62 protein-coding genes and 1 tRNA gene (2 of these 63 running past the window's edge) are annotated in these 57,671 nt (G+C 41.9%); 3 read left to right on the top strand and 60 right to left on the bottom strand.

Translation table 11 applies throughout. From position 1 onward, the window contains the following. Positions 1-476: the 3' portion of a YitT family protein gene (locus BRLA_RS09490; RefSeq protein ID WP_003338586.1), read on the top strand. Its footprint begins 388 nt before the window's first position; the window shows 476 of its 864 coding nt (coding positions 389-864); its start codon lies off the left edge, out of view; it ends in the stop codon at positions 474-476. Positions 477-647: 171 nt separating this feature from the next. Here the strand turns inward: BRLA_RS09490 and BRLA_RS09485 are convergent, their stop codons facing one another. The 51 genes from BRLA_RS09485 to BRLA_RS23950 form a co-directional block, all read right to left on the bottom strand. Beyond that, entirely contained in the window at positions 648-1,466 is an 819-nt protein-coding gene (locus BRLA_RS09485; RefSeq protein WP_003341667.1) for a sporulation protein YpjB, read from the bottom strand. 48 nt (positions 1,467-1,514) lie between these two features. Further along, entirely contained in the window at positions 1,515-2,126 is a 612-nt protein-coding gene (locus BRLA_RS09480) for a DUF1405 domain-containing protein (protein WP_041752065.1), read from the bottom strand. Between the two features lie 188 nt (positions 2,127-2,314). Continuing rightward, positions 2,315-3,109, bottom strand: coding sequence for a menaquinol-cytochrome c reductase cytochrome b/c subunit (locus tag BRLA_RS09475; protein ID WP_003338583.1), 795 nt, complete (start codon positions 3,107-3,109; stop codon positions 2,315-2,317). Between the two features lie 30 nt (positions 3,110-3,139). After that, on the bottom strand, positions 3,140-3,811 hold the full coding sequence (qcrB, locus tag BRLA_RS09470) for a menaquinol-cytochrome c reductase cytochrome b subunit (protein ID WP_003338582.1): 672 nt from the start codon (positions 3,809-3,811) through the stop codon (positions 3,140-3,142). 1 nt (position 3,812) lies between these two features. Next, positions 3,813-4,328: a QcrA and Rieske domain-containing protein gene (locus BRLA_RS09465; RefSeq protein ID WP_003338581.1), complete on the bottom strand. Its 516-nt coding sequence runs from the start codon at positions 4,326-4,328 to the stop codon at positions 3,813-3,815. Between the two features lie 339 nt (positions 4,329-4,667). After that, on the bottom strand, positions 4,668-5,105 hold the full coding sequence (locus BRLA_RS09460) for a DUF2487 family protein (RefSeq protein WP_003338580.1): 438 nt from the start codon (positions 5,103-5,105) through the stop codon (positions 4,668-4,670). A gap of 76 nt (positions 5,106-5,181) precedes the next feature. Next, entirely contained in the window at positions 5,182-5,388 is a 207-nt protein-coding gene (locus tag BRLA_RS09455) for an IDEAL domain-containing protein (protein ID WP_003338579.1), read from the bottom strand. Positions 5,389-5,398: 10 nt separating this feature from the next. After that, positions 5,399-6,514, bottom strand: coding sequence for a hypothetical protein (locus tag BRLA_RS09450; protein WP_003338578.1), 1,116 nt, complete (start codon positions 6,512-6,514; stop codon positions 5,399-5,401). 259 nt (positions 6,515-6,773) lie between these two features. Next, a complete protein-coding gene (locus BRLA_RS09445; RefSeq protein WP_003338577.1) occupies positions 6,774-7,721 on the bottom strand; it encodes a tetratricopeptide repeat protein in 948 nt (315 codons plus the stop codon). Between the two features lie 78 nt (positions 7,722-7,799). Further along, positions 7,800-8,450 carry an anti-sigma factor family protein gene (locus BRLA_RS09440; RefSeq protein WP_003338576.1) on the bottom strand — a complete coding sequence of 217 codons (651 nt, stop codon included), beginning with the start codon at positions 8,448-8,450 and terminating at the stop codon, positions 7,800-7,802. Next, on the bottom strand, positions 8,447-9,040 hold the full coding sequence (locus tag BRLA_RS09435) for an RNA polymerase sigma factor (RefSeq protein WP_003338575.1): 594 nt from the start codon (positions 9,038-9,040) through the stop codon (positions 8,447-8,449). The genes BRLA_RS09440 and BRLA_RS09435 overlap by 4 nt, the downstream gene beginning before the upstream one ends. A gap of 266 nt (positions 9,041-9,306) precedes the next feature. Beyond that, on the bottom strand, positions 9,307-10,443 hold the full coding sequence (locus BRLA_RS09430) for an amidohydrolase family protein (RefSeq protein WP_003338574.1): 1,137 nt from the start codon (positions 10,441-10,443) through the stop codon (positions 9,307-9,309). A gap of 342 nt (positions 10,444-10,785) precedes the next feature. Beyond that, positions 10,786-11,934 (bottom strand): DUF4097 family beta strand repeat-containing protein, encoded by a 1,149-nt coding sequence (locus tag BRLA_RS09425; protein WP_003338573.1) that lies wholly within the window; start codon positions 11,932-11,934, stop codon positions 10,786-10,788. A gap of 212 nt (positions 11,935-12,146) precedes the next feature. Next, positions 12,147-13,430 (bottom strand): 3-phosphoshikimate 1-carboxyvinyltransferase, encoded by a 1,284-nt coding sequence (aroA, locus tag BRLA_RS09420; protein WP_003338572.1) that lies wholly within the window; start codon positions 13,428-13,430, stop codon positions 12,147-12,149. A 29-nt stretch (positions 13,431-13,459) separates the two neighbouring features. Further along, positions 13,460-14,560, bottom strand: coding sequence for a prephenate dehydrogenase (locus BRLA_RS09415; RefSeq protein ID WP_003338570.1), 1,101 nt, complete (start codon positions 14,558-14,560; stop codon positions 13,460-13,462). A gap of 164 nt (positions 14,561-14,724) precedes the next feature. Next, positions 14,725-15,822: a histidinol-phosphate transaminase gene (gene hisC / locus BRLA_RS09410; protein WP_003338569.1), complete on the bottom strand. Its 1,098-nt coding sequence runs from the start codon at positions 15,820-15,822 to the stop codon at positions 14,725-14,727. Between the two features lie 30 nt (positions 15,823-15,852). Further along, positions 15,853-16,671 (bottom strand): tryptophan synthase subunit alpha, encoded by an 819-nt coding sequence (trpA, locus tag BRLA_RS09405; protein ID WP_003338568.1) that lies wholly within the window; start codon positions 16,669-16,671, stop codon positions 15,853-15,855. 1 nt (position 16,672) lies between these two features. Beyond that, complete coding sequence (gene trpB / locus BRLA_RS09400) at positions 16,673-17,887, bottom strand: tryptophan synthase subunit beta (RefSeq protein ID WP_003338567.1); 1,215 nt, start codon at positions 17,885-17,887, stop codon at positions 16,673-16,675. After that, the gene (locus BRLA_RS09395; protein ID WP_003338566.1) at positions 17,859-18,560 is read right to left on the bottom strand and encodes a phosphoribosylanthranilate isomerase; all 702 of its coding nucleotides are present in this window, start codon (positions 18,558-18,560) and stop codon (positions 17,859-17,861) included. The genes trpB and BRLA_RS09395 overlap by 29 nt, the downstream gene beginning before the upstream one ends. Beyond that, positions 18,557-19,378: an indole-3-glycerol phosphate synthase TrpC gene (gene trpC / locus BRLA_RS09390; protein WP_003338565.1), complete on the bottom strand. Its 822-nt coding sequence runs from the start codon at positions 19,376-19,378 to the stop codon at positions 18,557-18,559. The genes BRLA_RS09395 and trpC overlap by 4 nt, the downstream gene beginning before the upstream one ends. Then, positions 19,368-20,393: an anthranilate phosphoribosyltransferase gene (trpD, locus tag BRLA_RS09385; RefSeq protein WP_003338564.1), complete on the bottom strand. Its 1,026-nt coding sequence runs from the start codon at positions 20,391-20,393 to the stop codon at positions 19,368-19,370. Before trpD ends, trpC begins: the two co-directional genes overlap by 11 nt. Further along, complete coding sequence (trpE, locus tag BRLA_RS09380; protein ID WP_003338562.1) at positions 20,387-21,931, bottom strand: anthranilate synthase component I; 1,545 nt, start codon at positions 21,929-21,931, stop codon at positions 20,387-20,389. Before trpE ends, trpD begins: the two co-directional genes overlap by 7 nt. 267 nt (positions 21,932-22,198) lie before the next feature. After that, complete coding sequence (aroH, locus tag BRLA_RS09375; protein ID WP_003338561.1) at positions 22,199-22,570, bottom strand: chorismate mutase; 372 nt, start codon at positions 22,568-22,570, stop codon at positions 22,199-22,201. Then, a complete protein-coding gene (aroB, locus tag BRLA_RS09370) occupies positions 22,567-23,676 on the bottom strand; it encodes a 3-dehydroquinate synthase (protein ID WP_003338560.1) in 1,110 nt (369 codons plus the stop codon). Before aroB ends, aroH begins: the two co-directional genes overlap by 4 nt. Further along, positions 23,676-24,839, bottom strand: coding sequence for a chorismate synthase (gene aroC / locus BRLA_RS09365; RefSeq protein WP_003338559.1), 1,164 nt, complete (start codon positions 24,837-24,839; stop codon positions 23,676-23,678). Before aroC ends, aroB begins: the two co-directional genes overlap by 1 nt. A gap of 121 nt (positions 24,840-24,960) precedes the next feature. Continuing rightward, positions 24,961-25,128 carry a hypothetical protein gene (locus BRLA_RS24230; protein WP_003338558.1) on the bottom strand — a complete coding sequence of 56 codons (168 nt, stop codon included), beginning with the start codon at positions 25,126-25,128 and terminating at the stop codon, positions 24,961-24,963. 89 nt (positions 25,129-25,217) lie between these two features. After that, positions 25,218-25,997 carry a CheR family methyltransferase gene (locus BRLA_RS09360; RefSeq protein ID WP_003338557.1) on the bottom strand — a complete coding sequence of 260 codons (780 nt, stop codon included), beginning with the start codon at positions 25,995-25,997 and terminating at the stop codon, positions 25,218-25,220. A 116-nt stretch (positions 25,998-26,113) separates the two neighbouring features. Next, positions 26,114-26,557 carry a nucleoside-diphosphate kinase gene (gene ndk / locus BRLA_RS09355; protein WP_003338555.1) on the bottom strand — a complete coding sequence of 148 codons (444 nt, stop codon included), beginning with the start codon at positions 26,555-26,557 and terminating at the stop codon, positions 26,114-26,116. A 229-nt stretch (positions 26,558-26,786) separates the two neighbouring features. After that, complete coding sequence (locus BRLA_RS09350; RefSeq protein ID WP_003338554.1) at positions 26,787-27,752, bottom strand: polyprenyl synthetase family protein; 966 nt, start codon at positions 27,750-27,752, stop codon at positions 26,787-26,789. 9 nt (positions 27,753-27,761) lie between these two features. After that, entirely contained in the window at positions 27,762-28,622 is an 861-nt protein-coding gene (locus BRLA_RS09345) for a menaquinone biosynthesis protein (RefSeq protein ID WP_003338553.1), read from the bottom strand. Next, positions 28,615-29,226 carry a UbiX family flavin prenyltransferase gene (locus tag BRLA_RS09340; RefSeq protein WP_003338552.1) on the bottom strand — a complete coding sequence of 204 codons (612 nt, stop codon included), beginning with the start codon at positions 29,224-29,226 and terminating at the stop codon, positions 28,615-28,617. The genes BRLA_RS09345 and BRLA_RS09340 overlap by 8 nt, the downstream gene beginning before the upstream one ends. Next, on the bottom strand, positions 29,223-30,092 hold the full coding sequence (locus BRLA_RS09335) for a UbiA-like polyprenyltransferase (RefSeq protein ID WP_041752064.1): 870 nt from the start codon (positions 30,090-30,092) through the stop codon (positions 29,223-29,225). Before BRLA_RS09335 ends, BRLA_RS09340 begins: the two co-directional genes overlap by 4 nt. 35 nt (positions 30,093-30,127) lie before the next feature. Continuing rightward, positions 30,128-30,847, bottom strand: a complete 720-nt coding sequence (locus tag BRLA_RS09330) for a demethylmenaquinone methyltransferase (RefSeq protein ID WP_003338550.1) — start codon at positions 30,845-30,847, stop codon at positions 30,128-30,130. 3 nt (positions 30,848-30,850) lie between these two features. Further along, complete coding sequence (locus BRLA_RS09325) at positions 30,851-31,681, bottom strand: heptaprenyl diphosphate synthase component 1 (protein WP_003338549.1); 831 nt, start codon at positions 31,679-31,681, stop codon at positions 30,851-30,853. Between the two features lie 153 nt (positions 31,682-31,834). Continuing rightward, positions 31,835-32,338, bottom strand: a complete 504-nt coding sequence (locus tag BRLA_RS09320; RefSeq protein WP_003338548.1) for a hypothetical protein — start codon at positions 32,336-32,338, stop codon at positions 31,835-31,837. A gap of 104 nt (positions 32,339-32,442) precedes the next feature. Next, positions 32,443-32,793 (bottom strand): hypothetical protein, encoded by a 351-nt coding sequence (locus BRLA_RS24600; RefSeq protein ID WP_022583872.1) that lies wholly within the window; start codon positions 32,791-32,793, stop codon positions 32,443-32,445. A 13-nt stretch (positions 32,794-32,806) separates the two neighbouring features. Beyond that, entirely contained in the window at positions 32,807-33,775 is a 969-nt protein-coding gene (locus tag BRLA_RS09310; protein WP_003338544.1) for a sugar-binding transcriptional regulator, read from the bottom strand. Between the two features lie 205 nt (positions 33,776-33,980). Further along, positions 33,981-35,360, bottom strand: a complete 1,380-nt coding sequence (gene lpdA / locus BRLA_RS09305; RefSeq protein WP_003338543.1) for a dihydrolipoyl dehydrogenase — start codon at positions 35,358-35,360, stop codon at positions 33,981-33,983. 11 nt (positions 35,361-35,371) lie between these two features. Then, positions 35,372-36,733 (bottom strand): dihydrolipoamide acetyltransferase family protein, encoded by a 1,362-nt coding sequence (locus BRLA_RS09300; RefSeq protein WP_003338542.1) that lies wholly within the window; start codon positions 36,731-36,733, stop codon positions 35,372-35,374. Between the two features lie 15 nt (positions 36,734-36,748). Continuing rightward, positions 36,749-37,732, bottom strand: coding sequence for an alpha-ketoacid dehydrogenase subunit beta (locus BRLA_RS09295; RefSeq protein WP_003338541.1), 984 nt, complete (start codon positions 37,730-37,732; stop codon positions 36,749-36,751). Between the two features lie 27 nt (positions 37,733-37,759). Continuing rightward, the gene (locus BRLA_RS09290; protein ID WP_003338540.1) at positions 37,760-38,746 is read right to left on the bottom strand and encodes a thiamine pyrophosphate-dependent dehydrogenase E1 component subunit alpha; all 987 of its coding nucleotides are present in this window, start codon (positions 38,744-38,746) and stop codon (positions 37,760-37,762) included. 166 nt (positions 38,747-38,912) lie between these two features. Next, complete coding sequence (locus tag BRLA_RS24225) at positions 38,913-39,083, bottom strand: hypothetical protein (protein WP_003338539.1); 171 nt, start codon at positions 39,081-39,083, stop codon at positions 38,913-38,915. Beyond that, positions 39,071-41,806: a PTS sugar transporter subunit IIA gene (locus BRLA_RS09285; protein WP_003338538.1), complete on the bottom strand. Its 2,736-nt coding sequence runs from the start codon at positions 41,804-41,806 to the stop codon at positions 39,071-39,073. The genes BRLA_RS24225 and BRLA_RS09285 overlap by 13 nt, the downstream gene beginning before the upstream one ends. A 228-nt stretch (positions 41,807-42,034) precedes the next feature. Further along, complete coding sequence (locus tag BRLA_RS09280) at positions 42,035-43,378, bottom strand: PTS galactitol transporter subunit IIC (protein WP_003338537.1); 1,344 nt, start codon at positions 43,376-43,378, stop codon at positions 42,035-42,037. Between the two features lie 28 nt (positions 43,379-43,406). Next, positions 43,407-43,694 carry a PTS sugar transporter subunit IIB gene (locus BRLA_RS09275; RefSeq protein ID WP_003338536.1) on the bottom strand — a complete coding sequence of 96 codons (288 nt, stop codon included), beginning with the start codon at positions 43,692-43,694 and terminating at the stop codon, positions 43,407-43,409. 18 nt (positions 43,695-43,712) lie between these two features. Beyond that, positions 43,713-44,186, bottom strand: coding sequence for a PTS sugar transporter subunit IIA (locus tag BRLA_RS09270; protein WP_003338535.1), 474 nt, complete (start codon positions 44,184-44,186; stop codon positions 43,713-43,715). A gap of 286 nt (positions 44,187-44,472) precedes the next feature. Then, positions 44,473-44,712 carry a trp RNA-binding attenuation protein MtrB gene (mtrB, locus tag BRLA_RS09265; RefSeq protein WP_003338534.1) on the bottom strand — a complete coding sequence of 80 codons (240 nt, stop codon included), beginning with the start codon at positions 44,710-44,712 and terminating at the stop codon, positions 44,473-44,475. 45 nt (positions 44,713-44,757) lie between these two features. Continuing rightward, positions 44,758-45,498 carry a lytic transglycosylase domain-containing protein gene (locus tag BRLA_RS09260; RefSeq protein WP_003338533.1) on the bottom strand — a complete coding sequence of 247 codons (741 nt, stop codon included), beginning with the start codon at positions 45,496-45,498 and terminating at the stop codon, positions 44,758-44,760. 776 nt (positions 45,499-46,274) lie between these two features. Further along, a tRNA-Pro gene (locus tag BRLA_RS09255) sits at positions 46,275-46,351 on the bottom strand. Positions 46,352-48,783: 2,432 nt separating this feature from the next. Then, positions 48,784-49,470 carry a geobacillin-26 family protein gene (locus BRLA_RS09240; protein ID WP_041752058.1) on the bottom strand — a complete coding sequence of 229 codons (687 nt, stop codon included), beginning with the start codon at positions 49,468-49,470 and terminating at the stop codon, positions 48,784-48,786. 255 nt (positions 49,471-49,725) lie between these two features. Then, positions 49,726-49,869, bottom strand: coding sequence for a hypothetical protein (locus BRLA_RS23950; RefSeq protein WP_154071879.1), 144 nt, complete (start codon positions 49,867-49,869; stop codon positions 49,726-49,728). Positions 49,870-50,241: 372 nt separating this feature from the next. Here BRLA_RS23950 and BRLA_RS09235 point away from each other — a divergent pair, with 372 nt between their 5' ends. Continuing rightward, complete coding sequence (locus BRLA_RS09235; RefSeq protein WP_003341800.1) at positions 50,242-50,649, top strand: D-mannose binding lectin family protein; 408 nt, start codon at positions 50,242-50,244, stop codon at positions 50,647-50,649. Positions 50,650-51,084: 435 nt separating this feature from the next. Here BRLA_RS09235 and folE read toward each other — a convergent pair whose 3' ends face one another. From folE to BRLA_RS09200, 7 genes are all read right to left on the bottom strand, one after another. Further along, the gene (gene folE / locus BRLA_RS09230) at positions 51,085-51,651 is read right to left on the bottom strand and encodes a GTP cyclohydrolase I FolE (RefSeq protein ID WP_173645579.1); all 567 of its coding nucleotides are present in this window, start codon (positions 51,649-51,651) and stop codon (positions 51,085-51,087) included. Between the two features lie 289 nt (positions 51,652-51,940). Then, a complete protein-coding gene (locus tag BRLA_RS09225; RefSeq protein WP_003338529.1) occupies positions 51,941-52,213 on the bottom strand; it encodes an HU family DNA-binding protein in 273 nt (90 codons plus the stop codon). Between the two features lie 404 nt (positions 52,214-52,617). Beyond that, positions 52,618-54,096 (bottom strand): stage IV sporulation protein A, encoded by a 1,479-nt coding sequence (spoIVA, locus tag BRLA_RS09220; protein WP_003341806.1) that lies wholly within the window; start codon positions 54,094-54,096, stop codon positions 52,618-52,620. A 206-nt stretch (positions 54,097-54,302) separates the two neighbouring features. Next, positions 54,303-55,019, bottom strand: a complete 717-nt coding sequence (locus tag BRLA_RS09215; protein ID WP_003338525.1) for a hypothetical protein — start codon at positions 55,017-55,019, stop codon at positions 54,303-54,305. Positions 55,020-55,029: 10 nt separating this feature from the next. After that, complete coding sequence (locus tag BRLA_RS09210; RefSeq protein WP_003338524.1) at positions 55,030-55,374, bottom strand: 2Fe-2S iron-sulfur cluster-binding protein; 345 nt, start codon at positions 55,372-55,374, stop codon at positions 55,030-55,032. 15 nt (positions 55,375-55,389) lie between these two features. Further along, complete coding sequence (locus BRLA_RS09205; protein WP_003338523.1) at positions 55,390-55,689, bottom strand: 2Fe-2S iron-sulfur cluster-binding protein; 300 nt, start codon at positions 55,687-55,689, stop codon at positions 55,390-55,392. A gap of 11 nt (positions 55,690-55,700) precedes the next feature. Continuing rightward, the gene (locus BRLA_RS09200) at positions 55,701-55,865 is read right to left on the bottom strand and encodes a DUF2768 family protein (protein ID WP_255193573.1); all 165 of its coding nucleotides are present in this window, start codon (positions 55,863-55,865) and stop codon (positions 55,701-55,703) included. Between the two features lie 149 nt (positions 55,866-56,014). Between BRLA_RS09200 and BRLA_RS09195 the strand changes: the two genes are divergently transcribed. Then, on the top strand, positions 56,015-56,581 hold the full coding sequence (locus BRLA_RS09195; RefSeq protein ID WP_003338520.1) for a hypothetical protein: 567 nt from the start codon (positions 56,015-56,017) through the stop codon (positions 56,579-56,581). Between the two features lie 132 nt (positions 56,582-56,713). Here BRLA_RS09195 and BRLA_RS09190 read toward each other — a convergent pair whose 3' ends face one another. Together BRLA_RS09190 and BRLA_RS09185 are read right to left on the bottom strand one after the other, a co-directional pair. Next, positions 56,714-56,977: a stage VI sporulation protein F gene (locus BRLA_RS09190; protein ID WP_003338519.1), complete on the bottom strand. Its 264-nt coding sequence runs from the start codon at positions 56,975-56,977 to the stop codon at positions 56,714-56,716. An 83-nt stretch (positions 56,978-57,060) separates the two neighbouring features. Further along, positions 57,061-57,671, bottom strand: the 3' portion of a protein-coding gene (locus BRLA_RS09185; RefSeq protein WP_003338518.1) for an NAD(P)H-dependent glycerol-3-phosphate dehydrogenase. It continues 424 nt past the right edge of the window; only the last 611 of its 1,035 coding nucleotides appear in the window; its start codon lies beyond the right edge, outside the window — the gene reads right to left on this strand; it ends in the stop codon at positions 57,061-57,063.

Raw genomic sequence — 57,671 nt, 5'->3', positions numbered from 1 at the left:
CAGGCGGTGTCGATATTATCGCCCGCTTATTAAACAAAATGTTTGGGATCAGTATGGGCCGCACCTTACTCATGGGTGACATTCTAGTAGTCGGTGCCTCTCTGGTCTACTTATCTATTCAAAACGCTATGTATACCTTGGTCTGTGTCTATATTGCTGCACGTGTCATAGACTTTTTCCAGGACGGGGCATATGCTGGCAAAGCTTTAATGATCGTATCGGAGTACCCTCAAAAAATAGCGCAGGAGATTCTGACCACAGGGCGAGGTGTCACGATTCTAAATGGAAAAGGGGCCTTCTCAGGCATGGAGAAGGAGATTGTCTACTGTGTTGTTAGCAGAAATGAAGTCCCTCGTCTTAAAAACCTTATGAATGAAATTGACCCTCATGCTTTTGTGATCGTTAGCGAGGTTCATGAAGTTTTAGGTGAGGGTTTTACATTTGATGAAAATAAAAAGCCCTTGCGCCAAACATAAAATGTCATTGTGCCTTATATCTGTAGTTTGAATTATCAAGACTTTTGGGTGTTCTCATGGATACTTGCGAATCTCTACGCATCCCATGAGTGATCTCATCTTGATTACTTCAAAAAAGACCTCTCTGATTGTGAGGAGGTCTTTTTTCGTGATGAATCGTTCCATTCCGCATTAGATTCTTCGTTGCTTCATAGCAGAGTACTTTATCCAAGCTACATATGCTAGTGAAACAGTCACTAATGTCGAGATCCAAACCATCAGACGATATGTTGATTCTGGGTTATCCATAAATGATCCCACAGCAGTCTGATCCTCCCCAACAAACGCTTCCTGCATCGTACTACTCAGTTCTCTGATAGAAGAACGCATTATTTGCCAATCCAGCTTTTGATTTAATAGATGCTTGGCTATTTCTTCATATTTACGTGTTACCTTATCCATTGCCTGTTCTTTTAATTGGATCGTCATTGCAGGCCGTAGTGCTAAATACAACTGGTAATTTTCTTCATATTGCGCTCGAAGGGTCTCGGTATCTCGCTCCACAGCGGCTTGCAGTAGATTCTGCATTTGCTTTGAGTAGGAATTATAATAAGTGCGCCACATAGGACTCCTTTGATGGCTCAGAGCATCTACAGCTACTCTCACCTGCGTGGCATGCCACAACAACCGATTCTCTGTCGTTTTTGGATTTGTATAGGCTTTTTTGGCTGATAAAATGGACTGTGTTACAGCATTCAGACTCTCAATCCGTAAAGATATAGGAAGGGTTTCATTGGGAAATTGAGAAGCTAACCTCTCTATTTTAAGTTTTGCTGTGTCATAATCTCCTTTTTCAGTAGCTCGTAGCATCTCCCCTGCCACCTTATCTAATTCAGCCAAATGTTTTTCTTCTGGCGGTTGGTTCATTTTTGTCACAAAGTAACTAATCGGCATGGATAATAGAAATCCCACCACCAATAAGAGCAGTAGCATTTTGATGTTTTTTGGCACAAAAAAACCTCCTTTCCCATAGTACAGACTATGGAATGGAGGACAAGATTAGACCTGATTTTTATTCGCTCGTGTATGTAAATAATAAATAGTCGCGATGGAAAGCAAGCTTAAAACAACCGTGCACAAGCCCACGATACCGGTATATGGAACCAGTGGTGTTGGCAGGTACGGGTGAATTTCCATTACGTAATCGAGAAAATCGTTATTTAACACCCAAAGCGCTGCTATTCCAAGCCCCAACCACGTTATTTGATAGTAACGAGCATATAGTATTGACTCTACTGCCATGCCCAAATGGGACGCTAAAAGCATCAAATCCTGCCAACGAACTTCGTTGCCAAGGGACCAGCCTGCAATAATAACTCCAACTGCCCACATTCCGTATTTAAAGTTCGTAACTGATGCTACCGCTTCCAATATTGGAACATTTCGCCCCAATATATACATGAAGATAACTAGAGTAAATAGTCCGCTCCCAGTAGGGCTATCTGGGACAAATAACAGCAAATAGGGCGAATTATAGGCAGCTACATCTGCAAGTTGGTCCTTATACCAGTAAAAACCGTAGATTGTCCCGAAAAAGTTAATGAAGAACAATGTCCAGAGAAACCACGATTTTTTCAATGATCCTAGAAACCAGAGCCACATCCATTTCATTTCCTTACGTCACCCCTATTAGCTGTAAAAAGATACCTCTCTAGTTTACATGTACCAACTTCCATCTGCAACCAATGTACACACGTTTGTAAGAATTGTGTTACAGTTGCGTGTCGAACTGTCTATTATGTATAGTCTCCAAAAATAAGAAAAGCTGACCGAGGTCATCAGCCAGCTTTCGTGCTTTGCTATTTCAAACTCGCTAGGTAATCTACCAGTTTTTTCAGATCCTCATCTGATCCTTTAAACATACCACCTGGCATATCACCTTTTCCTTCTGCAATGGTTTTGTGGATATCCTCAGCGCTTAGGGTTGAACCAATTTTTTGTAGATTAGGTCCCATACCGCCTTCAAGATTTCCACCATGACACCCAATACAAGACTGATTTGCTGCCCACAATGGGTCAGCTTTAAAGTTCGGATCAGCCTTCGCTGCAGCAGCAGGAGCTCCTCCTCCACCGCCGCCGCTACCGCCACCTAGCTTAGCTAACTGTTTTTCATGCTCGTCATGAGCTGCCCAAGTTAAGAAGAAGATGGAGAACAAGGACAGAAGCATAAGTCCAGTTGCAACAGGACGACGAATTGGACGTCTGTCTTTACCTGTATCAAGGAATGGCGCTAGAATCATAGCACCAAAAGCAATGCCCGGAATACCGATTACGCCAAGCAGTACGTGATCACCTGCTGCCCATGGATACTTCAATAATTGGTACAGGAACAAGAAATACCAGTCCGGTACTGGAATAAAAGAAGTATCATTTGGGTCAGCTTTTGCTGTTAGTGGTGATTCATGTGAAACCGTTAACACCAAGAAACCAAGCAAACAAACCGCAGCAACCATCCACTCTTTTAACAGAAAGTTTGGCCAAAACGGTTCAGTGGTTCCTGGATAGTCAGAATACGAAGGTGACACATTTGGCATGCGCTTCGCTGAGATCCGAGAGTCTCCAACGAAGGTAGCATTTTTATCCTGTTTTGCCATGCTAATTCCTCCTATTGTTGAAGACTAGTTTTATAGAGGTCCAGAAATACCTTGTACACGAATCATAATAAAGTGAGCACCCAATAATCCCAACAAGCCAGCTGGCAAGAAGAATACATGGATAGCGAAGAAACGAGTAAGCGTTTGCGCTCCGACAATTTCTCCACCCGTTAACAAAGTTTTCGCATAAGGTCCAATTATCGGAATTGAGTCTGCGATTTGAAGCCCTACTTTTGTAGCGAAATAGGCTGTGTTATCCCAAGGTAAAAGATAACCAGTAAAGCCTAGTCCAAGCATAACGAAGAAAATTAACATCCCTACAATCCAGTTTAATTCGCGTGGTTTTTTATAAGATCCTGTGAAGAAGACACGTAAGGTATGTAGGAACATCATGACGATTACTAAACTTGCGCCCCAATGATGCATACCGCGAACGATTACACCAAAAGCAACTTCAGTTTGTAAGTATTTTACGGACTCATAAGCATTAATGATGTCTGGAACATAATACATGGTCAAAAACATTCCAGATAAAATCTGAATTACAGTAATAAAAAAAGTAAGGCCCCCAAAACAGTAAACGAACGCTGAAAAGTGATGTGCGGGATTTACGTGTTCAGGTACTTCATGGTCAGCCAGATCACGCCACATAGGAGTGATATTTAGGCGTTCGTCCACCCAATCATACATTTTTTGTATCATTTTATCCGCTCACCCCTGGACGTGGATTTGGTACAATTTTACCTAAGTAAACTTTACCATCTTTAATTTCTACTTCGTACTCATCAAGCGATTGAGTTGGCGGAGTATTCAGAATGTGCTCTCCATTAATTGCATACCTACCAAAGTGACATGGGCAAAAGTACTCGTTTTTAAAATCTTCACTTGAATTCCAGCTCACGGTACAGCCCAAGTGCTTACAGACAGGCGACAATGCCAACAGCTTACCATCTTCTAGCTTGCGAATCCAGGCAGACATTGTTGTTTCTGATTCATACCAGCCGTCTTTAGTATGAAGAGTAAAGTTCACGTTCTTTGGTTCCGGCCCAAAATCGCTTACATTTCCAACCGCAACTTTATCTCCAGCAGCCGAAGTTTTCAGCACAGGATCAATGGCAAAGCGAATCATTGGTGTGATCATACCTGCAGCCAAGAAACCACCAGTTCCCATGAGCGCATAGTTTAGAAACGTACGTCTGGAAATTTCTTTTTTGCTCATCTATTTCCCTCCTTATCCTGTTAGATTTCTTTCAGATTTCGACTACATGCATATAGGAAACACTAGGTCAAGACCAATAATAGCTAACCCCTCAAGTAATGTCAATAATATGACTCTTTAGAGTAACCATTGCTTTGCGAAAATACTGATAATGTTAAGATTTTGTCAAAAATTCAACACAATTCAGGCAAATTAGGTTGAAAAAGGAAGAGTTATCCAAAAATCCTTATCATTTCGTCTCTTTTTCACCCTGTTATTGGAAAGAAAGGGATTACTCATCCAGAATTAGGCTTGTCTGGCGAAAAGTAAATTCCCTTTCTTACATTTCTATAAAATAGTCTATCTTTTATGTTTTTGCCAAATTTGTAAAATCTCTTGATATAAAACATCACATGTAATTTGAAAGCGAATCTCTGACTCTAAATCTTCATCACTGATCGTTAAGAACTCCACATGAGTGTCTACATCCTGGTATTGTGGTAGATGAACATCGATTCCAGAAAAACGTAAAATAAAATGATAGTCAAATTCATTGGGTAATTGAATCTCGTTGGGTCCTGCGGCATCCTCTTTTATCTGATACATGAGGGGAAACAACACGATTCTTCCCTTCAATCGTTGTTCCACAGCCATAGCCAGACTAGAGAGGTAACCCATACGTGTAGCATTTGTTGCAATTGATAGCTTCTTGTCAAATATGTAATGCGGTAAAATTGCTGAATCATAATAAGGTCTAACTGCCTCAAATCCTTGCAGTTCTTCTACATTCCATTGCATAGTGCGTACCGCCTCTCCCCGTTATCTTAAGCTAAAACGAGGAAAAACGCCCGCTTACAAGCGAGCTCCTCATTTTTTAACCTGTTTCAGTTATCTCATATGTTAGTAATTCTTTCAATTCATTTGTCAGCATTAGAAACTTTTCCTTATTTTTTACAGCCAATGCTTCATCAATCTCTTTATATAGTGTGCGCTTGCGAAATTCTCTCACCTGCTGATCAATCATGATCTCCGATAGCAATCCCGACATAAAACCATTGCCCAAGTACTTGGACTGTTCCATGACTAGTCCCTCATTTCATTAATATGGTGGTATCGACAAAACCGTTATAATCTCGCAGCCAAACCTCGCAAACGTCCGTTCTTTCATAAACCCACTCGCCTGCCCTCGATTGTCCTACCTTTAGCAATCCAACATGAACCATCATCTTTAAAATACGGTTCGATAGGATTTCCTCGCGTTTGTCATAATAAAAAGACTTCATCCAAGGTAGTAACAAATCGGATAGCTGTTGGGAGGAGTACCATTGATTAGAAGTTAGCATCGCTATCAACTGAACCAACAAGGGAAGATTAGGAATCGCTCGTTTATATAAACGAAACCAAAAACGGATGCAATCACTGTGAGTATGCAGGCTAATTCCTTGTTGGAGAACCTCTAAACCAATCGGTGTGATAAAAACGTGCTTCCCATCCTCAGCAATCCAACCTTTATGGTAACAAAAATCATAAAGTAGCGAGAATCGGTCTGGATATAGGTCAAAATGCAATCCATATCCAAAACGCCATTTCTGTGGAGCAAGTGGTTCCTCTTTTACGCTTAAAAAATGAAATAGCTGTACCTGAAAGCGTCTGTACATGCCTCCATCTTGAGTAAGAGGAACAGGCTCATTTTGCAGGAAACGGAGCAAAATCAGCATATCATCTAATAAAGCCGTTCCTTCATCACGATAAGCACTAGGGACCTCATTCTGGACTTTTATCCCAGGCAAGTGCTGGATCCATGTCTGTACATACAGCTCACGAATATCAACTGGGATTTCAAACTGTCCTTGCAGCCTACCCTTCGCGGGAAACATCCAACCTCGTTTTAAGGCAAACGCTACTTTTTTACGCGCCTCTTCCTTCTTTTCCTCACACTCCTCTACTTGTGCAATTGCTGCTTTTGCTAGTAAATCCTCGAGTGTATACCGCTCGCGTTTATCCAGAAATAACAGCAACAGGAAGTGCAGATCAGCCGAAGAAAGCTGCTCTAGCTCCGCTCGTATTGTCTTTTGATGTCGCAGCCCGGTCATTAAAGTCGTGACCAACTCGTTTTTCGAATGCGGATCGCACTGATAACCATAATGTCTCGCAATCTGATGTAATTGGGCAATATCAGCGTAAACGAGTACTTCAGCTAATTTCATTGCGCATCCCTTCTTACTTTGCAGATTTACATCCATTGTTGCCCAGTTCATTCTCGGATTAAACCTGCTCCAATCATTTTGATAAAGAAAACCTTGGATACATATCAAATCATTATTCGAATGCAATTGAGCCTATTAGGTGATGCGACAAATAAAAAAAGCACAGCTTTCACTGTGCTTTGTAAATGGCATGGGAAGTAGAAAACTGCTAATGAAGTCCAATCAGGCCGTTTGATTACCTTCAACTCAGCCTGCTGATTTATTCTTCGTTTGTCTCTTCTTGTAAATCCCATTGCTCCAATAACTTCTGATATTCTTTTGATTCCTCATAACGACCAGCCTGCATTAATAGAGCTGTTAAACGGCGGATATGTTCTACATCAAAACCAGAAAGATCTACATACTTTTTCAGCGCATCAATCGCTGCTTCTGTCTTTCCTTGGGATAATAAAATATCACTATGCAGCGGGTAGGCGATGACATATTCTTCATCAATCGCAATCAAGAGCTGAATATAGCGCTCTGCTTCTTCCCATTTATCGGTATAGAAAGACATCAAAGCACAGCCATATACAACCTCTGGTAATTGCTCGTACTGCACTGCCTTTGTATAGAGTTGATAGGCTTCTTCAAATTGACCCTGCTGAGCAAATGTACGTGCTTTTAATACAAGCGCATGGAACGTGGTTTCAGAAATTTCATCTAACAGGTTTATGGCTTCCTGCACCTCGCCTGTTTTCATATACATCTCGCTTAAAGCCGCTCGCAATTCTTCATTATCTGGATCACGTTCGTGAGCAATTTTTAAATACTTTACAGCTACCTCTTCTAAATCCTGGATAGCATACAAGTCAGCCAGCAGGAGATACAATTGAATCTCTTCATAGCCTTCCTCTTTAAGCGCATACAGATATTCATGGGCAGCATCGTAGTCTGCTTCGTCTAACGCAATCTCCGCAGCCATAATTTTGGCTTCCTGATCCATCTCTTTTGGTATAGTGGGATTTGCTAGCAAATCTCGAATGATCTTAATTGCTTCCTGATTATGTCCAAGTCCATACCAGACATCTGCCAAACAGAACATTACTTCAGGAATTTCTTTGCCGTGTTCACCTATTTTATGTAAAACTTGCAATCCAAGTTCCATTTCATCATTTTCGATTTTATTAACAGCTTCCTCAATGATACGCAGCCATTTTTTTGGCATGCGAAACACCCCATTTCTATAACTAAGCGATAAAAGACCGTCAAAATGACGGTCCTTTTTCCTTTATTTTATATGATTTTAAGCTCTTGTAAACCAGCTCATAGTCAAAACCGTAATTAAAATCCCAAAAAAGCTTAAAATGACACTATAATTTGGTTTATTCGACGATGGTTCCATATCAGAGGTAATCACATTAACACGCATCTCTTTTTGTTGTTTTATTAACGGAGCCGTTGTTTCACCGCCAGAATCAATTGACTGAAATACCACATTTTGATCTGATTCAGAGGCAGTACTTACTTCAGATTTGACATTATCAGAGGACAGAGCTTCTGCTTTTGCAGTATAAGGTACAAACGAATTAAGATTGTCATCTGAATTATGATAAAGAGTGAAGGAACATATCATTAAAAGTACCATGGCCACACTAAGTCCAATACGTCGCATACGCACGGTTAATGTAAACACTTTTTTCCCAATCGGAATGGCCCATTTCTCTTCTGATAAAATGCGTGCCATGACGGCATCTACAATCGAAGTGGCAGGTGGATTAGCTATGTAGTCATCTTTATGCATTTGTATGAATTTGTCGCTATCTAGTAATACATCATATTTAGAATGACAGGAGTCACAACAGGCCAGATGGTTCTGAAGCCTGCGCTCCGATAACTCTGGCAAATCACCCTGTGCATAGTCATGTAACATTTCTTGTGCTTCATCGCACCTCATCGCTTACTCATCCCTTCAGCTTCTTCCAATTGAGAATCGATAAAATAGGATTCCAATTGTAATTTAATGCTTTGTCTAGCCCGAAATAAAAGAGATTTAACCGAACTAACCGTAAGATCGAGGATTTTGGCAATTTCATTGTAATCCAGTTGCTCATACTCACGTAAAATAAGCGCCGACCGTTGTTTTTCGGGAAGATTATTAATCGCTTGTCTCACCAGATCCTCACGCTCTGTTTGCAACAATTGTTGTTCAGGGAGCCGTTCAAAAGAAATGCTTGGAACCTGGACACTATCTTCCAAATAAACGTCAGCGTTACGACTTTTACGCAATTCACTCAATACGGTGTTGCGAGCAATGGTATACAGCCATGTTGAAAATGTAGCTTCCACATCTCGGAAAGAATGAAGGCTTTTATACGCTTTGTAAAAGGTTTCTTGACAAATGTCCTCGGCTATATGCTCCAGATGTGCTTGGCGAAGCATATGAGCAACAAAGGTCAAGATTTTCCTTTCATACCGACGTATCAGCTCGGCATAACTCTCAATATTGCCCTCTTTTATTTCGCGAATTAACTGGGAATCGGTCATTGACTAGGTTTACCTCCTAAGCGATTCCAAACTCCCCAGTGACCCATGCACTAAATTAGACCACGCAGATCACCAAAAGTTGCGGAAAAGGCATAAACTTTTTCAGCGATGAAGAATCCGCCTTCAGGAAAAGCATAGCCCTTCTGAAGGGACGCGTTCTACAACTCACCATTTCTTATGCAAAAGTAGCCTACGTAGAGTAACTAAGAAGAAAAACAGGGGACTTCATCATAGTAAGAACAGTATGAAAAAACCCCATGACGGGGTTACATCGCGTAGTTATATGGCCGTAATGGCCTCAGATGTTTTCCTGCACCAATTGTCGAATGATGAGTACCGTTCTGATAAATAAAGACGCCTTTCGACATAACTCTCACAGGATTACATACTTCGCTAAGATTGAGCATAGTGGAAATAGAATGATTTGTCAACCATTTGTCTTTTTTTAGGAACAATAAATCAGCATCTGCACCTGGCAACAAGCTTCCTTTAACCGGATAGCAGCCAGCCAGCTTTGCAACGTTCGTCGAAGCTAGCCGTACTGTTAAGGACAGGATTCGCTCTGCTTGTCCACGCGCCCAAAATTGTGATGGGACAGTTAACTCCTTGATTGAAGCATATAACGAATGGTGCGAATACCAATTTCTTAAGTGCTTCAATATCCATCCATGCTCTTTCTGTTTTTCTTCAAGTTTCCCAACCGGCTGGAGATGATAAAAAGAAATCGCTTCATTTATTACGTCTTTTGTTTGATTTTCATTTATGCAGGTGCGAATTTTTCCATAATGGCAATATTGCAACCATGCTTCTATGATAATTTGACGATCTTCTTGGGAAATGGTTTCACCCAAAATGTGCAAATGCAATGACACTCTCTCCTGCAGAAGGAGCGGATATAGGCTATTCCAGTTAATTCGGTGCACTTCTTCTACTGTACACACTACAATTTGGATGAGACGGAAACCTTGTTTTATTAATTGCCGAATCCGATCGTAATGGCACTCAGAAGCCATGATTTCGATTCGAACTGCATAATCAAGTGGACTATTGTAATGGGGGGATAGCTGGTACATGCATTGTGACTTATCCATCCATTTGCCTATCTTAATTGTATCAATAAATGTTGTAATTCCTTGTTCGACTAGCATTTGGATCTGCTGAACGTACGATTGGGTAGGCCGATAATGGAGTGAATGTGCTTTCATTACCTGCAAAAATCCAGGCAAAATATAATAATCGGAAGCATCAATTTCTACTCTAGCTTGTCCACTACTCCATTCTCTGCGCAATGTATCTGGATGAGTGCGCACAATTTTACCGTTTTGAATCCAAATATCCGTTTGTTTCACCGCATGCTGTGTAACAACTGAAGCGTTACGAATTATCGTGAGAAGCCCATCCATGCTCGTCCCCCTCTATATCTTAGTAAGATTATCTTTACTACGAGCATATGTGAAATTTCGATGATTATTCCCAAGATTTTAGGCTTCAGACCATTCGATTCAAAAAAAAACCGTTGATCGAATGAAAGCGCATTCAATCAACGGTAGCACACTTGTGCAAAATATTTGGATAGGAGTGGAGAGAAACCATACTGTACTTCTAATTATACCCATATTTAGTAACTTGTCAAACTCTTTTTATCGTGAGTATATTTTTGAAAAGTACGTATTTTATAAAGAAATAGAACCCCAGTAAGGAGAGCTTTATTTACAAAATTCTTTCCATTACTGGGGTTTATTTCATTATCGTGTAGCATCAAACGTGATACTTCCTAAATCAGTTGATACCTGGATCGGAAAGGTCCCATCTCCCAAGGTTTTGACCGTCTTGACACTTGCTCCGCTCCGTTCAACTTCTAACTCATTCCCTGTAATACTTCCTAACTTGGTACTTGCTGTTAAGGTCACCTGACTCTCTTTTGGGATATGTATCATAACAGCCCCTAAATCCGAGTGCAGTTGCCATGGTCCATTGAGAACTACATCACTTGATACATTAATTTTACCGGCATCATTTCCTACATCCAGCGTTCCTTGCACTGATCCGCTCACCGTAATCATTCCTACATTTGAACGGAGTGTTGTATTCGAAATGTTCGTCGCCTCAATAGCACCTGCGTTAGAACTGACTTTTAGCTGTTCGGTAATATCAGAAACCGTAACCTTACCTGCATCTGATTTCACATCTGCTTTCCTTACCTTCTTAATGTCCGTTACACCTGCTTTTACCTCAGAGATAATCTCCGTATTTTCGGGAACCATCACATATAAGGTTAAATCTCTAGCCTTATTATAGTTATCTCTGATCTCTATACTGGTTTCTTGTCCTTGTTCCACACTTACTTCTATATCCTTGGCTCTTTGCTGGGCCTCTTGCTTCGAATCAGCTTTCACATTCCCATCAACACGAATATGAAAACGTCCATCCGCCGCACCCTCTACCATAACCTTGCCAAAATCATTTGTAAGCCGAAGCGTTTTCATATCAGCCACTTCCAAATCCTTTTCCATGACTGTAACAAATTGCACAGGCCCCTTATAAAGCCGATTCGTTACTAGCTCCATAATGTTTCCATTAGAGAAAGCTTGGTAAACGTTTGCTCCCATAAGAATCACAACCATTAGGATCAAGCTACTAGCATCTAGTTTCCAGCCTGGACTATTCTCAGATGATTGGAATAATTGACGGAAAATCAATTCAACTCCAATGATAATTAGGAGCAACGGCCAAAACTTTAAGACTGTTGCTAAAACGTTCGTATAAAAAAGTTGATCTACTAGAATACCAATCCCTACGGCTAAAACAGTTATGGCTAACTGCCAAGGACCTATCCGCTTTTGACGCGAGCGGTGGGATTGTAAAGATGATTGTTTTTCTTCCGGCTGACGCATGAACTTCTCCTCTCTAAACTACATCCGTTTGTGCGTTGGCTTAATTGTAGCATAACACATTTGATATCGGCTCAGTCCTTGGACGTATCTTCGACTAAGACCCCCGATTGTTTCATATAAATCTATCATTAAACAAGAAATAGCTCCTACCAATGATGATAGAAGCTATCCCTACTAAACGCTGTTAACTTATTGAATTAAATCCTCTACACTTACCGCTGACAAATGGAAGCAAGTAAGGTAGCAAAGCCAGGAAACGATACGTCGATTGCTTCAGCTTGTCGAACAATTGTTTCACCTTGTGATGCCAATCCCGCAATAGCCATTGCCATACCGATACGATGGTCACCCATACTGTTGATATCCGCGCCGTGTAAGTCGCATTCTCCGGTAATGATCATGCCATCATCAGTCGGTTGAACTTTTGCACCAAATTTCCCTAGCTGGCTTGCCACGGTTGCAATTCGATCTGTCTCCTTCACTTTTAATTCTGCAGCATCCCGGATAATCGTTTCTCCTACGGCTTGTGTAGCCATTACAGCAATCACAGGAATTTCATCAATCAAACGCGGAATGAGATCACCTTCAATAACAGTTCCATGCAATTTTGTATGAGCTACATAAATATCTGCTACGGGTTCCTCGTTTACTACTCGTTCATTGCGTAATTCAATAGTCCCACCCATCGCCCGGACTACATCAATAATTCCAGTACGTGTTGGGTTAATTCCTACGTTTTTAATCAGAAGCTCGCTTTCTGGCAGCATCATAACAGCCGCAATTAAGAAAGCGGCAGATGAAATGTCTCCTGGTACACTGATCTCTCTACCAATCAGTTTTTGCCCACCTTGCACGCTGACACTCTTTCCAGATTGGGTTACTTGGACACCAAAAGCTCGCAACATTCGTTCGGTATGATCGCGCGATACGCTTGGTTCTTCAACAGTTGTGGTTCCTTCAGCTTGCAAGCCAGCTAAGAGAATAGCAGACTTGATTTGCGCGCTAGCCACTGGAGAAGTATAAGTTATGCCTTTCAAATCGCCTCCACGTATGGATAACGGGGTGAACTCACCATTTTTTCGGCCATCTATCTTGGCGCCCATTTCACGTAGAGGACCTACTACTCGTCGCATCGGACGTTTCGCAATAGATTCATCTCCTTCTACTACACAATGAAATGGTTGCGTAGCTAAAATACCACTCATTAAACGAATGGTGGTACCCGAGTTGCCTACATCAAGCTTTTGATCCGGTTCTTGCAATCCAAACCAGCCTTTCCCATGAACTGTTACACGATCACCTTCTCGCGCTATTACAACGCCCATACGGGAAAAACAATCAATCGTACTCAAGCAATCTGCTCCTTGTAAAAAACCACTTATATGCGTGGTTCCCTCTGCCAGTGCCCCAAACATGACAGCCCGATGCGAAATCGACTTATCTCCAGGTACTTGTGTTTCACCCTGTATTCTCTTAGCTGGTTGAATGGTTAACATGACGTTACTCCTCTCTTTACTTCCCTCTTTTAGTCTCTGCGATACACATTGTAATCAAAATACCCAAGGAGTTCTATGCCTTTTGCCAGCTCTGTTTCATTGCGAAAGCTGATTCGCAGCGCGCCATATTCGTCCTCACGTGTTTCTCTGATTTGTATGTTCGTAATACTAATTTCCTTACTTCCCAGTAAAGTGGTAATTCTACCAATCTCACCTGGATGGTCAGGAATATCCATGTATAAATCATGTAGAGCTGGAATAGCCCCTGGGCGTCGTTCCGGTATCGAGTCACGGAATTCACGCGCATCTTGGAAAAACGACTCAATCTCGTTTGCATCCTCCTGCTCCAGCGCATGGATAATCGCAGTAAAATCCTCCTGCCAATCGCGAGCGATCTGTAACAGATATGTCTTATTGCTTAATAATACATCTCTCCACAGTTTAGGATTGCTAGAGGCAATACGAGTGATATCACGAAATCCACCTGCTGCTAATCGATGATACCATGGTTTTTGTGTGTTGTATTTCGATACTTGATTGACTAATAGAGCAGCGATCAAATGAGGAAAATGACTGATTGCCCCAACGATTTCATCATGCTCGTCAGGCTGTAGCACAATGACCTTTGCACGTAACGGCTCAAGCACTTCCTGCAAAAGCTCAACTTGCTCAAAAGGTGTCTCTTCATCTGGTGTAAGCACATAAAATGCATTTTCAAACAAACGTTCATTTCCTGCTTCTACTCCTGATTTATGAGATCCTGCCATGGGATGACCCCCGATAAACGTAACACCCTTCTCACGTAAAATGCGCGCACTCTGTACTACCTGATATTTAGTGCTCCCTACATCCGTAATAATCGTTCCTTCTTTTAAACGCAATTGAGCAACTGATCGCATAAGATGATGGATTTGCTCTACGGGAGCTGCAATAAAGATAATATCCGCTTCCTGCACAGCAAGTTGCAGGTCTGTGCTTCCAGAATGGATAACTCCTTTATCTATTGCCTTGTCCAATTGTTCCTGGTGTAAATCAAACCCGACAATTCTGTTGAGAGGGTTCTGACGCAACGCAAGTCCAATGGAAGCTCCTATTAATCCAACTCCCAGAATGGCAATTGTTCTATTCATATTCTCCGCTCCACTCCAAAGAATCTCTCTATTTTTCGTCTATACCTGTCCTCATATTTTGCATGAGAACAAAGGAGTTCATATAGATAGTAGAAAAAGCCGGTGTTGACCGGCCTGCTCTACTACTTTTCTTTCTATTTTTGCCCTATTATTTTTTTATTTCGCTATTTTTTAGCAGCTTCTGTCACTAGACTTTCCAAAGCTGCTAACAGCTTATCGTTTTGCTCGCTATTTCCTATCGTGACACGCAGATAACCGGGATGACCGAGCGCATTGCCTGAACGAGTGATAATTCCTTTTTTCAACAAGTATTGGAAGGCCTCGTCTGAATCTCTCTTTACCTCCAATAAAACAAAGTTGGTTTGAGAAGGGAAATAGTGTAAGCCTAGTTCATCACATTTATCTGTGATTCGCTTCATTTGTTGACGATTTTTCTGGCTACATTGTGTCACAAATTCCTGATCTGAAATCGCTGCACGTGCTGCGACTTGCGACAGGGAACCTGTATTGAACGGTCCACGCACATGATTCAGATGTGAGACGACCTCTGGATTAGCTATACCATACCCGATACGCAGAGCCGCCAATCCATAGATTTTTGAGAATGTACGTAAAATAATCATATTTTTATATTTATCAAGGAGCGGTATGGTTTGAGGGTAATTTTCATCCACCACATATTCGTAATAAGCTTCGTCCAATACAACTAATACGTTAGCTGGTACCTTTTCTAAAAAAGCGAGCAGCTCATCAGATGTATTCATTGTTCCAGATGGATTGTTAGGGTTGCATACCCAAACCACTCGGGTCTGTTCATTGATTGCAGCTAGCATCGCCTCTAAATCATGAACGCCATTCTTTAGAGGGATTTCGAGTAAATCAGCACCCTCTACCGTCACATTAGACCTGTATTGAGAAAATGTCGGGGTAGCCATTACGCTATTGGTCCCCTTCTCCAGATAAGCACGGGAGATCATTAGTACAATTTCGTCAGAACCATTTCCGAAAATCAATTGTTCAGGTTGTACGTTTAAAAATTCTGCAAGTTCCCATCGAAGTTGCATACTTCCACCATCTGGATAGATAGCCAGATCATTCATAGCAGCAAGCATCGCTTCTTTTACAACTGGGGAATAACCGTATGGATTTTCATTAGAAGCTAATTTAATTACTTCTGTAAGTCCTAATTCGCGCTTTACATCGTCGATAGGTTTTCCAGGTTTGTACACCGGAACATTTAAAATTCGCTCTTTTGGTAGCACTTGTCCTCACCCCATGCTTTTTTGTTTCTGTTATTTTAACTCATTGGATAAGGATTTTACAAACTTTTTCACACGTTCTAATCCGCTGTTTCGCATCTCCTCACTAGAGAGGGCCTCGATATTTTTCTCAACCTCTCTGACAATTGCGCTTCCCACAATCACAGCATCCGCATAACCTGCAACAGCGCGAACTTGTTCAGGAGAAGAAATCCCAAACCCTACTGCAACAGGTATACTGCTATTTTCACGAGCAGTTTTAATTAAATCATCTAATTCAAACGGAAGATTATCTCTAACCCCAGTAACCCCCAAAGACGATACGCAATATAAAAAACCGTCTGCTTCTTTGCCGATCATCTCGATTCTCTCCTGTGATGTTGGCGCAATTAATTGAATCAAATGTATTCCGTTTTTCTTTGCCGCCCCACGCGCCTCCGCACTCTCCTCAAACGGCAAATCCGGGATAATGGCACCATCAAGTCCATACGCTCGCAAATCAGCAAAGAAACGTTCCACACCATATTGCATGACTGGATTACAATATGTAAAGATCACCAGCGGAATGCTCACCCCTGATGCACGTAGCCTCTCTCCTAATCGAATAGCGTCTTTTAATTTCACACCCTGTGCTAAGGCACGCTGTGAAGCTCGTTGAATAATCGGCCCATCCGCCAAAGGATCAGAATAGGGAACCCCAAGTTCAATGACATCAGCTCCTGCTTCAATAAGCTTGTGAACCAGTTCAAAGGTCACATCTAAAGAAGGATCTCCTACCGTTATGAAAGGAATGAATCGTTTTACTGTTCGATCAGCAAACAGCTCTTCCATTCTTGTCATGGTATGTTGCATGTTAATTCTCCTCCTTGTTCAGATGGTTTTGTAAGGTATGAACGTCTTTATCCCCGCGTCCAGAAAGGCATACAGCGATGATTTGATCGGAATTCATCCGCGGAGCGCGCTTTATGACCTCCGCTATAGCATGTGAGCTTTCCAAGGCAGGTAGTATCCCTTCTAATTTCGTAAGCAATTGGCAAGCCTCTAAAGCTTCCTGATCAGTAATTGCCACATACTCCACTCTGCCGCGGTCTTTTAAATAAGAATGCTCGGGACCAACACCTGGGTAATCAAGTCCAGCCGAAATGGAATGAGCTTCCTGCACCTGTCCATCATCATCCTGCAACAGATATGTTAGGGAGCCATGAATAATACCTGGACGTCCTTTTGTTAATGTTGCCGCATGCTTGTCTGTATCCACACCTTCTCCTGCTGCTTCTACTGCAGTCAATCTCACCTGATCCCCCACAAATGGATAGAAAAAGCCAATGGCATTGCTCCCTCCTCCGACGCATGCGATAAGTTCATCAGGTAAGCGCCCAAGCTGCTCCAGAGATTGGGCTCGTGTCTCTGTTCCAATGATTTTTTGGAACTCCCGCACCATATAGGGATATGGATGAGGTCCCATCGCCGAACCAATTACATAGTAGGTTTCTTCTACATTACTCACCCAATAACGAATTGCTTCATTGGTAGCATCCTTTAACGTGGCTGTTCCCGATGATACTGGAATAACCTCTGCTCCTAAAAGCTTCATCCGAAAAACATTTAACTCCTGGCGTTTAATATCCTCTTCTCCCATGAAAACCTTGCAAGAAAGTCCAAGACGCGCGGCTACAGTTGCACTCGCTACCCCATGCTGGCCAGCTCCTGTTTCGGCAATAATAGCTTGCTTCCCCATTCGTTTAGCCAGTAACGCTTGTGCCAAGGCATTATTTAATTTGTGAGCGCCTGTGTGATTTAAATCTTCTCGTTTTAAGTAAATGTGTGCCCCTCCCAGATGTTCACTCAGACGTTCAGCATGATAAAAGGGAGTCGGTCTTCCCGAATAAAAGCGAAGAAATTGATTTAATTCTGCATGAAAGGTCTCATCCTCCAACGCTTCCACTAAGCTTTTCTCCAATTCGATTAATGCCTTCATTAAGGTTTCAGGAACAAATCTGCCCCCATATTCACCAAATCGACCTGATCGTAGGACAGAATCATCTCGTACATTCGTAGCTTGTGCCATGCTGCTTCACCCTTTCCGCTAAAATTGTTATTTTGTGAGCATCCTTTTCACCATTGGTCTCTACACCGCTGGAAAGATCAATTAAGGCTGGTGCATATTTGCTAAGTAAAGTCTCTACATTCTCTATTGAAATACCACCAGCAATGATTGCTTGTAAGGGAGCTACCATTCGTTGCAGATCGGGAATGTGTTCCCAGGCAAATTTTTTACCCGTACCTCCCGCTTGTTTTGGATCATGCGTGTCAAATAAGTAGGCTTGCACACTATTTTTGTAGGAGGCAAGCTTTTCTATAATGGAGTCACTCCCTGTCCCGATGCCAATCGCTTTCCATACAGGCTTGCCAAAGCGTTTTTGGGCCATTTGACAAAATTCTGGCGTTTCTTGGCCATGCAATTGGATCACGTCCAGAGGGACCTGGTTCACTATGCGATCAAGCTCAGATACATCTGGATTCACAAAAACTCCTACTAGACGCGGGAAAGGTCTGTTCATATTTTCTAAAACCTCTGCATCCGCTGAAGTCTTAGCCTCTGCTACTAGAGTCCTAGCCTGCTCTACTGTCACCCGGCGCTTACTTTCGGCAAACACCAAACCTGCATATTCCACGCTAAGCTTCTGCAATAAGACCAGTGTATTCGCATCTTTTATCCCACAAATTTTTAAGGCGGTCATATTGTGTCACCTCGTGAAATCACCTGAGGCTTCATATGTTGATCTTGCATTAGCTCACGAACAGCTTGAACTACGTCCTCTTGACGCATGAACTGCTCACCTACTAAAATGGAGCGCGCTCCCGCCATCCCGACTAAATGAACATCTTCCGCTGTCGCTAACCCACTCTCACTTACGACAGGAATGCCGCTAGGAATCAGCTTCAAGAGATCTACGGAAGTATCTAGATTCGTGGTGAAGGTTCGCAAATCTCGATTATTAATGCCGAGCAGCATAGGCTCTACTGCCGACATCACCTGCTCTAATTCCGTTTGATCATGAACCTCTATTAGCACATCTAGTCCGATCTCTACTGCCATTTGATAAAAGTGCTTGATTTGTTCAGAATCCAGAATGGCTGCAATCAATAAAATAGCATCCGCTCCGCTCACTCTTGATTGTGCAATCTGATATTCATCAATAGTAAAATCTTTGCGTAACAACGGCTGGGGAACCAATTCTTTGATCATCTGTAGATACCTTAGTTCACCTTGAAAAAACGTTTCGTCCGTTAAAACTGAAATCGCATCCACACCAGCTTCCTGATAAGACCCAGCAATAGCGACAGGGTCAAAATTAGCACGAATGATGCCTTTTGACGGAGAAGCTTTTTTTACCTCAGCAATTAAGCTTACCTTCCGAGGGCTTGTGGTAAGAGCGTTGACAAAACCGCGAGTAGCTGGCAGTGCTTTCATCTCCGTTAGCATCTGTTGAAGACTTGTTCCTTGACGCAGGATCGCCACTTCTCCTTTTTTTTGCTCCACAATTTTACGAAGCATGATGAACCCTCCTCATGACCTGACGTAGTTGTTCAAGCTTACGTATTGCATTTCCATTGTCGATCAGCTCAGCAGCCCGGATGACACCCTTTTGCAAGCTACTTACGTTATCCGTGAGGTACAGAATGGCACCTGCATTGAGCAGCACAATATCGCGTTTCGCACCCCGTTCACCTTTAAAAATTTGCTCTAGGATTAGCGCGTTCTCTGCTGCATCGCCCCCTGCAAGCTCTGCGGAGGTCCCAAGCCTCAATCCTAACCGCTCCGGGTCAAGTCGATACGCCGATACCTCACCATCTCTTAATTCAGCTACTTCGCTTTCCCCTGTAATCGTTAGTTCATCTAAACCGTCTAGTCCAGCAACAACCATGGCTCTGGATACCCCTAACTCACTTAATGTCTTGGCAATCGGAACCAGCAATCCACGATCGTACAAGCCTAATAACTGGCGATCAGCCCGAGCAGGATTGGTTAATGGCCCCAGTAAATTGAAGACCGTCCGTATCGCCAGCTCTTTTCTTGGTATAGCCGCATGGCGCATTGCTTCATGGTAAAGGGGCGCAAATAAGAAGCAAAGGTTGGTTTCTTCCAGACATTCTCCCGCTTGCTCAGGCGTCAGTTGAATCGGAATCCCTAGTGCTTCTAACACATCAGCGCTGCCACACTTGCTAGAAACAGCACGATTTCCATGTTTGGCTACACTAACACCGCCACTAGCGGCTACAATGGCTGAGGCAGTTGAAATATTAAAGGTAGAAGCACCATCTCCCCCAGTGCCGCATGTATCAATCACGTTTTGCTTAGCAACAGGAAATGCTTTAACCCTTTCACGCATCGCTTCTGCAAAGCCAATCAATTCTTCAACCTGTTCACCTTTTACCCTGAGGGCCGCTAAAAATGCTCCGATCTGTGCATGTGTTGCTTTTCCATCCATGATTTCACCCATCGCTAATCGAGCCAGCGTACGATCTAGATGTTGCTTTCGGGTAATCTTATCTAAGGAGGTCGTTAGCATAACGCTACCCCCTTTGGTTGAAAATGCAGCTCTGCCTTTTCTAGCGCTTTGACCATTGCTGCTGCCTTATTCATTGCTTCTTGATATTCTAGCTCCGCTATTGAATCAGCGACGATGCCGCCTCCTGCTTGTATATGCACATGATTTTGTGTAAACAACAGGGTACGAATCGTAATGCAACTGTCTAAATTTCCAGTAAAGCTGAAGTAACAAATCGAGCCTGCATATGTGTGACGAGCATCCTGTTCCAATTCTGCAATGATTTCCATCGCTCGCAATTTAGGAGCGCCAGATACAGTACCAGCAGGAAAAGCGGCAAGAAGAGCATCAAAACAATCCAAATCTTCACGCATCTCTCCTGACACATCTGAGACAATATGCATCACATGCGAATAACGGTCTACATGTAAGGGGTTTTCCACCTTTACCGTACCGTATGTGGAGACTCTCCCTACGTCATTGCGGGCCAAATCAACTAGCATATGATGTTCCGCTAATTCTTTTGGATCAGCCAGCAATTCTTGCTCTAACGCCAGATCCTCCTCGATCGTTGCTCCACGTTTGCGAGTTCCAGCTATCGGACGAACCTCAACCTTCTTGTTCTGAACCTTTACTAGCACTTCCGGTGATGCCCCTACCAAAGTCGCTGATCCAAATGGTAGATAATACAGGTAAGGAGATGGATTCGTCGTTCGTAGCATCCGATAAACGGCAAATGGATCCACATCCGTCTTCATCGTCATGCGTTGAGATAGAACAACCTGAAAGATATCTCCGCTGGCAATATACTCTTTTGCTTTTAAGATCATGGTCTTATACTCTGAGAGACTCATGTTACTTTGCAGGCTGCTGGTCTCTGGCTTTTTGACCGCTTCGTCTAGCTGACTTAATTGATATTGCTGTAGCCTTGTGTCCTTCGGTATAGGTGTATGCAGGATGTGATCACGTAAAGCGACCAATCGGGCACTAGCCTTTGCATACTTTATCTGCAACGATTCTTCTGTGTCCTCCTCAGAAACTCTAATGTGAACCATGCATTGAATTTCTTGCTTTGCATGATCATAAACCAGCATTTCATCTACAAAAACGACATGCATATCCGGGATATCAAGCGGTTGGTTCTGATGCTTAGGCAATTGCGTCTCTACATAGCGCAATGTATTATATCCTAAATATCCGATTGCTCCTCCTGTTAACGGTGGAAATTCAGCAATGGATGGCGCTCTATATTGCTGACATAATTCTCGTAGTACTTCCATGGGATTGCGGTTATACTGCTCTCGTTCCCCCGATTCTTTAAGAAGCGTCACCTGCTGGTCTATCGCTTCTACTCGCAAAAAGGGGCGTAGTCCTATAAAGGAGTACCTAGACCAGCGTCCTCCTCCTTCAACACTTTCTAGTAAAAAAGCTGCTTGTTCCGTACATTTTTGATACAAACTGATCGGCGTTTCCTGATCAGCTAACAAAGTAAGGCGAATGGGAATAAAATTGTGTGTAGATGCATAGTGCTGCACCTCTTGAAATGTGGGCTCTAACATGGACAACACACCTCTCTTCTTCTGATAGAAGAGGATGGTCGTATAGAAGATGGGATAATATGTAAGACAAAAAACACCCAGGAAAGAGTCCTGGGTGTTGGTTTATAGCATAACGAAACCAGTCTCAGCTCTCCTCGTCTCATACAACCTATCTCTTCTCAACTCTACTCGGCTCTCGACTAACTTACTAACTTGCTCGTAACTACCTTCATGCTCTGAACTTGTAAAACTTGCTCTTACTTTACAAAACCTAGCCCCTACTGTCAACTATTCTTTTACTAAATCTGGGCGTAATCGAATTGCTTCTCCTAGAAAAATATGCGTAATTTCATGTGGAGACTTGTCAGTATTGATGTGAAGCATAACACGAATACAATTTTTTAAACTCCCAGCCACAGGAATTTCTTTTGCACACATCAGGGGAACATGCTCCCATTTTAAAAACTCACGGGCAGCCTGAGCTGGAAATACAGCATCCAGCTCCTCTGTCATCGTGATTATAGCACTTGCTATATCGTCAGTCTCAATTTTATTTTGATGAATCATTTCACGTAAAAGCTCTGCTGTTGCCTCTAAGATTTCACTTTTATCATTTCGGATGACCGTTGTTGCCCCACGGACTCCTCGTACCTTACTCATTTTTGTGATTCCTCCCACTCTTCGCTCATAAACCGTAGTACATCTTCTTCTTTTACCCTAGGCACGATTTCTACATGCTCCATAGATGTTGGCAAAACAAGTGTAAGTGTACCTGCTACGCCCTTTTTATCCAAATGCATTGCCCGTAAAACATCTTCTGGATGTAATTCTTTTGGCCATTGAGTTGGGAGTCCAAAGGCTGCAAGCACTCTTTTTGTACGTTTTGCTACACCTTCTGGCGACATTCCAATGGATTCTGCATAACGGGCGGCTAAAACCATCCCAATCGAGATTGCTTCACCATGATTAAGCTGACCGTAACCAGTTAACGCCTCAAAAGCATGACCAAAGGTATGACCTACATTTAAGGTCATGCGAATATCTTGCTCAGTTTCGTCTTTGGCTACTACCGCCGCTTTCACGGCACAGCCGCGATAGATGGCTTCACTAACCAGTTTTGCATCCAATTCCATTAGGCCTTTCGCATGCTCCTCCAGCCATCCAACAAAGCCCTCATCTGAAATTAGTCCATGCTTGATCACTTCCGCAAAGCCAGCGGAGATTTCTCTACGAGGCAATGTTTGCAGAGTATCCACATCATAAATAACCATCAGAGGTTGGTGAAAAGCTCCAATTAAATTTTTGCCCAAACGATGATTAATCGCTACCTTGCCACCTACCGAGCTATCATGAGCCAATAAGCTTGTGGGAATTTGCACAAAATCAATTCCACGCATATATGTAGCCGCTACAAAGCCTGCCAGGTCACCTACGACTCCACCGCCTAACGCTAGCACGACAGATTTACGATCAAGTCCTGCCTCAATAGCAGCTGTCATCACCTCTTCATAAACAGCAAACTGCTTCGCTTTTTCACCAGCTACAACAATGTGGGAAAAAACCTGGTATCCCGCTTGTTCTAGAAGAAGCTGCAACGGCTTCAAATAATGCTGCGCCACATGAGCGTCTGTAATGAGGAATAATTTTTGAGAGACTTTGATGTTTGCCTCCTGCAATAGGGCAGGTGTTTGGCTCAACAAACCTGCCCCAATATGAATAGGATAAGCTCTTTCATTCAAGTCAACTAGTAACGTACGTTTTTCCATTAGAATCTCTCCGTATAAGCTCGATATTCTTCTACGTTTGCCACCATATCGTCTAAAGCATCAGACGGGAACTTCTCACACATGGCACGCGCTATTTCCCAAGCAATGACTGCTTCGGCAACTACACTTGCTGCTGGTACAGCACAACTATCTGAACGTTCAATAGTTGCTGCAAATGGCTCCTTCGTATCAATATCTACACTCATTAACGGTTTATATAAAGTAGGGATAGGCTTCATTACACCTCGCACAACGATAGGCATTCCAGTGGTCATACTACCCTCCAAGCCGCCTGCCCGATTCGTTTTGCGACTGTAGCCTTTTCCTTCTGTCCATTCAATCTCATCGTGTACCTGAGAGCCTGGCAATCCTGCCGCTTCAAAACCGATTCCGATCTCTACTCCTTTAAAGGCTTGAATGCTCATAATAGCTTGCGCCAATCTTGCATCCAGCTTGCGATCCCATTGCACATGACTACCTAAACCAATCGGTACACCTTCCACAATTACTTCTACAATTCCGCCTAAAGAATCGCCTTCTTCTTTAGCACGATCGATAAGCTCCATCATTTTTTTCTCTGCATCAGGGTCAATACAACGTACAGGTGAATCCTCTGTTATTTGCATTAGCTCATCCAGGGACAATTCACGTTCTTGGGCCACTACCTGTCCAATCTGCTTAACATGCCCAGCTACCCGAATACCGAATTGGGATAACAATTGACGTGCCACCGCACCTACGGCTACACGCATTGTCGTTTCCCTCGCACTAGAGCGCTCCAGAATATTTCGCATATCCCTTTGGTGATATTTAATAGCCCCATTCAAGTCAGCATGACCAGGACGCGGACGTGATACACGACGACGTGCTTCATCCTCTTCTGGCACAGGTGTAGCACTCATAATTTTTTGCCAGTGGGTCCAGTCATTATTCTCAACAACCAACGTAACAGGAGCCCCCGTTGTATAACCATGACGAACACCAGATACGACCTGAACAGTATCTTTCTCAATCTGCATCCGGCGACCTCGACCATGCCCCTTTTGGCGACGGTGTAATTGTTTGTTTATTTCGTCAAATGAAAAGGGGAGATTGCTAGGAATTCCTTCAATAATAGCTGTTAATTGTGGTCCGTGTGACTCTCCTGCGGTTATATATCTCACTCTTCTCTCCTCCAGTCAAATCCTTTAACACTTTTAAGCGATATAATATCATACATAGCCTAAGATGAAAACAAAAATAGACAAAATGCTTCTCACAATAAGGAGAAGCATTCTGCCATCTCTATAGATGATCGATTGTTATCAGTCGATCAGCCTGCTCACGATAGTAGAGTCGCTTCTGCATTACTAGGTTTTCCAGCTGGCGAGTTTCCGCTCCTAGAATTTGTCCGCACTCCTGTAAATTGATGAGCCCAAGTCGATACGCTTCAATCACCTTTGATTTATCCATTGACTCGTTGCCTCCATCTGGAAATGTTTATCTTCCTAGTAGCTATTGTTCAATAAATAAATCATTGGTATACATCTTTCATTACGATTTTACAGTGTTTTTTTGTAAAAAAACGTATCTTCTACTTCAAACTGATATTGTTGCGGCTGGAAAATTTGCTCTGTGCTTCCCACAAACAATACGCCGCCAGGGCGTAGGGCACGACTAAACTTTTGATATAATTCATGCTTCGCTTCTTCTGTAAAATAAATCAAGACATTTCGGCAAATAATTAGATCAAAGCCTGTATCAAACGACTCCGCAAGCAGATTATGCTTTTTAAAGTTCACGGCATTTTTAATTTCTTGATCTAAACGATAAGTAAGCTGGTCCTTATGAAAATATTTCTGTAATAAATCTTTAGGGCAATCCTGTAAGGAACGCTCCAAATATACACCCTGCTTCGCTTTCGCCAGCGCTCCCTCGTCAATATCGCTAGCAAGGATGCTAGAGGACGCTAGTAATTGCTTTCTTTTTAACACAAGTGACAGTGTATACGGTTCTTCTCCAGTCGAACACGCTGCGCTCCACACCTTCAAACGACGGGATTCTGCATATAATCTTGGCAAAATTTTATTTTCGAGCGTCTCCCATCTGCCTGGATTTCGGAAAAACTCTGAAACATTTATTGTCATCCGATCCAAGAATTCGTAAAATAAATCCAAATCTTTATTCAGGGCCTCAAAATACGCGACAAAGCTGTTATATCCCCGCTTGATTCGTAATGAGGTTAATCTGCGTTTCATTTGTGCTTCTTTATATAACGCTAGATCAATCCCTGTTTTCTTTTTAATCAGTGCAATAAATTGCAAGAAGTCTTTATCCTCCACTGTGTGTATCCCCCTTTTGCCTTACTCCAAGCCATTCGTTACACTATTCGTCAAATCCTGCTACGATACGAAAAAAAGACCTTCAAAAGAAGGCCCTTCTTACGAAATTTGTCATTTTAGATCCAACGAGCGATCGTTTTTTCTACGGAAACGATTTCATCCTTTGAGAACCAAAGACCAATTTCACGCTCTGCACTTTCAGCAGAATCAGAACCGTGAATGATATTCATGCCTACAGATACTGCGTAATCACCACGGATCGTACCAGGTGCTGCATCTGCTGGGTTCGTTTTCCCCATCATGTTACGGGCAGTGCTAATCACCTTGTCGCCTTCCCATACCATTGCAAATACAGGACCAGAAGTAATGAAGTCTACTAATTCACCAAAGAATGGACGCTCTTTATGTTCAGCATAATGCTCTTCCGCTTTTTCACGGCTCACATTCATTAGTTTAGCGCCAACCAAAGCAAAGCCTTTTTTCTCAAAACGGGCAACGATCTCTCCTACAAGATTACGTTGTACGCCGTCTGGCTTTACCATGATAAAAGTTTTTTCCATTCGAATGCCCTCCATACCTCTATGTAGAAAATATTTGTACCAACGAAAATTTTATCAGAAGAAAGCCGTACAAGCAACCGCTCAATTGCAGAAACTTCAATAAATTTGATCGATATGGAAAAGTTGTTATTTTCATATAGTAAGAGGCATGCATCTGTTCATCATGCAAATCCTCCCTATACATAAAGCCCCTTTCCCACAAGAAAGAGGCTTCTGCATCAACTCTGGATTAAAATTTACGCCCACCAATATAATCAGCAATTTGTAGTAATGATTTTTTGGTCGGTGATGCAGGCAGATCTACTAATGCTAGTTTTGCTCTTTTTAGATAGCGTTCAGCCAACGCTTGTGAATAAGCAATTCCTTCTCCCTGATGAATCAGCGGAATTGCCTGTTCAATACGAGAGTTGATATCACCCTTACGAATCCACTCCTGAAAGACATCCTTTGTACTGCCCTGATAAGCGCTATAAAGAGCTGGCAAAGTGACGTTTCCTTGACGTAAGTCACTTCCCGCCGGCTTACCTAGCTGTTTTTCTGTTCCTGTAAAATCTAGGATATCATCTGTAATTTGAAAAGCCATTCCAACATTATACCCAAAATGATACATACGGCGCACGACATCTGCCGATGCATTAGTCGCAACTGCGCCAAGCTGACAGCTAATCGCAATTAAAAGCGCTGTTTTGCGTTTAATCCGGCGGAGATAATTGCGCAAGCCCTGATTCCAATTCCCCAAATCACGAACTTGCTCAATCTCTCCTTTACACATCTCCACAATAGCTTTGGAGAGAATTTGATGGATCGCTGGATTAGGTAATTGCGTTACGATACCTAAAGCTCTTGCTAGTATGTAGTTTCCAGAATACATCGCCACTCGATTGTCCCATTTCGTGCGTACGGTGTCTCTGCCTCGGCGCTTGTTTGCATCATCCACCACATCATCATGAACAAGTGTAGCCATATGAATAAGCTCAAGCGGTACAGCTACTTGAGATAAATTTTGCACATTATAATCGCCAAATTTCCCCGCTAGCAACACAAAGACAGGGCGGATTCGCTTTCCGCCTGCCTTCAGAAGATGGGTAGAAGATTGGTAGAGTTCACGAGACTCTGGATTAATGGCTCGTTCCAGTTCTCGTTCGATATATGAAACATCACTTTTTACTTGCATATAGATATCGACCAGATTCATTTCATCCACCTAACTCGTTGACATAGTAGTAATGTTGTCCGTTGCCCAAAATGCTACTTTCACCGGCTTGGGCAATAGACCAAGATCAGCCGTGCAAGCATAGTAATGTTCCAATCCCATAATTTGTTCCTGCGTAAAATCATGAATGAGTCCAGTAAAATACCCTTCCCAGAAAGATACATCGCCACCAAAATGCTGGTGAGCATACTGAACGATTTCACTACAATCGGCATGACTCTTGTTTTTGCTACGAACAAATTCCTCATGAAGCTGATGCAACAATTTACCATGTGTTTCAACAGCTTCTCTGCGAATGGCCCATACAGCAAACGTCATTGGGTATCCTGTATGCTCATACCACAGCTGTCCTAAATCGTACACATAATATCCCAGATCCTGCTGACGAGCGAGAATTGCTTCATCTCCAATGAGCAGGGCAGCATCGTGTTCCTCCATCATCGACTTGATATCAGGGCGCATTGTGGTGTATTCAAGACTCATACCCTTAAATTTTTCCAATATTACCCGCAACAAATTAACAGAGGTGGCAGAGGTATTCGTTAATGCAATACGAGCTTGATCCAGTTGATCAATCGGACGTTTACTAAATAAGAAAATAGAACCTACAGGACCTTTAGCACCAACACATACATCTGGCATTAGCACATATTGATCTTCATGTTCCGCGTAGCTGAAGGAGGATATAGGACCTACGTCAATGATCCCATCTGCCATAGCTTTATTTAATTGTGCAGGATATTGCTGGATAAAATCAGCTTTCCCCAAAAAGCGGTCTAAATTTACATAAAAATAGACAGGAAGCGTGTTTGTATATAAGATTTGTCCGACCTGTAGTTGTCTTTTACTCATGGCCCTCTCCCCATCTCGTAAACAAATGATTTTCCACATCAAGTTGGTCAAGTGCTTTGCCAACCACGAAATTCACTAGGTCATCAAGTGTTTGCGGGCGTTGATAGAAACCAGGCATCGCAGGGAGAATCTTAACTCCGATACGGCTTAGTTTCAGCATATTCTCTAGATGTAGCGCGTTAAAGGGTGTTTCACGTGGGACCAGCACGAGCTTGCGTCCCTCTTTAATCATTACATCAGCACAGCGTTCTAATAAATTGCCGGAAGCACCGTGAGCAATACCCGAAAGTGTTCCCATCGAACATGGGATAATAATCATCCCATCACTATTATACGAGCCACTTGCCATCGGACAATTAAAATCTCGCAGCGTCCAATAATGAAGCTCGCCTGCGGAGTATTTCTTAAAATACCCTTGTAAAAACGTCTCACGTTCATCCACAGCAGGTGCAAAATCCAATTCATCATGAAAAACCTGCCAACCAGCTTCTGTTATCATCAAGTGAACCGTATGTCCAGCTCTTAGCAATTCTTCAACTAGTCGAATTCCATATTTGGCACCACTTGCTCCTGTTATGCCTACACCTAGTTTCATCTTTTTCATAGAATCACCAAGTCCAGAACAGTAAAGCAGCATATCACTACGCTAAAAATACCATTCATTGCAAAGAAAGCAATTTCAATTTTAGACAGGTCGTTATGTTTAACTTGACTGTGCTCATAGAGTAAAATCGCTGCCCCAGCAATAATGCCGACAAGAAACCATACGGATAGATTAGTCGTCATATACATCAAGAGAAGACCTAGAATGGTTAACAAATGACAGAGGCGAGCAATTATCAGTGCATTCTTAATTCCAAACCGACTAGGGACAGAGTAGAGACCTTCTTTAACATCGAACTCTGTATCCTGACAAGCATAAATAATATCAAAACCGGCTGTCCAGATCATGACTGTAAAGAACAGTAGCATTGCAGTTCCATTTACTTGACCTGTGGTTGCAATCCAACCGCCCAAGGGCCCGAACCCAAGGGCTACACCTAAGATAAAATGGCAGAGCCACGTAAATCGTTTGCAATAGGAATATAAGACTAATACAAAGACTGCAAGTGGTAAAAGCTTAACTGCTAATGGGTTTAGTTGCCATGCAGCAACGAATAAGACCAAGAAAGAAACAATAATAAAAAGAAGCACTTCCGTGACAGACAGCAATCCTGCCGGAATGGCACGCTTCGCTGTTCGCGGGTTTTTTGCATCAATGACACGGTCTATCAACCGATTTAGTGACATCGCTGCGCTTCTTGCCGCTACCATCGCTATCGTAACCCAGAAGATTTCACCCCAGGTAGGCCATGTACCTTCTATAATGATATTGCCTAGTACTGCCCCAATAAAAGCAAATGGCAACGCAAAAATACTATGTTCAAATTTAATCATTTCGAGAATGATTTTCACTTTACTAAAGACCATTTTGACTTGCACTTCCATTCTATTTTGCGGATAGGCTATGGATTTTTCGTACCAATATGCAGGGCAGAGACACCGCCCATAAACAATTTTACCTGTACATGATCAAGCCCCGCTCTTCTAAACATCTCAGCCAGCTCTTTACTGTCAGGAAAATTCGTAAGGGACTGAGGTAACCAAGCGTATTCTTCATACTTATTAACTACCATTTTAGCAACAATTGGTAGCATTTTATAGAAATAAAGATAAAATAGCTTACGATATGGGATAAATGGTGGCTTCGATACCTCTAAAGACACAACCTTGCCCCCTGGCTTTACAACGCGTGTCATCTCGTTAAGCACCGTTTGTACATCGGGCACGTTGCGTAGGGCAAATCCAATCGTAACAAAATCAAACGTATTATCTTCAAAGGGCATTTTCATGGCATCAGCATTCACTAATTGCACTTGACTTAGCCCTTCCTTTTCGACCTTGTACGCTCCTACATTCAACATATTTTGACTAAAATCAAGCCCTATTACTTTCCCAGTAGGACCTACTGTTTTGGCCAAGCTAATTGTCCAATCGCCAGTCCCGCATGCAACATCCAGACAAGCATCTCCTGGCTTCACCTGCATTTGGTTCATCGTATACTTGCGCCATGATGAATGGCTGCCAAAGCTGATGACATTATTCATACGGTCATATTCATTCGCGATGCTCTCAAAAACGGAATGTACATATTCCGCCTTCGATGGTTGTCCATTTGTGTTCAAAGCCTACATCTCCTCTGCCCGCTTTAACCGTTGTACGCGATTGGTATAGCGGGAAGTCATCCACGCTAACTCGCTTTGTGTGTCGCCCGATTTTAAGGTAACGATCAATTGCTCACAGATATGCAATAATTCCATGACTTTCCCTTCAATCATTTCGACTGCATTGGCGATTGTTGAGCCTGGCTTCTGTAGCAAAAATTGTGTCAAGCCGTTTGGAGCTTGCTCTTGCCATTGTAACTGCTCCCATTCCCCGATCAGTTGTTCAAAGGCTGAGGTCTGTTCAAATAAGCTGGTCCAAAATTCGCGTACAGAGTCATTTTTTGCATATTTGTCTACAAAAGCTACATAAAGAGCCGTATCAATCTTTTTGCGCAAGCTAAGATACGTCTCCTGTGTCAATTTATTTTCTTTCTGAGCAATATATAGCTTCATTTTCGTTTCGTGAGCAAGCTGGTTACCTACAGCCAAAACTTGAATTGCTTCAATCTCATTAGCGTCAGCGAGTATATTATAGTAAAGACTACTGTAGAAATCCCCCGCTAAAACGGTTAACTGTCTATTACGTTCGGAAACCAGCGTTTTTTCATAATGATTCCGTACGGTTTCATGTGTATCAATGCCCAATTGTACGAACCCAGTCGCTACCGAGAGTAGATGAGCTCGTTCTTTTGTGAAGCCGTTCTCATGTAAAAAGAAGAATAAGAGAGCGAGTCGATTTTCAGCCATAGCTGGGACATCCACATATTGTTGAATATATGTTTGTTGTATTCGACCTTGAATTTCTTCGATGATAGCTTTTAATTCCTGTGAATATGCATTTCGATCTGTGCCCATTATGCCTCCTCCATTTAAAGCGTTGAAGCTCCATCACTGTCCCCATTTTTTACAAAGAATGTAATGTTTTTGAACACAAAAAAATGGTACGCAGTAATCCATCGCCATACAGTATATCACACTTTTAAAGGAAGGAATAATTTTCTGCTGTAATCAAGTTGCTTCTTTAACAAAAAAATGCTGCTTTACATACTGCTCTGCATCGCTTAGTTCAGTTGGGCTTTTCCATTTATCTTCTTGTCCCATTTGCGCTCGATCTGCTTGGATCAGAAGCGTAGCTGGGCTTTGTGCTTTTTGTTCATTTGATCTAGTGAATTGGAGGGTGACATGCTTAACATTCGTCGTCTTATTCATCAGTACATAAACAATTGAATAGGCATCATGATACATGAGGTCATTTACTTTCTTGTGGTCTTCAGGCAAGGACAGCGTGAGCATGATGGAAGGCTGATCCCACTCTACATGACTTATCTTATAATGAGTTTCCAGTAAAGTAAATAAATCCACAAGATTGTGTGAACTTACTGTAAGTCTAGGAAATTCTCGAAAGGTTGGGACGTCAGCGACAGGTCCTTTTTTTGTAAAAACCGGCAAAACGGACAGCATCAGTGATAAACCTACTGAAATCATCATTGCAAATAAAAATCGCCGTGGCATTTTATGCATTCCCCCTTTTTCCATTCTATAAAAGAAAAAAGCAGGCTATGCCTGCCAGAGAGAAAAATGCTGGTAATACCTTCAAAGGAGTAGAAACGATTTTCTTATTTATCTATCTTTGATGAATCAGTGTAGCCTTTTTTTCTATAGCGGAAAATCGCCTTTAACTCCTTATACGTACGAAAAGGCTTGCTGATGACACGGTACGGCATGGTTGAGATAAAATGACTTAAATCTTCTCTGAATTCCTGAGTGATCCGTTGTGGCTTCGAAATAATTCGGTCAACATACTGCGAATAAATTTCTTTCAACAAATCTGGTTCCATAACGCTCTCTTTTCCACACTGCTCACATTTAACCATATATAAAATATCATGTACATATGTGACAGTGTGAGGTGCTTGACCAAGACAAGTTATGCAGTAGAGTTCTGTTTCAATCACTGTCTCTTCCAAACCCGTTCCCTCCTTACTCCTCACTGTTGCCTTTATCATCAGATGTAGCAATTAATTCTCTAGCTGTGCGCTCATCTACAAATAATTTATGGAAATAACCACCACGTAAAGCAGCTCTAATTGCTGTCACTTTCGCTAACCCAGTCGCCACTGCAATAACAGTGGGAATTTGAAATAAATCGGGCAGGTCAATCCCAATAACGCGATTGTTCAACGGTATCTGAATCTGTTTGCCATCCTTGTCGATAAAGCGGGAGCCTATATCCCCTACAGCTTGATTTTGCTTTAGCTCTTCCATTTCCTCTTCTTTTAAATATCCCATGTTAAACAATGTTGATTCTTCCAGAAAACCGATTCCTAACAGGGCAATTTCCACCTTGCGAATTTGATCTAGTAAAACGCGAATGGATTCTGATTGTAGAATTTGTTCCTTGAGATCAACTGTTTCTACCAACGCCGGCGCATATAAAAATTCACAGTTTGCACCCATTCGTTTTGAGAGCTCATAGGCTAATTGGTTAGAATGGATTTCCACGTGCTTTCGTCCTGTCCCTCCAACTAGAGGGTACACCATCATTTCTGGATTTCGTTCGTACGGGTATTCATTTACCATATGATAGAGGGTAGTTCCCCATGATAATCCGATGCTTTTGACGTTTTTAGCCAATTTAGATAGATGCATGGCTGCTTCCTTAGCTACTAGCTGCTTGATTAATTCCTGATTCTCTATTCCGTTCGCAGGCACAACAATAGCTTCATCTAAAGAAAACATTTCTTCTAGCTTTTGTTCAATCTCCACTACGTTTACAGTCTCATCTTTAATAATGATCTCTACAATTCCAGCATCTTTTGCTTTTTGTAGGAGTTTGGATATTACAGGGCGGGAAACCCCGATCTTTTTAGAGATTTCTGCTTGGGTTAGTCCTTGAAAATAATATAGTTTAGCGACACGCACGAGTTCCCTTTTCTCAGCCCAATCCATTGTCTCACCTCTCTTACATCTATCATCCTTCATCTATTATAAACATAAACTCATAGGAGCGCGAAAAAGATTACAAATTCCTGTACCATCGTAAGCAATCCATAAATCTCTAAGATAAGAGGAGCAAAAAAGAACTGAGGAAGGGCGTCCCCAGTTCTTCTTTTATGTTGTGTCCCATGTAAGCTGCTCTATAGATATCAAGCCTTTACGAGTGGATACCTTTTCCTAACCAATCACTCGCCGCTTCTAGTAATCCTTCTGATACAGTTGGATGTGGAAAAATCAGATTTGCCATTTCTTCAACGGTTCCTTCCAATTGCATATAAGCAGAGATTTGTGAAATCATCTCAGTCACATGTGGGCCAACCATCACAGCCCCTACTATTTCCCCGTAGGTCTCATCTGCAATCAGCTTTACAAAGCCTTCTGCTTGACCACTTGCTAAGGCCTTACCGTTCACCGCGAGCTGATACACTGAGGTTTTTACCTGAAAGCCCTTTTCTTTTGCTTCACGCTCGCTAAGCCCTACACTTGCTATCTCAGGGTAGGTGTAGATGCATCTTGGGACGATATGGTATTCCATATCTTTAGTGTGCCCTGTCGCATTCAGAGCAGCTACAATTCCTTCTGCACTTGCTACATGAGCCAATTGCCAATTGCCAACCACATCACCTATAGCATAGAGATTTTGTACACTTGTTTCCATACGTGCATTTACTTTAATAAATGGACCATCCATATCAAGTGATAGGTTAGCAGATGCCGACAGATTCGGGCGACGTCCAATTGCGACTAGTATTTCTTCCGCGACAACATCCTGTTTTGCTCCAGCTTCATTGTAGATCATAAGCTGTTTTTGCGAGCCAAGGGCTTTAACCGCAGCTACTTTCGCCTTGGTGAGAATCGTAATTCCCCTTTTGCCTACATGTTTTGTTAGTACCTGTGAAGCCATTTCATCTTCTGTAGCCAGTATGCGATCTGCCATTTCAATGATTGTTACCTTTGTTCCCAAGCTTTCAAAAATGCTGGCAAACTCTACACCAATAACACCACCGCCAATAATGGCAAGGGACGCAGGAATTTTCTCTATATCAAAAATAGTATCGCTTGTGTGATATGCTACCTGCTCTAATCCTTCAATCGGAGGTACGGCTGGAGAGGAGCCTGTCGCAATAATGATTGACCCTACCTTGATTCTCTCTGGTTTATCACCCGTAATTTCCACGATCTGGTCTGGTTGAATCTCTGCCTTACCATGATAGAAATCAATATTTCCCGTTCGTAATAGATGGGCAATTCCTCCACGGAGCTGATTAATAACGTGATTTTTTCTCTGCATCATTTTTGGTAAGGAGAGCCTCATGTCTCCTACCTCAATTCCGTATTTGGACGCATCTCTGATAGCATGAATCATTTCGGCATGCTTCAATAACGCTTTAGATGGAATACATCCTCGATTCAAGCAGGTTCCTCCCAAATGTCCCTGCTCAATAAGCGCCACCTTCTTTCCTTCTTTTGACGCGCGAATCGCCGCTACGTATCCGCCCGGTCCTCCCCCGATGACAACAATATCGTAGGTTTTCATGGCTGTTCCCCCTAGACTAGTAGCTGATATGGTTCTTCAAGAGAGCGTTTTATACTTTGTAAAAATTCTGCTGCTGGTGCTCCATCCACGATCCGATGGTCAAAGGAAAGGCTCAAAGTCATCTGCGGACGAAGTTTTAACTCTCCGTGAATCCCAACTGCTTTTTCCGTAATACGGCCAACCCCTAAAATGGCAACCTCTGGCTGGTTAATAATGGGTGTAAAGGCATCAATGTCGTACATTCCAAGATTGCTAATGGTAAAGGTGCCACCCTGCATCTGATCAGGAAGCAATTTACCTTCTCTTGCTAATCGTCCCAGCTCTTTGCACTCTGTCGTTAATGTCGCCAAGCCTTTCTGATCAGCATGTTTGACAACTGGCACTAGTAGACCGTTTGGTACTGAAACCGCAAGACCCGTGTTTACTTCCTGTTTATAGAGAATATAGTCACCTTCAACGGAAGCATTCATCTGTGGATGTTGACGCAATGCTATCGCAACCGCTTTCATGATGATCTCTGTATAAGACAACCGATATCCTGTCTGATTCTCAATCACTGGGAGTAAGCTTTTGCGAAGCTTGATTGCATTGCTCATATCTACTTCCGTTACTAGCGTGACATGCGGTGCTGTAGTAACACTTCGGATCATTCTCTCAGAGATAACCTTACGCATGCCCTCCAGTTTCACACGCGATAACTCCACAGATGATTTTGTGTTGTTTGCTACACTGCTGTTCATAGCTACTTGCAAACGATTAGGAGGAGCCTGCATAACATCATGTTTTGTGATTTTTCCATTAGCACCTGATCCCTGTATGCTGTTTAACTGGACTCCCGTGTTCAAGGCGATTTTTTTCGCTAGAGGTGTTATCATTCTCTCTTGATCATGCTTACCATAAGCTTCTACATCTTCGGCATGAATGCGCCCATATGTTCCACGCCCTCTAATCTCATGTAGTGCGACACCGTTTTCTCGTGAAAGACGTCGAGCCGCTGGTGTAGCCCGCACTTTATTCGCTTCTTCTTCAGAAGTAGAAGTCTCTCTTTTAGCTTCGCTCTCCTCACTAGCTTTGTTTATATCAGTAGGAGTTTTTTCTTCCTCCATCTCTGGGGGCATGTCTGGAACTTGTTCTCCCGGCTCTCCAATATACCCGATGATTTTTTGTACAGGTACAATCGCGTTTACATCATCATAAATTTTTAGTAACGTACCTGTTGCATACGCCTCTACTTCAATGTTAATTTTGTCTGTCATCACTTCTAGTAGTAGGTCTCCCTCTTCTACCGGGTCTCCCTCTTTTTTAAACCATTGCAAAATGGTTCCCGTCTCCATTGTCATACTAAGCTTCGGCATGAAGATTCCTGTTGCCATGTTCCTCTCCCCCTTCTAACGATGTGCCACTGTGTCTTTTACTGCTTGTATAATATCAGGCACCTGCGGGATTGCCGCCTTTTCTAAAACAGGATTATAAGGCATTGGTATCGACTTACCGCCCAATCGTCTAATAGGGGCATCTACATAATCGAAGGCTTCACTCTCGGCAATCATGCTGACAATCTCTCCGCCGAATCCGCCGAACTTGACCGCTTCATGAACCACAATTAGCTTTCCTGTTTTCTTCACTGACCGAATAATGGTGTCGGTATCCAATGGCACCAATGTTCGTGGATCGATAACTTCCACAGAGATGCCTTCCTTTTCTAATTCGGTGGCTGCTTCTAATGCTTTGTGTATCATAATAGCAGTGGCTACAATTGTTACGTCTGTGCCTTCACGTTTTACATCTGCCACACCAAGCGGAATACTGTATGATTCTTCTGGGACATGCCCCAATGTTTTATAGAGGAGCTTGTGTTCATAAAAAATCACCGGGTTATGATCGTCGATGGCTGCCTTTAATAACCCCTTTACATCATAAGCAGTTGAGGGCTGGACCACTTTTAGCCCGGGAATATGGGCCATCCACGCTTCCAAGCTTTGTGTATGCTGCGCCGCGGCACCTGTACCCGAACCAGATGGTGTACGTACGACCATCGGTACCTTCCCTTTCCCACCAAACATGTAGCGATTTTTCGCAGCCTGATTTACCAACTGGTCCATTGCAATGGTTATGAAGTCAGAGAATTGTAGCTCCATGATAGGTCGCATGCCAGTCATAGCGGCTCCGACAGCAGCTCCTGCAATCGCCGCTTCGGAAATCGGTGTGTTGCGGATTCGCTCTGGACCAAATTCTTCAATCATCCCACGCGACACCCCAAACGCTCCTCCATATACTCCAATGTCTTCTCCCATCAAAAAAACATCTGGATTGACACGCATCTCCTGAGTCATCGCTTCTCGGACCGCTTCTAAGTACGTAATCTCTCTCATGAGGTTCCCTTCCTTCTTTTTTATCCGTTATGCGTAAACGTCTTCTTCCAACGTATCTAGGGAAGGCATCGGGCTTTTTTCTGCAAACACCACTGCTTCCTCGATCTCCTTCTTTGCCTGCTGTTCTATTTCTTTGGCCTGTTCTTGTGTAAGTAGGCCTTTTTCTATCAAGATTTCCTGTAATCTTTTGATACAATCACGATTTTTCCGCCAATCCAGTTCTTCATCACGTGTCCGATATTTTTTCGCATCACTCTTAGAGTGGCCTTTATAACGATATGTTTTGGCTTCGATTAAAGTAGGTCCTTCACCACGCCGAGCTCGTTCTGCTGCTTCAGCTACAGCATTCATGACTGCCAAAAGATCGTTTCCATCTACTACTACACCAGGAATACCATAGGCTTTTGACCGATCCGCAATATTTTCGATATTCACCATTTCCGTTACAGGACCAGACATTCCATATTGATTATTTTCACAGAAAAAGATAACTGGCAATTTCCAGATGGACGCCATATTTAGTGATTCATGAAAACTGCCTTCATTGCTCGCTCCATCGCCAAAAAAACTGATTGTAACATAGCCTAGCTTCTTCATTTGTGAGGTTAGCGCTGCTCCAACTGCAATAGGGATACCGCCACCGACAATTCCATTCGCGCCTAAATTGCCTTTCTCTACATCCGCAATATGCATTGATCCGCCTTTTCCCTTGCAATATCCTGTTTCACGACCAAATAGTTCAGCCATCATTTTATTAACATCAGCACCTTTGGCAATGCAGTGACCATGACCTCGGTGCGTACTCGTAATTTTATCCGTTGGTTGAAGCACAGCGATTGCACCTGCCGCCGTTGCCTCTTGTCCGACACATAGATGGGTTGTTCCGTGAATTAATCCTTTTGCGAAAAATTCATCCACCTTTTCATCAAAAAAGCGTATGACCCACATTTGATGTAATAATTCAACCAACTTTTGCTCCGTAATCATCTTAGGTAATTCCCAAGCAGTAGTCATGTTGTACCCTCCTTTGCTCTTTAGAAAAACAAAAGGCCGAATACCTCCACACAGGGAAGCATTCGGCCCGAGGCCCTTTTTACATTTGTTCTAGTTGATTACATTTGTTCTACACCTTTATTTTACCTCTTTTTTTACATCCGTCAACTATTACTTTCTGCGCTGTCTATCCTTCTAACAGCTTTGGGTTTTCTTCCAATCTTTTTTTAAATTCCTCTTTGGTCAACTTTTCAATGGAAATAAGAAATACTTCTTCCGTACCCTCACATACAAATTTATCGTGTTCAAACAATTTATATATTTTTGTACCAGGAGTCACTCTTTTCATTGATTCCATCTCCCTTCCTCCCCGCCTCTGGTTGTAATCTTCTGGATATTTGCTGGTTCCTCCAATGCTTCCATTAATTCTTCCACAGCAAATTGGCATGTATCATTAACTGCCAGCATGATCACCCAGTCTACCTGAATTCCCGGTTCCCACTCCAGAGGGTGAGCCAATGGCAAAATGGCAATGGCAGGATTGATAGTCTGAGCAGGTTCTGCATGCGGGATAGCAATACCACCTGCGAGTGATGTTGCCCCGAGCTTTTCTCGTTCCCACACCTTTTGTACGAATTCGGGTTTTACATAGCCTTTTTCTACTAGCTTGTGAGCAAGAAATAGAATTGCTTCCTTTTTATTCGAAATGTTGCAAGCAGAAAAAATAAGGTCGGTCACTATTAAATCCTGCATGTGTAGCGGTGTTCGTTGGTCAACAGAAGCTTGTCCAACGGTCAGATCCCCGATCATTAACAAGCGATCTAAAAACGAAAATCCGCTTCCCTCAATTAAATGCTGTAAGGAGATGAATGGTAGTCCCTCTACCAATGGATCAATCGTGCCTACAACAGCTAAAATATGATATTCCTCTTTCCACCTTGTATAGGAGGAACGTACTGTATGAGTATTAGCAAATAAATAATGCAGATCACCACCACGATCACCGACATGCTCGCTCACAATTTGTCCAAGCTGACGTGCTGCCCCTTCCCCCGTCAAGCAAACCAACATCAACGCTTTGGGTTTCACTATTTTCCACTCATCTAAAAAAGGGGAAACAGGCATACGCCATTGAACAATTTCCTGCGCGACATGAGACAATGACTTTGGTGCGTATAAACACCGGCGCATAACCTCCATAGCAAATGGCAAGCTCAAGGGGGCAAATATCAATGTTTCGACTTGAACATGTTCTCGCCAAATCTCTTCACTGCCTACCATCCGTCCCGCATCTGCCAAGACAACGACTCCCATGCCATGATCTGCGCGTTTAATCGCAGAGCTAACTTTGGACAAAAAGCGCTCCTCCGAATCATCTACAGAGAGACTAACTGCTTGAATGTGATGCTGTCCAAATAAAGAATGTAATTGTTCTGCCATACTCTCAGCAATACTGCCGTATGAAACCAACACCATACCTACCGTTGGTGAATTTTTTTCAATCAGGGTGCAATGCTTTACATAGCGAGCCAGCATTTCTGTTTCTGCCTTCGTAATGCTAATTCCCCACGTGCTTTTGATTACCTCTGCCATCTCCTGAGCAACAATCCACTCCATAGAAAGGTAGGAGGAAGCTGCTTCGCTTTTTTGATCCCCATGATATATCTGATTTGGCTCTGTAACCTGATAACGTTCTAGCATTCCTTTCACATGCAAGGCAAGAGCCATTACTAGTTTTTCATGATCGAGTACGAGGTGCTTTTCTGCAATCCATAGCATTTGCTCTACCATTTGCATGACCTTTTCTCCGACAAAAATACTTAAACTACGCACACGTTCCGCATCTGATTTACGTTTTCCACTGTCATCTCTTAATCGTTCACGGCATTCCTGCTGTAATCGGAGTCGAATTAATTCAGGCCGAACTCCCTGTTGATTCATTTGGGCAAATCGAATGTGCAGCCAATGATAAATGGAGTCAGGAGCTAATGCTGGTAGAGCGCTTCGTGTCGTTCTTTCATCACCTTGGACAGGAGAAAGGTGTTCAACTAACCAATCTATGAATTCGTTACAAACAAAAGCGCGAATGTCTGCTTGTAGCTGCGTAATGTTCCCCGTATACCCATTCATCCGTTTTTTACGCTCGCCGCATTTATCCTTATGAATCGGGCACCCCGCTTGTTGTGCTTGCTGCTGAATCATATCATCAATTAACCGAAGCTGTGACTCCCTCGGCCATGAAGCTAAGGATGGCAAGTGAACCTGAATAGGAAACAGACGATGCAGTAAGTCAGGATCACCCCAACCTGCTGTATTTGTGCTGGACGCAAAAATGAATACGGGTGAGTCCATCTCTCGTACACGCTTAAGTACCGCTTCTATAGACTCAAGAGATAAAAGCTGAATTTCCCGAATATACAATGCCCCGCCTACATCTTGATAGCTACTTAGTGTATCGCAGATCCTTTGCTCAAATAATGGGCCTTCCGTCATTTCGCGTATATCTATTTCTGTAAAAATTGCTTCTGATTTCAGTTGTTTCTCTTGTTTTGCAAAGGAAAAGGCGGCTTCTGCTATAGCTCGCTTTCCTGTTCCCTTTTCTCCCTGAAATAAAATGGGGAGCTTTTGGTACGGATATAAGATGACCGCCTTCACCTGTTGGACAAATGGTAAAAGGAAGCCATCGCTCTCGATCAAATCAGCAAACTGACGCAGTTTTCGGTGTACTGACTGTTCCTTGCCTAAAGAAGTATGAGATCCGGTAGCCAGAGGCATCTCTTGCCAATCTTCCTGCTGTTCTTTCCGTAAATTCATCACAGTAAATTTTGATATTTCAAAACCTATTTTACGTAGCTCTCCTGTTAGCTTGCGATCGGATATCTGTGAATGCTTCTTTAAAATCCTGTTCATTTCTGCTAGTAGCAATGGTAACCGCCGTTTGCGGGAATCAGGGATTTGAAGCTGCTGACGCAACAACGTACATTTATCTCTCCTAATTCCTAATTTTCCGGCAATCTCTTCGTCAGTCAGCGGATTTTTGGGATCTTCATCCTTTACAATCTGTAGGAACTGTCTCTTCATTTGCCACCATTCCTTCCCTTTTTAGCAGAATCCCTGACATTGCTCACAATTCCTTTCATTTATGGGGATTGATTCACACCGATCACTCAATCTATACCAATGGTAGAAATTGTTCTTCACAGGCACAAAAGTGCGAGACAAACGTAGACGAACCAGGAGATTATACTCTCCTGGTTATCCATACTTGTGATCTAAAGGAACAACTGATCTTTCGTTATTATATTTTTATCACATCTCGCGTTGTTGTAGTATCTCTCTTTTTTCCCGTCGTCTTCGATAAATGGCTGTACCTATGGCAATAGCGCCAATACCAATGATACCGAAGTAACCCAGCTTAGCCCCAAAAACAAATAATGCTGTGGTAGGAACGGCACCATCGACCAAGGAAGAGATTGCAGCAGCACCTTCAGGGAATTTAAACCCTGCCATAGTTGCCGCGGTAGTAATGAGCGGAGAGACGTAGGTAGCTAATAGTAAACCTACTCCCAGAGCAATCGTCGAACCCAGAACCGTACGTACTACGTTTCCTTTAAACACAGGAACCATTAAGCAGACAATAAACGGAATGGTCGCTAAATCTCCGAAGGGTAATACCTTATTCCCAGGCAGTAGTACGGCTAATGCCAGCACGATAGGGATCATAATTAACGATGAAGCTATAGCGGCTGGATGTCCTACAGCTAACGCAGAATCCATCCCAATATTTACTTCGCGATCTGGAAACTTACTGCGAACAAATTCTGAAGCCGCTTCTGATACTGGCAACAGCCCTTCCATCAGAACAGCTACCATTCGAGGCAACAGTAGCATCACCGCGGCTGTATTTACCCCTAAGGTTAAAACGTCCTTGACACTCCATCCAGCTAAAAGGCCAATAATAATACCTAATATAAGACCTAACACAGTTGATTCACCCAGCACTCCCATCCGTTTTTGAATAGAATCTGGATCGGCTTTTAAACTGCGTAACCCTGGAATCATATCAAATAATTTTTCGAGTGGCATGGCGATCACATAAAAAGCAGTGGAGGTACCATGCGGGAACGTAACCCCCTGATAACCATAAAATTCTGACACATGCTTCGAAGACATGTCTGCTAGTACAAGTAACACGATTGCATGAACAATCGCTGTTAATAGCCCCATCGGTACACTATTAGTCATAACTGTTACCAACGATCCTGTAAACGCGATATGCCACAGGTTCCAAACATCCACATTTAATGTCTTCGTGAGTCCGAAAAGAAGCATCGCTAGGTTGACACCAAGGCCAATCGGGATAGCTAAAGCACCAATCGTTGTCCCAAACGCAATGGCTGAGCTAGCCGGCCAGCCTACATCAATAATCGTTAACTCCACTCCCAAATTTTTAACCATATCTTGAGCGGCAGGACCGAGTGAACTGCTAAGTAATCCGATAATCAGATTGACCCCAACAAATCCAATCCCAATAGTGAGTCCAGCCCGGAATGCCTGTCCAGGCTTTGTTTTTAAGAGAATCGCAAAAATGAAGATGATGATGGGCAATACAACAGTTGGCCCTAAATTAACAATCTTTTGTAAATACTCCATTTCCTCATCCCCTAACTCAATTAAATGGCTATTCGGCGGTCATCCGTTTCTCAATTTCGGCAAATACTTTTTCTTTTCCGATTCCTGTTAACAAAGGAACAGCATTAATCACTTTATCCTGTATATGAGCCGGTACTGCTGTAGTAGAAATAATCAGATCATACTGGTCACCTTTATTTAAAATATCACTTACTTTTGATTGTTCTAAATTAGCCTCTAATCCTTTTTCTTGTAAGAACGTTTTTAATTTCTGCATAACCACTGTAGAAGTTGCTACACCTGTGCCACAAATCACCATAACTTTTTTCTTTGCCATAATGAATTCCTCCTAAAATTAGTGGTTGTAACTGTTAACAGGTTGGATAACGGAAAGTAATTCTACTGGTGTGCTAGCCTGACTAAGCGCCTCCAAGCGTGGAGCATCCTGAATGAACGTCATAATTTCTTCCAGCATCTCCAAATGAGCCTCACTTTTTTCAATCGCTAGCATGATAATAAGCTTGACTGAAATGATTCTGCTGGCATCTGCCATGCACTGAAACTTGGTACCCTGTTTCACAAGACCCAATGCAATCGTCTGCTGTTTAACATGACACGCATCCGTGTGCGGAATAGCCACATGTACATCAGCCAACTCCAATCCAGTAGGATAATGCTGCTCACGATCCTTGACAGCGTTTACATAGCTCTCGTGCACAAAGCCCTTCCTCCATAACGATTTTGCCATGGTTTCTAAGATTACGTCTTGGCGGGTTTCATCTGGAAAGATAAACAAATGATCTGTTTGCACCATCTCCAAAAATGACATGTGGATTCTCCCTCCTATCTAAGCTGACTCTTTTTTGTGTAAAAAGCCAATTTTTCTATACAAAAAAAGGCTAGATCGTATGACATTCATACGAAACTAGCCCGCGGCTCTTTTCACAAATTATTCCATTATTTCCTGTTACATTTGTTCTTACTTTTATCATTTGTTCCTTATAGCTTAATCATACTATCCTTACTGATAAACGTCAACAACATTTTCTTCACTTTTTATACCGGAAAAGAAAAAAAGCGACCTATGGTCACTTTCTCTTCTACATTTTCTACCATTATTCCTCTGTATCAATAACTCCATGTCTGGTTTGAATAATTGCTTTGCCACGTACCTTGATAGCAGATGTATGCTCAGTAAATTGAGCTAGCATAACTTCACCCTTATCTAGCTTTTCTGTATGGTGGAAGCGTGTATCTGTGCCACGGGTTAATCCAATAACATGTACTCCGTTTTCTTTTGCTTTAATGACAAAAAAGTCTTGGCTGCCACCGCTTCGTTGTTGATGTTGTTCCATCTACGTGTCCCCCTAAGAGAATTTCTCCTCTTTACTATACCCTACCTAAACTTCCGCTTGCAATTTCGTCGTTATTTTGGCGACATAGCGCTGTGTCTCTTGAGGAAGATTAGCCGCTAGACGATCAAAGTCTTCATTTGTCTCAATTCCAGCTCTTCTGACTCGACCAGATCCTGCATTATAAGCAGCCAAGGCAACCTTTACATTCCCATCATATCGATCTAGTAATTTGCTCAAATATTTGGTTCCGCCCATCAAATTTTGATCGGGATCGTAAGAATTGCGTACCCCTACACTACGAGCAGTATCGTCCATTAACTGCATAAGTCCTTTTGCTCCAGCGTGAGAGGTAGCAGTAGGGTTAAAATTAGACTCGGCGCGAACTACCTCTCTGACCAAGGAAGAGTTGACACCAAAGCGTTTGCTCACCTGCTCAATTTTATCCACAATCTGCTGACGGCCCCACGTCATGGATTCGTCCTTATTAGAGGTGAGATCAAGTGAAGGTGAAGAGTAGGTTAGAGAGGAATTCCAGCTATTTTGCTGCTGGTTCGTTCCATCTAATTCAGCTAGAACCTGCTCTTTAGAGATTACATGCTGATATTTTTGCAGTTCATTTTCAAACACATCAGAAAACAAGGGATCTTGTCCATCTGGATTTGTCTGATTATCCAATAGCCCTTGTAATTGTGCTACTTGAGTAACATCACTCGATGTGTATTGCCCAGTAGATGCAAGGGTTTTAATAAACTGATTATTATCTATTTTCACGATTAGATCATCCATTCTCCTCTGTCTTTTATGTTCTATTATAAGGGAAGGCTTTCCATAGAGCCAAGAGAAAAAAGGCCCGAGCGCAAGAAAATCTTTACCTGCATTCTATTACAAATCAAAATAGGAAAACAAAGCGGAAACCTTTTTATTCTTTTGTTGGCCGCTTGAAAAATGGCTATCCTTTTCAGAATGTAATCATGTCATCTGACAGAAAACATTTGCGTTTTCCTATGATCAGCCTCTTTATAACAAAACATTTTATTGCTTCTATTTATTTTATCGTTTAAACGCGGATAATTTTTATAGGTCAAAAGCCCTTGTAAAACTTATTTGCTTTATACATCTTTATGCCGAATGCTTTGAATCAGATCAAGCTGATTGAGCCTTGCATTATAAAGGAACGTAGGCAGTATTGAGGTCTGTTGTCAGAGTGGACTTTACGGAATGGGATGAAACTACATTCACCCTTAGTAGGGTTTGTTTGATTTCATAATAGGATAGAAGACTTCTTACCAGATTAACGTGATTAGAGTTACTTGTTTTGGTAATAGCATTGTTTCACACAGCCTAAATCGTTGATAGCTCCATGTATTTCAAATGACAAAACTAGTATCTTATCAACCTTCTAGTGGCGCTTTTTAATTAATAAATGAAGGGTAGGTTTTCTGATTGGATATTCGTTTTCAGTGAAGGATGAATACAGCATAAATAGTCAAAATTCATATAGCTGTCTTATCTAAAAAACACTTCTTCGCATCAAAATGCAGAAGAAGTGCCTAAATTCTAAATGGTCGGAATGCAGGGATTCGAACCCTGGACCTCACCCACCCCAAGGGTGCGCGCTACCTGGCTGCGCCACATCCCGATGTTTTAATCAGGTTATAACGTTGTAAAGCGTTGATTTTATGGGGATTTCCCGTCTGCTCTCTAAATTGACCTCTCTTCGCAACAACCCCATTTTAACATATAGGTACGCACCCTTGCAATATTTGGGAGCGCACCCATGTGTTATTTTTCTCTCATTATATAGGACATAATTTCCGTAGGCTTTGAGATATATTAGCTTCCGTTCGGTTGGATATTTAGTCACTGACCCTTGATAATCTTTACAAAGAATCCGACATCCTTAATGCGCTTAAACCGTACCATAATAACTCCATTACACAACACTGGCGATATATCCCAAGTCTCCCCACGTCTACTCACCATGTTCTCCTTCCATTCTTACTTAAGAACGGTATCAAACGAGCTGGCAAAGCCCCTCAAAAACTCGCCCCCTTCTCAGATACCTCGCGCCAACATTGATGCAGTGTAACATTCGAAATGTTACGTTTTCTCGGTAAGTAAAAGCGATCAAAATCGTTATAGTGGCTTATTTTCATAGTCAGGGATTAACGCAAAAAAATCCGGAAGAAATCCGAGGTTCATTTTTTATTTCACTATATCATTAAAACAATGTTATAAATAAAAATAATAATACCAATAGAAAGATAAACGAGAAGAAAAGAACTAATATAATTGAATATTTTCCTTATCCTTGGTAATTTTTTATTGTTTTAAAAAAACAATAAAATAAGTGTAAGTACAAGAAAAGCTATATAAAAAAGAATAACCCATTTGTTAAACATGATATTTAATAGTATCATTCCGAATCATACGCGTCTCTGAATGCGCGTTTAACCTTTCTTTCTTGTAGGTAAATATCAAGCAAAATTGAACCAGCCCCCAGCTCAGCCGATTTCATTACATCGTTGACGCTAAAACATGAGTTTTCCATGTCAACTAATCACGCTGTATGGACAATGTACCCCTATAATTTTGCTGCCTTCAAAAAGGGTTTTCAATTCTCACAAGGAGCATATATTGATAAAGGGCCTGATTGGAATTCTGTTAACCTCCAAGTATGGGATGAATTTTGGCTTAGTTTTAGTACTGATTCAAACTCTGCTGACTTACAACATAAATATAATGTAAAATATTTCTATAAAGACGACAGATTAAGACTTACGACTAAAGAATAAACACTTTATACTTTTCTGGGGGTAAATTTTGAAAATACTTATATTCGTACTATGTTTGATGATCTTTACTATTAATTCTTATCTTTATATTTTTGTGAGTAGTATAGAAAGAAATAATCATCCCATAGAAACCCAAAGCATATTTTATTTAATTAATATCGTGCTGCTTTTCTTGGTTGTTCAGACACATAAAAGATATAAGTAATCGTAAAGTTATTTTTTGATGTAATTTCTAGAATATCGAAATGACCTTAACTGACGACTAATGAATTTAGGCGTCAGTTTTTTCCATTCATCTTACTACTTTCGACATAGAGGTTCCTCGTCAATTCCGAATTTTCTCGCCCTCATAGCCCGAAAGGACAGACTACCAGCGCCAGCCACAGCCTCAGACGAGGTTGGTCTTTGTTACGACTAATAACAGGGACCGTCAGTCTAACCCCGATCCCCCGTTTTGGAATTACGTTGTACTGCCCAGTCTGATTCGGTCATACCCCGTAATCTCCTAATTTATTGACCGGAATTGTCGATCCAATCAACGATACCTTGTGGATTATCAGTCCAATCATAAATCAAATCGTGATTCCTCCCTCGTTTTAGTATCCGGGGTCATCAAGCCATTCTGGTTCTAGCATGTCGTGTACACTCCTTTTATTAGTGTCTAGGGTCCTCGAACCAAACAACAATGCCTTGTGGGTCATCAACCCAATTAATATCGTACCTCATAGGATTCCCTCCTCTAATTAGTGTCCATGATCTTCATGCCATTCTGGATTAGCCATGTCATATAACCTCCCTATATTAATCGCCGTGGGTATCGTGTCAATCCGGGTCTACATTATGTTTCCACTCCGGAAATCTTTTGAAACTCCAACCCGAACCATTATGTGTATTCACCCTATTCTCCTTGCCTACACCTTTCGATAAGAACATTTCAAAATCCTTCCAAATACAAAAAACCGCCGGCTATCCGACGACTAATTGCGTTTTTTCACGGCTTGTACCAACGCGGTGATCGAGAAGTCCAACGCTACCACCGCAATTACCAATGTAATAGTTTAAAAAAAAGAAAAGGACATTATGGAATAAAAAAAATAGATAAACATGATTAATGAGTATGCCGTCACTATAATATTTATAATATAGAGCACTTTTCGTAACTTTTCGAATTTACCCTTTAAAAGAAAAGGTAAGATTGCTAGATTAAGGAATATATACAAGGGAAAAAGAAGTATAATCCACTTGCTAAAAAAAATACTTGCTATTATTTCACTCACTACTTTTCTCCTTCCATAATACTATCAAATGCACGTGCTGCTTTTCTCTCAGCTATAACCACATCCGTAGCATTAACGGCCGCTGCCAAGCCAAAACCAGCACCTACAAAAAAGGCAATCATGCTATCAGCGCCCCAACCTGATTTAATTCCTTTTGTACTTGCCATAAATGAAGCGGCTGAAACAGTTGAGTTCACCACTAACAGAGCCTCAGCTTTCATTAACTCATCAACTTTATCCTCATAATGAAACAAATCAACTTTGTTACTAGAGGTTTGTTTTACATAGGTTCCTTCTTTACCGTTTCCAATATCCCAGTACTTTTTGCTACCACTTTTATCAATTACATAAAAATAACCATAGTATTTTTCATGTGCTTCTCGTACGATATCTTTCTTTACAAAAGCCGCCATTTTAGACTGTTTTTGCTTGTGTTTTTCTTTCTTTACCTGTTCTTCAGAATCTGCTATCGAGACCTGTGTTATGGTGCTATCATCGAATTCCATAATGTGATTCATCTCACTGTCATTATCCTCTAAAATCTCAATCTTATATCTATTTCCTTGACTGTCTTCAAGGGTTTCTGCTTCAACCATTTGATTAGATTCATTTATAGCAAAAGCAGGAATACTAGATGAAGATAGTACTGATAAAACAAGAGCACTAGATAAAATCACTTTTTTCATTTTCCCCTTGGAAATATAAACTAATTATTTTACATAAATTAGTATAATTTCTAGTATCCAGAATATCAATAGCATATTGTAAAAATTAACAAAGTAAAAATGAAACGGTATTCGAGAAGCCTGCAGATATATTCGAGACGAGTCGTGATATTACCGACATTATTGAACGATTAAACGCACAAAAAGGACACCTAATCTTGTCGTCAGATGTCCTTTTTGACTACACTTTCGATATACGATTACTTACTAAAAAAGCTAATAATTACAAAACCATAGCCCACCTTTAAGTGGGATGCAAATTAGATCGGAGGGCTGTGAGGCTTGTGCCGGCGTAGGAGTATATCCAGCTATTCCAAAAACTAGACCAAAAGCAAGTGAGAATGATAAAACTTTTTTCATGGCTTTAACCTCCTTCCTTATATTTATATTCTTGTTATATTTTGAATGTTATGAACAAAAATTGTTTTCTATAACAAAGATTTTTAAAAACAATGGCCCACTGGCACGAGCCAGTAGTTCTTGCACACTGCCTTTATAGGCGGTGTTTTTTCATTTCAATCCCCCAATCTCCCCACCACAAAGAATTCCAAAGTTTCCGGAGATTCCTTCCTTCACGATATCTTATTCAACTTGCTAGGTCTAAATAAAGGTACTCAGCAAAAAAGACTAACTCAATAATGAATGTAGGAATAAAAAATATATTGGTAATTTTTAGAATCATATGATATTATTTCCACATATCAACATACCAAATGAAAGGAAGTGTTTCATGTGCTAAAAAAGGTTACTGCTTCATTTTTTCTCTTTGCCATGATGCTATTGTTAAGCATCCCAGCTTTCGCGGCTGCTGGAGAAGATCACCTCGATCCGGGTGAAAAGCTTGTCAGAGGACAGTATTTGAAATCGACCAATGGTGAATATCAATTGGTCATGCAAGATGATGGGAATCTCGTCCTTTATGGAAGAGGAAGAGCATTGTGGAATTCTAATACACATGGCCAAGCTGCTAGTAACTTAATTATGCAAGGAGATGGCAATCTAGTAATTTACGGTTATCCTCATGCAATTTGGCATTCCAATACTCACAATAACCCAGGAGCTAGATTGGTTGTACAAAATGATGGGAACGTGGTTATATACTTAGCTCAAAAAGCAATCTGGTGGACAGGTACAAACTAAATTGCTTTATGGACGCACTGCCATTATAGGTGGTGCTTTTTTTATTTCATACTAATCGATCTAGTTTGTATCACATCATTATTCATTTCATTACATAACTCCATTAATGTGGATAGCTAACAAAATCCTGTTGTTAACCCATAGGTTCCGTTTTACACCTCAACTTAGCGTTTATTTCCCCCTATACTCCTTCACGATCCCCCCTTCTTTTTTCCTAATTGGGAATTGTGGTTCAATAATATAATGACCATATCAAAATGAATCCAGCGTTATGCAAAAAGCCCACGCATCCTATGTATGAGGAGTGGTGGGCATAGGGTTCATTTCAAAAATAGTTCATGAAAACACACTAAAACCCGCCTTATAAAGAAAGGCGGGTTTTCATTTTCTTGTTATCATAGGAAGTAAAATCGGCTCGCTCTTCGCGACAGGATACTAAGCTTTGATGTATTGCAAAACCTCTGCACGTGCATTAGCATCTTTTTCAAATACTCCACGAACAGCCGTAGTTACAGTAGAAGAGCCAGGCTTTTTCACACCACGCATGGTCATGCACATATGCTCTGCTTCTACCATCACCATAACACCATGTGGCTCTAGTTTCTTCATAATTGCGTTCGCTACAGTGGAAGTAATACGTTCTTGCAATTGTGGACGACGTGCTACCGTTTCCACAGCTCGTGCTAATTTACTCAATCCTACAACTCGTCCACCCTTTGGTATATAAGCTACATGCGCTTTTCCAAAAAACGGTACTAAATGATGTTCACACATAGAATAAAAAGGAATATCTTTAACGAGTACAATTTCTTCATGGTCTTCGCTGAATATGGTTTCGAAGTATGTCTCTTCGTCAACATTCATGCCTTCAAAAGCTTCTGCGTACATTTTTGCTACGCGTTTAGGTGTATCCAATAAGCCTTCTCGGTCTGGATCTTCACCGACAGCTTCTAGGATCATTCGAACAGCTTGTTTTATTTTTTCGTGATCTACATTCATAATGACAGCCTCCTCAAACCCTTTGCAACAAGAACAAGCCAATTTTATCATACCCTATATAAAAATACAAAACACCAATGTGTAGAAACTTACTTATTACTATATCCTAATTAGACTGCTTTTTCATCCTTTATGATAACAATTTACAGATTAGGAGAGCATTTGGATTGCACTTTGAGAGTTTAAGAGGACACTTAGTAGTGAAATCGCCAAAAAAGGCCCCTAAAAGAAGGTAGCAAATTGCAACTACTTCTCTTTGGGACCTTTATATGTAAGATCTTGGAGCTTCAATCTATTTGATTGAATCCTTCAGCTGTTTACCAGGTTTGAAGGCAGGAATCTTACTGGAAGCGATCTCGATCTCTTCCCCTGTTTGTGGGTTACGGCCTTTACGGGCAGCACGCTCGCGCACTTCAAAGTTTCCAAAGCCAATTAATTGAACTTTGTCCCCCTCTTTTAGCGCATCAGAAATCGCATCAAGAACAGCGTCAACTGCTTTTGTAGCATCTTTCTTAGTTAGTTCAGACGTTTCAGCTACCTTTGCAATGAGTTCTGTTTTATTCATTACATTCACCTCCCCTCAAAACTTGGAGTTGCATAGATGGTATTACATGTCTTAACAGATTCAGCTAATTTTATACGCAGAATGGCGTAATTATGCCTTCTGACAAGCTTATAGTAATACAGAGATTTTATTTTTACAAGACTTTTCCACATCAAATGCGAAAAACAGTTCTCTAGCAGGAGAACACTGGTTAAAAAAACACGATAGCACCTAAAAAACATTCGTCATCTATTATATAAAAAATGAAAAAATCTGTTGCTTTTTCAATCAAGCTCAAATAAATAATGTTGATGGGTTCCTTCCTTATGTCGCTTTATATTTTCTTCTCTTCAATAGCAAAAAACCCTGTTCTCCTCTCTCGTACTACAAAGAAAGAACAGGGTCTATCTATAGTGGATTCACCTTTATAAGATGATGGCAATGAGTCCTCCAGAGCCTTCGTTAATAATACGTCCAAGAGTCTCTTGCAGCTTATAGCGAGCATTGTCAGGCATCATCAAAATCTTGGCTTGGATACCTTCACGTACAATGGAATGCAGGGATCGGCCAAAAATGTCTGAGTTCCAAATCGCCAGCGGATCTTTATCAAAATCTTGCATCAGGTATCGCACCAGCTCTTCACTCTGCTTCTCCGTTCCTATAATCGGGGCAAACTCAGATTCCACATCAACACGAATCATGTGAATAGATGGTGCCGTAGCTTTAAGACGGACGCCGAAGCGTGGTCCTTGTCGAATCATCTCTGGCTCATCCAATGTCATTTCATGCAGAGATGGAGCCGCTATGCCATAGCCAGTGGAACGAACCATATGCAGTGCCTCTGCAACCTGATCATATTCTCGTTTTGCATGAGCAAATTCTTGCATAATTCGTAGTAAATGATCCTTGCCACTAATCTCCTCACCAACGATTTCCATCAGGATTTGGTCATACAGGTGATCTGGTGCAATCAAATCAATCTCCGCTACACCGTGTCCCATATCCATACCGGCTAATGCGGCTTTTTCAATAAACTCATATTCGTTAAATTGTCCTACTACACGGTCCACATCGCGCAGACGACGAATATCTTTAACGGTCAATCCTACTGCTTCCTCATAGTTCTGACGCAACCAATGGCCGCTCTCAAGTACCATGACCCAGCTTGGCAGATTTACGTTTACCTCATGTACAGGGAATTCAAATAATACTTCTTTTAGAATCAAGAGAACTTCCGACTCTGTCATTGAATCAACAGAGAGAGCCACAACCGGAACATCATATTTCTCTTGCAGTTCGAGGCGTAATGCTTGTGTTTCTTCTGAACGAGGGCGAGTGGAATTAATTAAGATCACAAAAGGCTTGCCTACTTCCTTCAATTCAGCTACTACACGCTCTTCGGCATCCACATAGCCTTCACGAGGTATTTCAGCAATGCTACCATCTGTTGTAACGACGATTCCGATGGTGGAATGCTCTTGGATGACTTTCCGCGTTCCTACTTCCGCCGCCTCTTCAAATGGGACTGGTTCTTCATACCAAGGCGTATTAACCATCCGAGGACCATTCTCATCCTCAAATCCCTTTGCTCCAGCTACTGTATATCCTACGCAATCCACAAGGCGTACATTTATATTAAGGCCTTCTGTTACGTTTATTTGTACAGCTTGGTTTGGAACAAATTTTGGCTCGGTCGTCATGATGGTTTTTCCGGAAGCACTTTGCGGTAGTTCATCCGTGGCACGAATACGATCTGCCTCGGATGGAATATTAGGAATGACCGCTTGCTCCATAAAACGTTTGATAAATGTTGACTTCCCAGTACGGACAGGACCCACAATGCCAAGATAAATATCACCGCCCGTACGTTCTGCTATGTCTTTAAAGATATCGATTCGTTCCACCATCGAAAACCTCCTTGTGATTGTCTATTTAAATCTATGGCTCTTTTTCTTATTTATCCCTGATTTCGAACATTTTTAATAATCTTTTTTGTACAAGTGTTGTGGACAGTATCAATATATGAATAGATCGTATTTTTAGAACTAAAAAAGACGCCTGCAATATGCAGACGCCCGTTCATTATTCCTGTCTATTTCCTACTATTCGCTTATAATTGCAATAATTCTGGTTCATGATTCACCAGCTTGTAAGGAAAGGACTTCACAGGTACGAAAAATGTTTCCCGTGCCAATACATAGCGTGGATCTGTTCCCTTTGGCACATTCCATTTCTTCTCACGTAGTAGCGTAGCGATATCAATAGCGTAATCAATCCCTACTTCACCTTTCGCATTCATGATTAATGAGAGAGTATTTTGTGTATAGGGGCTATGAATTACAGGCTCCTTTATACCAATAAGATCATAGCGAATGGAAAAATAACCATTGCTTATGTGCTCCTTAATAGGTAGCTTATCATGAGAAATTTGATAACGAATAACCGCTTGCTGAACATCTGCCACTAGACTAACTGTAGGTAAATTAATGAGTTTCACCAATGGCTTTTCTTCCACATCAACCAAGACGTACTTAAAGTTACCCCCTTTTTCAAAAGCATTGGCCGGGGCATCTGGCATGTACTTTGGAACTAGTCTGGTAAAATCCACCTCATACTTTTCAAAGTAAGGCGTTGATGCATCCTTCGTAACAATAGGTAACACTCCGGATTGCTCTTGAAGTTGTTCTACTGCCTTTTGCGTTTGTTCTACATAAATTGGATGCGGTACCTGATTCTCCGATTTCCGGTCTGCTGGGTATAAGCAACCGCTTACGAAACTGGAAAGCAAAAGTACAAGAGCAAATAATATAATCTTCTTCTGAATCATGCTGTTCCTCCTACCATTCTTCCTCCTCAAGGCGTTGACGCTCCAAGGCTTTCTCCACAACTGATTTCCATCTTGACTCAGGAATACGCACGACAAGGTCTTCCTCCAGCACTCGGACCTGACAAGCTAAACGCATTCCCCTCGCTTTATCACGCTCGGCTAATTTACGTTCTTCACCAGCTGATAACGGAGAGGCTGTTCCCTTCTCAATCGTTACTTTGCATAACAAACAAGCAGCATTTCCATCACAACGGGTAGGTATAGCGACACGAGCTACTCGGGAGAGCTGCAATATTGTTTGCCCCGGACGAGCTTTTATGGTTTTTTTACTCGGATAAAATGTTACTTTTGGCATATCTGCTCCCTCACTTTAATATGGGACATGCCACAAGCGAACGGGGCCCTCTTCCTGAACTTGGATTTGACACCCCAAACGATAATGGTCCTGACGCTCTGCTTTTTTTAGACGCAGCTTTTCTTCTTTTGTGACTTCATTAAGAAATTCTGCTCCTTCCAAAACCTTTGTACGGCATTGTGCGCAGATACCTCTTTCGCATGCATGACCCCATTGTATTTTATTTTTTTTCGCTAATTTTACAATAGTCATATTTTTTTCAATTATGACTTCATGAGACTCTCCAAGCTTGGTAACCAATGTCAATTCTTTCATTCTACCATCTCCTAGACTAGTAATACGATTAAAATCATTCCAAACACAATCAACAGCATGAGAAATGCCAAGATTTTCAGAATAATACCTAGGAATGTCCCCGCTTTTTTACGTGAGAATAACAAGAGTAAATTGCACACAAACATAAGAAAAATCGCAAGAAGCGAAATATTCATTTTAGTCATGGGGTCAATGTACATATTCTTCTGCGTCCTTTACTTTTTCTTTTTAGCCTGATTATAGCATAATTATCCGGGTCAAGAACCTATTTAAGAGTAGTCGCATAGGATATTGAGATAATCCACGCCCATATGGAGGGAGCTGCATGAGTAAGCGAAAATGGCGAAATCCTTATGTCACCATTAATAAAAAACCTTCTCGTCCGAGTGCCAATAAAGCCAAAACAAAAGTAAAAGAAAATGCAACTATTGCTGTAAAAGAACCTGTAGTGGCAGAAACTGTTCAAAAAAAGGGACTTTTATCAAAGCTGCCATCGCTGGACATTCTAAGCACCCTTGATTTGCGTACCTCTGTCACCAAGGTGAGAACTAACATTAAAGGGATTAGCTCAACTATTCGCCAAATGGAAGATACAATGGAATCGATCTTTGGTGCGATGGAGATGTTGGACTCGTTTAGGAAGGTAAATAAAAGCGGGGACGTGAAAACAGCGAGTGAAGAGAGCTCGAATCAAAAGCAACAACATGAATCTGCCTTTCTCTTTGACGATGAGGAGGAGACGGAAGAAACAGCTCCTGCTCAAGAAAATACGTCAAACCCATTTAGCGGACTAGATATTGGCCAATTGTTGGGATTACTGCAATCACCTTTAGTGCAAAGTCTTTTAACCCAATCATCAAGCGACTCTGGCAAACGAAAAAAAGAGGGGTAAGATTCCCCTCTTTTTTTCTTGATTGGATAGAGCAGCCATGTCCCTGTAGAGCCATGATTGTTCCTATTTTACTCTATGTGATTGTAGAAGGCTGGGAACTAGCGAAGTGGCCCATTTATGAGCAAAAGAAGCCTATTTCATTTTATCAAGCATTCCAGATAGATCAGCCGGATTAAAGGAGCCATTTTGAACCATGCCCATAATCTCTTCTTCTTTGTCTGAACTTACGGCAACTCCGCTCATCATGGAAACCATCTGAATCAACTGACGCAGCTTCTGCTCATCTTGTAGGTCCTCTTTACTAAAAGAACTAGCAAGCTGGAACAACTGCGATTGATCAATGTTAGTCTTGCCCGTTAACTTGTTGAACAAACTTCTAGATATTCGCTTATTCATGTGTAACTCCTCCTCATACGTCCCAATTCTCAAAATGGGTACTCTCTTTAGCGTATGAAGCGGGAGCAAAATTGGTGTAAAGCCTATTTATCCTTATAGCGAACGATATCTTCTAGCTCAAGTCTGCGCCCTCTCCCCATCAGCTCTTCCACTGCCTGACGAGGGGAGCAATCCCCAAAGAACACCTGATAAAACACCTTGGTGATGGGCATCTCTACGCCTTCTCTCTCAGCTAGTGCTTTTGCAGCCTTAGTGGTGCGCACTCCTTCAACAACCATTCCCATATGAGCAAGAACCTCATCAAGATTTTTTCCTTGGCCTAGCATATAGCCAGCTCGCCAGTTACGGCTATGCTTACTGGTACACGTCACCACCAAGTCTCCTACTCCTGCAAGTCCAGCAAACGTTAAAGGATTAGCACCCAATTTTACACCTAAACGTCCTATTTCAGCCAAACCACGGGTTAACAATGCAGCTTTGGCATTATCCCCATATCCTAAACCGTCGCTAAGACCAGCTCCGAGTGCAATAATATTTTTTAAGGCACCCGCAATTTCAGCACCGATCATGTCAGGGTTGGTGTATACACGGAAGTAGGAATTCATCAAAATATCCTGAGCTTTGAGCATGCTTTCCTCACATTCGGAAGCTACAACGACTGTTGTTGGTGATTGTTGAATTACTTCTTCAGCAT

Origin of the sequence: Brevibacillus laterosporus LMG 15441 (assembly GCF_000219535.2) — a bacterium.
Lineage (GTDB): Bacteria > Bacillota > Bacilli > Brevibacillales > Brevibacillaceae > Brevibacillus_B > Brevibacillus_B halotolerans.
Note: the sequence above shows the minus strand (reverse complement) of the source record. Positions and strands in the feature narration are given on the sequence as shown.

Coding starts and splice junctions, on each gene's coding strand:
- BRLA_RS09455 (WP_003338579.1), bottom strand. CDS start 5,388: ATGGAACAGTCCAAGTACTTGGGCAATGGTTTTATGTCGGGATTGCTA.
- BRLA_RS09295 (WP_003338541.1), bottom strand. CDS start 37,732: ATGAGAGAGATTACGTACTTAGAAGCGGTCCGAGAAGCGATGACTCAG.
- aroH (WP_003338561.1), bottom strand. CDS start 22,570: ATGAGTAAGGTACGAGGAGTCCGTGGGGCAACAACGGTCATCCGAAAT.
- BRLA_RS09290 (WP_003338540.1), bottom strand. CDS start 38,746: ATGACTACTGCTTGGGAATTACCTAAGATGATTACGGAGCAAAAGTTG.
- BRLA_RS09350 (WP_003338554.1), bottom strand. CDS start 27,752: ATGAATCTGGTCGATATCTATATGCAAGTAAAAAGTGATGTTTCATAT.
- BRLA_RS09195 (WP_003338520.1), top strand. CDS start 56,015: ATGAGTAAGCGAAAATGGCGAAATCCTTATGTCACCATTAATAAAAAA.
- BRLA_RS24230 (WP_003338558.1), bottom strand. CDS start 25,128: ATGGATAAATCAAAGGTGATTGAAGCGTATCGACTTGGGCTCATCAAT.
- BRLA_RS09335 (WP_041752064.1), bottom strand. CDS start 30,092: ATGGTCTTTAGTAAAGTGAAAATCATTCTCGAAATGATTAAATTTGAA.
- BRLA_RS09215 (WP_003338525.1), bottom strand. CDS start 55,019: ATGATTCAGAAGAAGATTATATTATTTGCTCTTGTACTTTTGCTTTCC.
- BRLA_RS09440 (WP_003338576.1), bottom strand. CDS start 8,450: ATGAGGTGCGATGAAGCACAAGAAATGTTACATGACTATGCACAGGGT.
- BRLA_RS09395 (WP_003338566.1), bottom strand. CDS start 18,560: ATGACCGCCTTAAAAATTTGTGGGATAAAAGATGCGAATACACTGGTC.
- ndk (WP_003338555.1), bottom strand. CDS start 26,557: ATGGAAAAAACTTTTATCATGGTAAAGCCAGACGGCGTACAACGTAAT.
- trpA (WP_003338568.1), bottom strand. CDS start 16,671: ATGCAACATACCATGACAAGAATGGAAGAGCTGTTTGCTGATCGAACA.
- BRLA_RS09225 (WP_003338529.1), bottom strand. CDS start 52,213: ATGAATAAAACAGAACTCATTGCAAAGGTAGCTGAAACGTCTGAACTA.
- mtrB (WP_003338534.1), bottom strand. CDS start 44,712: ATGGAACAACATCAACAACGAAGCGGTGGCAGCCAAGACTTTTTTGTC.
- BRLA_RS09190 (WP_003338519.1), bottom strand. CDS start 56,977: ATGAATAAGCGAATATCTAGAAGTTTGTTCAACAAGTTAACGGGCAAG.
- BRLA_RS09345 (WP_003338553.1), bottom strand. CDS start 28,622: ATGAGTAAAAGACAACTACAGGTCGGACAAATCTTATATACAAACACG.
- BRLA_RS09425 (WP_003338573.1), bottom strand. CDS start 11,934: ATGCGTCAGCCGGAAGAAAAACAATCATCTTTACAATCCCACCGCTCG.
- BRLA_RS09310 (WP_003338544.1), bottom strand. CDS start 33,775: ATGGATTGGGCTGAGAAAAGGGAACTCGTGCGTGTCGCTAAACTATAT.
- BRLA_RS24225 (WP_003338539.1), bottom strand. CDS start 39,083: ATGGAATCAATGAAAAGAGTGACTCCTGGTACAAAAATATATAAATTG.
- BRLA_RS09325 (WP_003338549.1), bottom strand. CDS start 31,681: ATGGGCACAGATCGAAATGCATATTCACAGGAATTAAAAGCTATCATC.
- BRLA_RS09240 (WP_041752058.1), bottom strand. CDS start 49,470: ATGAAAAAAGTGATTTTATCTAGTGCTCTTGTTTTATCAGTACTATCT.
- trpC (WP_003338565.1), bottom strand. CDS start 19,378: ATGCTTCGTAAAATTGTGGAGCAAAAAAAAGGAGAAGTGGCGATCCTG.
- BRLA_RS09205 (WP_003338523.1), bottom strand. CDS start 55,689: ATGAAAGAATTGACATTGGTTACCAAGCTTGGAGAGTCTCATGAAGTC.
- trpE (WP_003338562.1), bottom strand. CDS start 21,931: ATGTTAGAGCCCACATTTCAAGAGGTGCAGCACTATGCATCTACACAC.
- BRLA_RS09435 (WP_003338575.1), bottom strand. CDS start 9,040: ATGACCGATTCCCAGTTAATTCGCGAAATAAAAGAGGGCAATATTGAG.
- BRLA_RS09300 (WP_003338542.1), bottom strand. CDS start 36,733: ATGGCAACAGGAATCTTCATGCCGAAGCTTAGTATGACAATGGAGACG.
- BRLA_RS09415 (WP_003338570.1), bottom strand. CDS start 14,560: ATGAATAGAACAATTGCCATTCTGGGAGTTGGATTAATAGGAGCTTCC.
- aroB (WP_003338560.1), bottom strand. CDS start 23,676: ATGGAAAAACGTACGTTACTAGTTGACTTGAATGAAAGAGCTTATCCT.
- BRLA_RS09200 (WP_255193573.1), bottom strand. CDS start 55,865: ATGAATATTTCGCTTCTTGCGATTTTTCTTATGTTTGTGTGCAATTTA.
- BRLA_RS09260 (WP_003338533.1), bottom strand. CDS start 45,498: ATGGATGATCTAATCGTGAAAATAGATAATAATCAGTTTATTAAAACC.
- BRLA_RS23950 (WP_154071879.1), bottom strand. CDS start 49,869: ATGAAAAAAGTTTTATCATTCTCACTTGCTTTTGGTCTAGTTTTTGGA.
- BRLA_RS09320 (WP_003338548.1), bottom strand. CDS start 32,338: ATGCCACGGCGATTTTTATTTGCAATGATGATTTCAGTAGGTTTATCA.
- BRLA_RS09460 (WP_003338580.1), bottom strand. CDS start 5,105: ATGCAATGGAATGTAGAAGAACTGCAAGGATTTGAGGCAGTTAGACCT.
- lpdA (WP_003338543.1), bottom strand. CDS start 35,360: ATGAAAACCTACGATATTGTTGTCATCGGGGGAGGACCGGGCGGATAC.
- BRLA_RS09445 (WP_003338577.1), bottom strand. CDS start 7,721: ATGCCAAAAAAATGGCTGCGTATCATTGAGGAAGCTGTTAATAAAATC.
- BRLA_RS09465 (WP_003338581.1), bottom strand. CDS start 4,328: ATGAGCAAAAAAGAAATTTCCAGACGTACGTTTCTAAACTATGCGCTC.
- qcrB (WP_003338582.1), bottom strand. CDS start 3,811: ATGATACAAAAAATGTATGATTGGGTGGACGAACGCCTAAATATCACT.
- aroA (WP_003338572.1), bottom strand. CDS start 13,430: ATGTTAACCATTCAACCAGCTAAGAGAATACAGGGTGAAACACAAGTA.
- BRLA_RS09285 (WP_003338538.1), bottom strand. CDS start 41,806: ATGAAGAGACAGTTCCTACAGATTGTAAAGGATGAAGATCCCAAAAAT.
- BRLA_RS09480 (WP_041752065.1), bottom strand. CDS start 2,126: ATGAAATGGATGTGGCTCTGGTTTCTAGGATCATTGAAAAAATCGTGG.
- BRLA_RS09275 (WP_003338536.1), bottom strand. CDS start 43,694: ATGGCAAAGAAAAAAGTTATGGTGATTTGTGGCACAGGTGTAGCAACT.
- BRLA_RS09475 (WP_003338583.1), bottom strand. CDS start 3,109: ATGGCAAAACAGGATAAAAATGCTACCTTCGTTGGAGACTCTCGGATC.
- BRLA_RS09270 (WP_003338535.1), bottom strand. CDS start 44,186: ATGTCATTTTTGGAGATGGTGCAAACAGATCATTTGTTTATCTTTCCA.
- BRLA_RS09340 (WP_003338552.1), bottom strand. CDS start 29,226: ATGAAAAAGATGAAACTAGGTGTAGGCATAACAGGAGCAAGTGGTGCC.
- BRLA_RS09450 (WP_003338578.1), bottom strand. CDS start 6,514: ATGAAATTAGCTGAAGTACTCGTTTACGCTGATATTGCCCAATTACAT.
- BRLA_RS09210 (WP_003338524.1), bottom strand. CDS start 55,374: ATGCCAAAAGTAACATTTTATCCGAGTAAAAAAACCATAAAAGCTCGT.
- trpD (WP_003338564.1), bottom strand. CDS start 20,393: ATGCTAACGACCTCCTTAGATAAGATTACCCGAAAGCAACATCTAGAT.
- BRLA_RS09430 (WP_003338574.1), bottom strand. CDS start 10,443: ATGGATGGGCTTCTCACGATAATTCGTAACGCTTCAGTTGTTACACAG.
- trpB (WP_003338567.1), bottom strand. CDS start 17,887: ATGGCACAAGCTACGAATGTACGAGATGATTCTGTCCTACGATCAGGT.
- BRLA_RS09280 (WP_003338537.1), bottom strand. CDS start 43,378: ATGGAGTATTTACAAAAGATTGTTAATTTAGGGCCAACTGTTGTATTG.